This window comes from Butyrivibrio sp. YAB3001 (genome assembly GCF_900112195.1).
Classification (GTDB): domain Bacteria; phylum Bacillota; class Clostridia; order Lachnospirales; family Lachnospiraceae; genus Butyrivibrio.
The window spans coordinates 1-56,161 of sequence record NZ_FOKR01000025.1; the positions used below are offsets into that span (position 1 = coordinate 1).

At 37.9% G+C, this 56,161-nt stretch carries 47 protein-coding genes and 2 pseudogenes; 40 read left to right on the forward strand and 9 right to left on the reverse strand.

Features of this window, described 5'->3' with window-relative positions; genetic code table 11:
• Positions 1 to 770: 770 nt before the first annotated feature.
• The gene (locus BM086_RS18250) at positions 771 to 1,019 is read right to left on the reverse strand and encodes a hypothetical protein (RefSeq protein WP_175560365.1); all 249 of its coding nucleotides are present in this window, start codon (positions 1,017 to 1,019) and stop codon (positions 771 to 773) included.
• Between the two features lie 51 nt (positions 1,020 to 1,070).
• Between BM086_RS18250 and BM086_RS18255 the strand changes: the two genes are divergently transcribed.
• From BM086_RS18255 to BM086_RS18325, 15 genes and pseudogenes are all read left to right on the forward strand, one after another.
• Positions 1,071 to 1,571, forward strand: a complete 501-nt coding sequence (locus BM086_RS18255) for a C39 family peptidase (RefSeq protein WP_255367878.1) — start codon at positions 1,071 to 1,073, stop codon at positions 1,569 to 1,571.
• A gap of 264 nt (positions 1,572 to 1,835) precedes the next feature.
• Positions 1,836 to 3,101 (forward strand): alpha/beta hydrolase-fold protein, encoded by a 1,266-nt coding sequence (locus tag BM086_RS18260; protein ID WP_092330829.1) that lies wholly within the window; start codon positions 1,836 to 1,838, stop codon positions 3,099 to 3,101.
• 412 nt (positions 3,102 to 3,513) lie between these two features.
• The gene (locus BM086_RS18265; RefSeq protein WP_092330833.1) at positions 3,514 to 4,092 is read left to right on the forward strand and encodes a TetR/AcrR family transcriptional regulator; all 579 of its coding nucleotides are present in this window, start codon (positions 3,514 to 3,516) and stop codon (positions 4,090 to 4,092) included.
• A 183-nt stretch (positions 4,093 to 4,275) separates the two neighbouring features.
• On the forward strand, positions 4,276 to 4,614 hold the full coding sequence (locus tag BM086_RS18270; protein ID WP_330391645.1) for a hypothetical protein: 339 nt from the start codon (positions 4,276 to 4,278) through the stop codon (positions 4,612 to 4,614).
• A 32-nt stretch (positions 4,615 to 4,646) separates the two neighbouring features.
• Complete coding sequence (locus BM086_RS18275) at positions 4,647 to 5,006, forward strand: AtpZ/AtpI family protein (RefSeq protein WP_092330837.1); 360 nt, start codon at positions 4,647 to 4,649, stop codon at positions 5,004 to 5,006.
• Entirely contained in the window at positions 5,003 to 5,509 is a 507-nt protein-coding gene (locus tag BM086_RS18280; protein WP_330391646.1) for an SDR family oxidoreductase, read from the forward strand. The genes BM086_RS18275 and BM086_RS18280 overlap by 4 nt, the downstream gene beginning before the upstream one ends.
• 108 nt (positions 5,510 to 5,617) lie before the next feature.
• Positions 5,618 to 6,451, forward strand: a pseudogene (locus tag BM086_RS18285) (S66 family peptidase).
• A 199-nt stretch (positions 6,452 to 6,650) separates the two neighbouring features.
• On the forward strand, positions 6,651 to 7,694 hold the full coding sequence (locus BM086_RS18290) for a lysylphosphatidylglycerol synthase transmembrane domain-containing protein (protein WP_092330841.1): 1,044 nt from the start codon (positions 6,651 to 6,653) through the stop codon (positions 7,692 to 7,694).
• The gene (locus BM086_RS18295; protein WP_092330846.1) at positions 7,691 to 8,386 is read left to right on the forward strand and encodes a CDP-alcohol phosphatidyltransferase family protein; all 696 of its coding nucleotides are present in this window, start codon (positions 7,691 to 7,693) and stop codon (positions 8,384 to 8,386) included. Before BM086_RS18290 ends, BM086_RS18295 begins: the two co-directional genes overlap by 4 nt.
• 16 nt (positions 8,387 to 8,402) lie before the next feature.
• Entirely contained in the window at positions 8,403 to 9,218 is an 816-nt protein-coding gene (locus BM086_RS18300; protein ID WP_092330850.1) for a phosphatidylserine decarboxylase, read from the forward strand.
• A 196-nt stretch (positions 9,219 to 9,414) separates the two neighbouring features.
• The gene (locus BM086_RS18305; RefSeq protein WP_092330854.1) at positions 9,415 to 11,616 is read left to right on the forward strand and encodes an alpha-galactosidase; all 2,202 of its coding nucleotides are present in this window, start codon (positions 9,415 to 9,417) and stop codon (positions 11,614 to 11,616) included.
• A gap of 22 nt (positions 11,617 to 11,638) precedes the next feature.
• Positions 11,639 to 12,655, forward strand: coding sequence for a LacI family DNA-binding transcriptional regulator (locus BM086_RS18310; RefSeq protein ID WP_092330858.1), 1,017 nt, complete (start codon positions 11,639 to 11,641; stop codon positions 12,653 to 12,655).
• A 312-nt stretch (positions 12,656 to 12,967) separates the two neighbouring features.
• Complete coding sequence (locus tag BM086_RS18315; RefSeq protein WP_092330862.1) at positions 12,968 to 13,990, forward strand: glycoside hydrolase family 130 protein; 1,023 nt, start codon at positions 12,968 to 12,970, stop codon at positions 13,988 to 13,990.
• A gap of 9 nt (positions 13,991 to 13,999) precedes the next feature.
• On the forward strand, positions 14,000 to 15,145 hold the full coding sequence (locus BM086_RS18320) for an SGNH/GDSL hydrolase family protein (protein WP_092330867.1): 1,146 nt from the start codon (positions 14,000 to 14,002) through the stop codon (positions 15,143 to 15,145).
• A 195-nt stretch (positions 15,146 to 15,340) separates the two neighbouring features.
• Positions 15,341 to 16,279 (forward strand): phosphatase PAP2 family protein, encoded by a 939-nt coding sequence (locus BM086_RS18325; RefSeq protein WP_242952264.1) that lies wholly within the window; start codon positions 15,341 to 15,343, stop codon positions 16,277 to 16,279.
• A gap of 122 nt (positions 16,280 to 16,401) precedes the next feature.
• Here BM086_RS18325 and fucO read toward each other — a convergent pair whose 3' ends face one another.
• On the reverse strand, positions 16,402 to 17,550 hold the full coding sequence (gene fucO / locus BM086_RS18330) for a lactaldehyde reductase (protein ID WP_092330871.1): 1,149 nt from the start codon (positions 17,548 to 17,550) through the stop codon (positions 16,402 to 16,404).
• Positions 17,551 to 18,169: 619 nt separating this feature from the next.
• On the opposite strand from fucO, the gene BM086_RS18335 reads away from it, so the two are divergent.
• The 3 genes from BM086_RS18335 (at position 18,170) to BM086_RS18345 (ending at position 21,216) form a co-directional block, all read left to right on the forward strand.
• Entirely contained in the window at positions 18,170 to 18,901 is a 732-nt protein-coding gene (locus tag BM086_RS18335; protein ID WP_092330875.1) for a hypothetical protein, read from the forward strand.
• Positions 18,902 to 19,043: 142 nt separating this feature from the next.
• Positions 19,044 to 20,168: a DUF362 domain-containing protein gene (locus tag BM086_RS18340; RefSeq protein WP_092330879.1), complete on the forward strand. Its 1,125-nt coding sequence runs from the start codon at positions 19,044 to 19,046 to the stop codon at positions 20,166 to 20,168.
• A 403-nt stretch (positions 20,169 to 20,571) separates the two neighbouring features.
• Positions 20,572 to 21,216: a DUF4867 family protein gene (locus BM086_RS18345; RefSeq protein ID WP_092330883.1), complete on the forward strand. Its 645-nt coding sequence runs from the start codon at positions 20,572 to 20,574 to the stop codon at positions 21,214 to 21,216.
• A 107-nt stretch (positions 21,217 to 21,323) separates the two neighbouring features.
• On the opposite strand, the gene BM086_RS18350 is transcribed toward BM086_RS18345, so the two are convergent.
• Entirely contained in the window at positions 21,324 to 22,445 is a 1,122-nt protein-coding gene (locus tag BM086_RS18350; RefSeq protein ID WP_092330888.1) for a glycosyltransferase family 2 protein, read from the reverse strand.
• A gap of 650 nt (positions 22,446 to 23,095) precedes the next feature.
• On the opposite strand from BM086_RS18350, the gene BM086_RS18355 reads away from it, so the two are divergent.
• From BM086_RS18355 to buk, 4 genes are all read left to right on the forward strand, one after another.
• Positions 23,096 to 23,602 (forward strand): acyl-CoA thioesterase, encoded by a 507-nt coding sequence (locus tag BM086_RS18355; protein ID WP_092330893.1) that lies wholly within the window; start codon positions 23,096 to 23,098, stop codon positions 23,600 to 23,602.
• Between the two features lie 160 nt (positions 23,603 to 23,762).
• Positions 23,763 to 26,717: an EAL domain-containing protein gene (locus BM086_RS18360; protein WP_175560366.1), complete on the forward strand. Its 2,955-nt coding sequence runs from the start codon at positions 23,763 to 23,765 to the stop codon at positions 26,715 to 26,717.
• 205 nt (positions 26,718 to 26,922) lie between these two features.
• The gene (ptb, locus tag BM086_RS18365) at positions 26,923 to 27,849 is read left to right on the forward strand and encodes a phosphate butyryltransferase (RefSeq protein ID WP_092330903.1); all 927 of its coding nucleotides are present in this window, start codon (positions 26,923 to 26,925) and stop codon (positions 27,847 to 27,849) included.
• A 39-nt stretch (positions 27,850 to 27,888) separates the two neighbouring features.
• A complete protein-coding gene (gene buk / locus BM086_RS18370; protein ID WP_092330908.1) occupies positions 27,889 to 28,953 on the forward strand; it encodes a butyrate kinase in 1,065 nt (354 codons plus the stop codon).
• Between the two features lie 199 nt (positions 28,954 to 29,152).
• On the opposite strand, the gene BM086_RS18375 is transcribed toward buk, so the two are convergent.
• A complete protein-coding gene (locus tag BM086_RS18375) occupies positions 29,153 to 29,629 on the reverse strand; it encodes a Crp/Fnr family transcriptional regulator (RefSeq protein WP_175560367.1) in 477 nt (158 codons plus the stop codon).
• A gap of 389 nt (positions 29,630 to 30,018) precedes the next feature.
• Here BM086_RS18375 and BM086_RS18380 point away from each other — a divergent pair, with 389 nt between their 5' ends.
• The 7 genes from BM086_RS18380 (at position 30,019) to mmsB (ending at position 39,709) form a co-directional block, all read left to right on the forward strand.
• Complete coding sequence (locus BM086_RS18380; RefSeq protein WP_092330917.1) at positions 30,019 to 31,107, forward strand: sugar ABC transporter substrate-binding protein; 1,089 nt, start codon at positions 30,019 to 30,021, stop codon at positions 31,105 to 31,107.
• Entirely contained in the window at positions 31,100 to 32,590 is a 1,491-nt protein-coding gene (locus tag BM086_RS18385; protein ID WP_092330921.1) for a sensor histidine kinase, read from the forward strand. The genes BM086_RS18380 and BM086_RS18385 overlap by 8 nt, the downstream gene beginning before the upstream one ends.
• Positions 32,578 to 34,188 (forward strand): helix-turn-helix domain-containing protein, encoded by a 1,611-nt coding sequence (locus BM086_RS18390; RefSeq protein ID WP_092330924.1) that lies wholly within the window; start codon positions 32,578 to 32,580, stop codon positions 34,186 to 34,188. The genes BM086_RS18385 and BM086_RS18390 overlap by 13 nt, the downstream gene beginning before the upstream one ends.
• A gap of 13 nt (positions 34,189 to 34,201) precedes the next feature.
• On the forward strand, positions 34,202 to 35,254 hold the full coding sequence (locus BM086_RS18395) for a sugar ABC transporter substrate-binding protein (RefSeq protein ID WP_092330927.1): 1,053 nt from the start codon (positions 34,202 to 34,204) through the stop codon (positions 35,252 to 35,254).
• 368 nt (positions 35,255 to 35,622) lie between these two features.
• Complete coding sequence (gene chvE / locus BM086_RS18400; protein WP_092330931.1) at positions 35,623 to 36,735, forward strand: multiple monosaccharide ABC transporter substrate-binding protein; 1,113 nt, start codon at positions 35,623 to 35,625, stop codon at positions 36,733 to 36,735.
• A gap of 237 nt (positions 36,736 to 36,972) precedes the next feature.
• Complete coding sequence (gene mmsA / locus BM086_RS18405; RefSeq protein ID WP_092330936.1) at positions 36,973 to 38,505, forward strand: multiple monosaccharide ABC transporter ATP-binding protein; 1,533 nt, start codon at positions 36,973 to 36,975, stop codon at positions 38,503 to 38,505.
• Positions 38,506 to 38,518: 13 nt separating this feature from the next.
• Positions 38,519 to 39,709, forward strand: coding sequence for a multiple monosaccharide ABC transporter permease (gene mmsB / locus BM086_RS18410; protein WP_092330941.1), 1,191 nt, complete (start codon positions 38,519 to 38,521; stop codon positions 39,707 to 39,709).
• A 248-nt stretch (positions 39,710 to 39,957) separates the two neighbouring features.
• Here mmsB and BM086_RS18415 read toward each other — a convergent pair whose 3' ends face one another.
• Positions 39,958 to 41,307, reverse strand: coding sequence for a helix-turn-helix domain-containing protein (locus BM086_RS18415; protein WP_092330946.1), 1,350 nt, complete (start codon positions 41,305 to 41,307; stop codon positions 39,958 to 39,960).
• Between the two features lie 262 nt (positions 41,308 to 41,569).
• On the reverse strand, positions 41,570 to 42,526 hold the full coding sequence (locus BM086_RS18420) for a hypothetical protein (RefSeq protein WP_092330950.1): 957 nt from the start codon (positions 42,524 to 42,526) through the stop codon (positions 41,570 to 41,572).
• 784 nt (positions 42,527 to 43,310) lie between these two features.
• Here BM086_RS18420 and BM086_RS18430 point away from each other — a divergent pair.
• From BM086_RS18430 to BM086_RS18465, 8 genes are all read left to right on the forward strand, one after another.
• A complete protein-coding gene (locus BM086_RS18430) occupies positions 43,311 to 44,588 on the forward strand; it encodes a glycosyltransferase family 4 protein (protein ID WP_175560368.1) in 1,278 nt (425 codons plus the stop codon).
• Positions 44,566 to 45,777: a CDP-glycerol glycerophosphotransferase family protein gene (locus BM086_RS18435; protein WP_092330962.1), complete on the forward strand. Its 1,212-nt coding sequence runs from the start codon at positions 44,566 to 44,568 to the stop codon at positions 45,775 to 45,777. The genes BM086_RS18430 and BM086_RS18435 overlap by 23 nt, the downstream gene beginning before the upstream one ends.
• A 45-nt stretch (positions 45,778 to 45,822) precedes the next feature.
• Positions 45,823 to 46,563 (forward strand): IspD/TarI family cytidylyltransferase, encoded by a 741-nt coding sequence (locus BM086_RS18440; protein ID WP_092330966.1) that lies wholly within the window; start codon positions 45,823 to 45,825, stop codon positions 46,561 to 46,563.
• A complete protein-coding gene (locus BM086_RS18445; RefSeq protein WP_092330970.1) occupies positions 46,560 to 47,513 on the forward strand; it encodes a glycosyltransferase family 2 protein in 954 nt (317 codons plus the stop codon). The genes BM086_RS18440 and BM086_RS18445 overlap by 4 nt, the downstream gene beginning before the upstream one ends.
• On the forward strand, positions 47,514 to 49,310 hold the full coding sequence (locus BM086_RS18450; protein ID WP_092330974.1) for a hypothetical protein: 1,797 nt from the start codon (positions 47,514 to 47,516) through the stop codon (positions 49,308 to 49,310).
• Between the two features lie 169 nt (positions 49,311 to 49,479).
• On the forward strand, positions 49,480 to 50,997 hold the full coding sequence (locus BM086_RS18455; RefSeq protein ID WP_141107790.1) for a lipopolysaccharide biosynthesis protein: 1,518 nt from the start codon (positions 49,480 to 49,482) through the stop codon (positions 50,995 to 50,997).
• Positions 50,998 to 51,179: 182 nt separating this feature from the next.
• On the forward strand, positions 51,180 to 52,256 hold the full coding sequence (locus BM086_RS18460; protein WP_092330984.1) for an acyltransferase family protein: 1,077 nt from the start codon (positions 51,180 to 51,182) through the stop codon (positions 52,254 to 52,256).
• A gap of 241 nt (positions 52,257 to 52,497) precedes the next feature.
• The gene (locus BM086_RS18465; RefSeq protein WP_092330989.1) at positions 52,498 to 52,686 is read left to right on the forward strand and encodes a hypothetical protein; all 189 of its coding nucleotides are present in this window, start codon (positions 52,498 to 52,500) and stop codon (positions 52,684 to 52,686) included.
• Positions 52,687 to 52,792: 106 nt separating this feature from the next.
• Here BM086_RS18465 and BM086_RS21110 read toward each other — a convergent pair whose 3' ends face one another.
• Positions 52,793 to 52,957 carry a hypothetical protein gene (locus BM086_RS21110; protein WP_175560370.1) on the reverse strand — a complete coding sequence of 55 codons (165 nt, stop codon included), beginning with the start codon at positions 52,955 to 52,957 and terminating at the stop codon, positions 52,793 to 52,795.
• Positions 52,958 to 53,342: 385 nt separating this feature from the next.
• Between BM086_RS21110 and BM086_RS18470 the strand changes: the two genes are divergently transcribed.
• Together BM086_RS18470 and BM086_RS18475 are read left to right on the forward strand one after the other, a co-directional pair.
• The gene (locus BM086_RS18470; RefSeq protein ID WP_092330993.1) at positions 53,343 to 53,852 is read left to right on the forward strand and encodes a hypothetical protein; all 510 of its coding nucleotides are present in this window, start codon (positions 53,343 to 53,345) and stop codon (positions 53,850 to 53,852) included.
• Positions 53,853 to 53,856: 4 nt separating this feature from the next.
• Positions 53,857 to 54,675: a hypothetical protein gene (locus tag BM086_RS18475; protein ID WP_092330997.1), complete on the forward strand. Its 819-nt coding sequence runs from the start codon at positions 53,857 to 53,859 to the stop codon at positions 54,673 to 54,675.
• Between the two features lie 177 nt (positions 54,676 to 54,852).
• Here BM086_RS18475 and BM086_RS18480 read toward each other — a convergent pair whose 3' ends face one another.
• The gene (locus BM086_RS18480; protein ID WP_092331002.1) at positions 54,853 to 55,122 is read right to left on the reverse strand and encodes a hypothetical protein; all 270 of its coding nucleotides are present in this window, start codon (positions 55,120 to 55,122) and stop codon (positions 54,853 to 54,855) included.
• Positions 55,123 to 55,373: 251 nt separating this feature from the next.
• Between BM086_RS18480 and BM086_RS18485 the strand changes: the two genes are divergently transcribed.
• A complete protein-coding gene (locus tag BM086_RS18485) occupies positions 55,374 to 55,829 on the forward strand; it encodes a helix-turn-helix domain-containing protein (RefSeq protein ID WP_092331006.1) in 456 nt (151 codons plus the stop codon).
• Positions 55,830 to 55,972: 143 nt separating this feature from the next.
• On the opposite strand, the pseudogene BM086_RS18490 reads toward BM086_RS18485, so the two are convergent.
• Positions 55,973 to 56,161: pseudogene (locus BM086_RS18490) on the reverse strand (PD-(D/E)XK nuclease family transposase); the annotation flags it as partial.

Sequence of the window (56,161 nt, forward strand, 5' to 3'; positions counted from 1 at the left end):
TACCTCTCCGGATTTTTTTATTACAATGAGGTTGCTATTTATCAGGTTCTTCCGTATCATAGCATTGTGTGATGTATATCAGTATTGATTACATGCATAGGAGGAAGAGCGTGTCTTGCAGGATGTGGCTCTTCCTCTTTGTTTTATAGGAAACTACTATCTTAAGTATACGAAAAAAGAGTGCTGTAATACACAGCACTTTGATATAGATAAAAAACAGATATTCAGAAATTAATTCACCGCTTATTTGCGGTCGGATAGAATGCTAAAATGCGGGACTACAATACAGTAAGCCGGTAGTAATTAACGGCAACAGTTATATTGACGAAGAATTTGCTCATCATTATGCTTTGAAAAAGTCCAGTCAGATTACTGATGAGGATAGGCAAAACATATATCGCAAGATGAGAGAATTCCTATCTTCAAATTGATAGTATTACCGGTGCCAAAACGGTGCCATGCGGTGCCGCAAATAAAAATACAGAATAGAAAACCGCGTATTTAAGCCATTTCAAAAATGGCATAACATGAGAAAAACGCATAAAAACGTTATCGTAGCAACGTGAAGGTGGACGTACAGTTGGATCAGGTAAGGTTGCTACAATCGTAGAGTAATCGTTACTGAAGTGGTTCAAACACAGTAAATATAAGGCTTCCGAGATTTTTCTCGGAAGCCTTTTTACATGCAATATTCGGAAACAAAATATAGATAATAAGTTTCTGGTACCTTTTTTATGACTCCGGTACCAGTGACATAAATAGTGATGTCTTTACCAGCCTTTTATATTTCTTACATCTTCAGCTCTTTTAGGATCTTTATGAATCTTTAGCATAGTTTCAATTATATCAACAACGGCTTTTCGCCCTTCATCATCCAGCTGATAAAAAGAAGTGCAAATATGATCCAGATCAGGCATTGCATTTTTGCCATACAGTTTCATAAGAGGATACATTGAGTATAGCAAATATGTTTTAACACGAGATGCATCAAGGATACCGGTAGGATCCTTAACTGTCATGTATATTTCATCTTCTGTAAGTTCACCTGAAAAAGGGCTGTATTAGAGGTAATAACCCAGGATGTTTCCTGTGGTTATGCTTGTATTGAGATGTTTTCTGCATGGAATGGGAGACATCTGACAGAAGAGGATCTGTACAATGAATATGGCAAGGGCATAACCTCAACAGGAGATAAGTTCTGCGAAGAAATGAACATGCGCTTTCCGGAGTACACTACGTCCATCCATAAATACATGTCAAACACGGAACTGATAGATGCAGCTTATGAAAATCTGGCAAGAGGAGTACCTGTGCCATTTGAGTGGGCAGCTAAGTATGGTGATGTGTGGACTCTTCATTATTCCCTGCTTGTTGGGATGGATATTCCTAATGACAAGATAACTGTAGCAAATCCTTATGGTTATGTTGAAGAGTTATCTGTAGATGAATTTTTACAGCGCACAAGTTTTGAAGCCTATGAGAATATGCCTTTTTATTTCAAATTGGCATTTGCTATAGGGATGTTTGAGAAGAATACAATCTTTACTGTTCACGGATTGAACGAGAACTAAATAACTTCCAGTAGTCGGGAATACAATGTATGAAAAAAGACAGCGCAAGAAGCTGGAAGAGAAAATAAGTAACTAATGATTTTAGAATATATTTATTGGCTCTTTAGGTTGGATTTAGTTAACGGATATATCATGAGAATGTAAACTGAAGAACAGAACTCTTAGAAATTCTGGAAACAGGCTTACTGCGAATGGTAGCTCGCAATATAAAATACTCCAAAACTTTTATGATAAACAGGAACAGATATATGGAGGAATTTTATAATGTTCAAGAGATTAGCAACTATTTTGACAACATGTGCGATAACCGTATCTGCAGTTGCTTGTGGAAGCCAGGCACAGCAAGCAGATAGTACCCAGACCGTATCATCGGAAAGCACCCAGGAAGCAAGTGATTCATCTGAAGAGGTAAAAGAAGAAGCTTCAGATTCTGCTGCAGAAACTGAAACAACTACAGATACCGGTTCTACGCTAGAGCTGGGACTTGTCAGTAACACGCTTGCGGAAGATGAAGAGGGTCTTGTGGAGACATATACAGATCTTTTTGACCAGCTCACTTATACTGATGAGGAGACAGGTCTTTCTATAACTTATAATCTGTATCTTCCTGAAGGATATGATGAAAATGCAGAATATCCAATGGTTGTGTTTATAGGTGATTCAACAACTGCAGGAACTGATGCGGAGTATTCACTTACACAGGGGCTTGGTGGTCTTGTATGGGCAACATCAGAATGGCAGTCAGTATATCCGACCATAGTAGCTGTACCAACATATCCTGAAACAATTCTTGATGACCATGATGGATATAGTACAACAGAATATGTTGAACTCACCAAGAGATTTATTGATTACATGTCAGATGAGTACGCAGTAGATACTGATAGAATCTATGGAACAGGTCAGTCCATGGGATGCATGACGACACTCATACTTGCATCGGAATACCCGGATTTATATGCTGCGTGTATGTTTGTTGATGGTCAGTGGGATACGGAACTTCTTTCAAATCTGGAGGGGCAGACCTTTGTTTATTTTGCAGCTGAAGATGATACGAGTGCATGGACCGGAGCACAGGACCTTATGGGCAGATATGATGCAGATGGTGTCACTTACACATATGCACAATGGGACGGAACATGGTCGGCAGATGAGCTTTCATCAGCTGCATCAGAATCATTCAGTGGAGAAGCTACAGGAGCATACTTCATATCCTGGAAAACAGGAACGATTGATGCAGGAACAGGCAATTCACCTATGGGCGGTGGAAATGGCAGCTTGGGCGAAAGAGGAAACGGCGGGCAGATGAGTCATTCTGAAGAAGGAGGCCTTTCAAATCCCGAGGCTGCTACAGACGCTTCTTCAGATGTAAGTGAAGATAAGCCGGCAATGGAAATGACCGGCGAGAAGCCTCAAGGAATGATGGGCGGAAATGGTGGAGGCGCCGGAGGCGGAGCTACATACCATATGGCTTCATTTGATTACGCCTATAACTGTATAGCAGTTATGGAATGGTTGTTCCAGCAGTAAGAAAGCATGACTTCTTAGATGAAATTACAGAAATCCGCACTAGCTGCGGATTTCGTGAGAACATGATACGAGAGGCAAATAGGCCCTTCGACGAAGTCGACTTTTAATGGCCTATTTGCGGCATTCTTGAATCTCTGATTCAAGAATGTATGATATCTTAAACTAAATTACAGAAATCCGCATTTACTGCGGATTTCGTGAGAATATGATTCAAGAGGCAAACAAGCCCTCGACGATAGTCGACTTAAAATGGCTTGTTTGCTGACATTTTGGAATCTTTATCCAAAATGTCATAAGAATTTAATACGGCACATTACAGCAGCTATGGAGAAATCTGTAGCTGCTTTTATTAAGTAAGGTAAATTGTGATATCATTTTAGTATGAGTCTACAGGTGTTAGGAGTGCTTTGCTATGAACAAGAATGAGAGCAAGTATTTTAAGTCAGCGGAAAAAATGCATACAGCGTTACTGACACTTCTTGACAGTAAAGATTTTGAACTTATTTCTGTTAAGGAGATATGTGAAACCGCTGGCGTTAACAGATCCACCTTTTATCTTCATTATGATAATGTAAATGATCTTCTGCATGAAACGGTGGAAGCTGTATATAAAGATTTCTTTGGGCGCTTTGGTGCTGAGGGGCCTGGAGCACTTGATATTGATGAAAAAAATGAGGATGAGTTGTTCCTTGTAACACCCAAGTATCTGATGCCATATCTGGATTTTGTGGAAGAGAACCGCAAGCTCTTTTATCTGATGTATGAAAAGAACGAGATGATGGGCGCAGAAAAGACCTATGAAACCTGGTTTAAAACAGTATTCGGCCCCATTCTTACAAGGTTTGGAGTTCCCCAAAAAGAACAGCCACTTATCATGGTCTTTTATCTTAAGGGCATTATCGGAGTTGTCACTGAGTGGGTACGAGGTGGATGCACCGAGTCAAAAGATGAGATCATAAGCGTCATACAGAAGTGTATCATCAAGCCATAACGCAGTAAAAACACTATATCGAATTTACAAATCAACACTTTTTACAAAACGTGTCGGGACCTGTACTCCAGAAATCAACACATTTTGCAAAACGTGTTGTTCTTTTTGTGTGCTCATTTTCCTATAATGACTTCAAGCTCAAAGCAAAGAGCAAAAAATTGAGAATAAGAAAGGAAAAGATAAATGAGCAAAACAAATAAGATGTATCTGGTAACAGGAGCAGCAGGATTTCTTGGAAGCACAGTCTGCAGAAAGCTTGTTTCAGAGGAGAGCGGTTGCAAGCAGATGAAGTTCTTTTTACCAATATCAGTAGCAAACCTGATTGCCGGGGTACTTGAGAAAAAGGCTAAGAAGACTGGAGAAAAGCCTCTTATGACAACATTTTCCGTTTACAACCTTGCAAGAAACAACCGATTTGATTCAAGTAAAGCAAGTAAGGATCTGGGTTATACCACAAGGCCATATAGAGAGACCATACGTGACGAGATCAGATGGCTAAAAGAAACAGGAAAGATCGCATAAAAAGACATTGAAGAAAAGGAGAAAAATAAACGATGAACGATTTAGATAAGGTTTATGCAGAAAGTGTTGCAAAGGATTACATGCCAAAGGAAACAAATAAGGTAAGGCAGCTTAAAAAGCTTGATGAAAGAGCAAAGCTTCCGGCATTTATAACAGCCATGGCGCTTGGAATTATTGGGACTTTGATCTTTGGAACAGGGATGTGCTTTGGACTTAGCGTCTTTGGAACAGGAGCAATTTTCATGGTCATTGGGGTGCTTCTTGGAATAGGAGGTGCTTCTGTCTGTATCATCAACTATCCTTTATACAAGAAGCTCCTTAAAAAGGGTAAGGAAAAATATGCCTTTGAAATTCTGGAACTTGCCAAAGAGATAACAGGAGAAGCACAATGAAGCATACCAGTGCTACTTTCGGATTTGCCAAAAGTGTTATTGAAAAATCCGGGCATGTGGACTTCCTGATAAATAATGCACTTGCTGTAATGAAGGGGATTGATGAGTGTAGTTATGAGGAATTTCAGTACGCGTTGTCTGTTGGAGTTACAACCCCATTTTATCTGACCAAGCTTTTTATGCCGTATTTTGCACAAGGAGCCTATGTAATAAACATTGCATCTTCAAGAGACTGGATGAGCCAGCCTCAGACAGAGAGCTATTCAGCCGCGAAAGGAGGTATGGCGGCTCTTACTCACTCGATGGCAATAAGCCTTGCGGGTAAAGCAAGAGTTAACAGTATATCTCCGGGATGGATAAATGCTACGGATGATGAGATCGGTGGAGCAGATGCAGCTCAGCAGCCTGTGGGAAGAGTTGGAAAGCCTGAGGATATCGCAGAGATGGTGATGTTCCTGTGTTCCGATAAGGCAGGCTTTATTACTGGCGAGAAATCTGCATAGACGGTGGAATGACAAAGCTAATGATATATCATGGCGAACATGGATGTACATATGGAAGTAAGGCGTGATAATGAATTTATAGGAAAATAAGAGTTGGGGGAATGTACTATGAAGGTTGGATTGTCAGCTTGTTCGGATGGACATATAAAAGAATGGCAATATCAGATAGAGGAACTTGTTCAGGTTCTGGATGGTTTTGGAATAGATGCGGTTCTTGCGCCTCATATTAAGGCTAAAGTGGATGCTTTTAGTGGTACAGATGAGGAAAGAGCTGCTGATCTCATGAACCTTTACGCGGATGAATCCATTGATGCAATATATGATATTTCCGGTGGAGATTTGGCAAATGGAGTTTTGAAGTATCTTGATTTTGATTTAATAGCTGGTTCAAATAAAGTGTTTTGGGGCTATAGTGACCTGACCACAGTAATAAATGCAATTTATGCCATCACAGGCAAATCTTCAGTTTTATATCAGGTAAAGAACATGGTGTATTCGAAGGCAGAACTGCAGAGAAAAAGATTTGCCGATTATTTGAAAGGAAATACCTCATCATTATTTGACTTGAATTATGATTTTCTTCAGGGAGAACATATGGAGGGAGTAGTGGTTGGAGGCAATATCCGTTGCTTTACCAAACTTGCCGGAACTAAGTATTGGCCTGATTTGAACGGAAAGATACTTCTTCTGGAAGCTCTGGGTGGAGGTTCAGGATAGATAGCAACACTTTTTACACAACTTGATCAGATGGGAGTTTTTGATAAGGTAACGGGAGTACTGCTTGGAACGTTTACCAATTATGAAAAAGAGGATTATAAACTGACTGTATATGATCTGCTTAAAATACATATTTCAGATACATTACCGGTTGCATGTACAAAAGAAATCGGACATGGTCATGAGTCAAAGGCTATAGTGATTGGGGAAAAATTAACGCTGTGAAAGAATGTTAGGTAAAGTATAAGGGGATATTTGTTGAGTAATCTTAACAAAACTAGATTTTATGCGGCTTTCAGTATTTTTCTGGAAGCTCTTTTTATTATATACAATCTTGCAAAAAATGGTCATTGTCCCTAATTTATGTTAAAATAGTTCGTCGCAACAATGAGGACAAAATCGGAGTAGAAATTAAAAATTTAAAATGCAGTACAAAAGGAAAATACATAAAAATATTATATGGACAATTGTTTCTTTGATTCTTGCGGTATCAACTATTCGCTTGGTGCTTAAGGAAGGAAATAATATATCTCTTAGAGAACTAACTACAGTTATCAGTTCTTCAAATAAAATATTTCTTATACTTGGTGCTATATCATCATTAATGTATGTGTGGTTTGAGGGAGTTGCTATTTGCTCTATCCTTAAATCTACAGAATATCGTCAAAGTAAAGTAAAGGGGTTATTGTATAGTACATCAGACATTTATTTTTCAGCGATTACACCGTCGGCTTCTGGTGGTCAGCCAGCTAGTGCTTATTTTATGATAAAAGATGGTATTCCTGCGGGGATTGCAACAGCGACGCTTATTCTAAATATTATGATGTATACAATATCGATATTGGTTTTAGGTATTGTTTCTGTAATCATTAGTCCAAATGCTTTTTGGGGGTTTAGTGGATTTGCCAGATTTCTTATTTATCTTGGCTTTACTATACTTTCAGTTCTTGCTTTCTTTTTCTATGCATTATTAAAGAAGGAAAAACTGATTTTTAATCCTCTAAAAAAGATGATATTCTTTCTATACAATAAAAAAATAATTAATGAGAAGGACAAAAAGCTTTCGAAACTTGAAAAAATAAGAAATGACTATACAGTCTGTTCATCTCTTATTTCTGGAAAGAAACGTGTACTGGTTAGTTCTTTTATCTGGAATTTTATTCAAAGAACATCACAAATGATAGTGCCTATGTTGATATATGCATCTCTTGGCGGCAATAAAGTGGCGATGGCCACGGTTTTTTCAAAACAATGTCTTACAACTATAGGCTATAATTTTATTCCGATTCCGGGTGGTATGGGAATAGCAGATTATCTTATGATAGACAGTTTTATTGAAGTGATGGGGGAACAGATGGCATATAATGTTGAACTTATAAGTAGAGGGATGACCTTTTACATATGTGTATTTATTAGTGGTATAACTATTTTAGTAGGATATATGGTTAGGAGGAATAGAAAAAAATGATAGGAGTATATGACTATACTGTTATTTTAACGTATTTATCTCTTGTATCGGGAACTTTAGGTATTATTGTAACTGTGACTGGTGTGGGACATCCGGAACTTGGTGTGTTCTTTTTGATGGTATCGGGGCTTCTTGATGCATTTGATGGGAGAGTTGCAAGAACAAAGAAAAATCGTTCACAGATAGAGAAAGATTTCGGCATCCAGATAGATTCCCTTACGGATCTTATATGTTTTGGTGTGCTGCCTGTAACAATAGGTCTGGCACAGCTGAGAATTAGTGGTGTTTATACGGAGGTCGTACGGAGAAAAGATTATGATGGCTCATATCCTATTTTGATCATTCTTCTTACTATAGCAATATTTTATGTTTTGGCTGCGCTTATAAGGTTGGCGTATTTCAATGCCACAAGTGAGATTCGTTGTGAAGAGTCAAAGAAAACCGGAGTTACATATTATATGGGATTGCCTGTGACAGCTGCTGCACTGGTTTTTCCTTTAGTGATGAACATTCATTTTTTTAGTAATTGGGATATTACATATTTCTATTTTTTGACAATGCTAATTGTTGCAATCGCATTTGTTATTAATATCAAGGTCAGGAAACCCGGGAAGATTGGCCTGACAATTATTATAGTAATTGGATTGGCAGAGTTTATTGCAAGTATAATAGCTTTCAATATGTACACATAATTGTTTGAGGTTATATATGACTGTTTTGAGCTTTTTGTACAATAATAGAATTGGAAGAATATTACTTCGACCGCTTATAAGCAGATCAGTTTCAGAATTGTCAGGGAAGTTTCTTGATTGTCGGGCATCGAAGATTCTGATCGGACCATTTATAAAGAAAAATGATATCAATGTGGATGATTATCAGCTTGAAAATATTAACTGCTTCAATGATTTCTTTTGCAGAAGAATAAAAAATGGACGTAGACCTATAGATGGAGAAAAAGGCAATCTGATAGCTCCATGTGATGGATTACTAAGTATATATAAAATAACAGACGACCTGGTTCTGAGTGTAAAACAGAGTAAATATACTATCAGTAGATTACTTAAGGACAAAAAGCTGGCTTCATTCTTTGATGGAGGGTATGTTTTTGTTTTCAGATTATGCGTAAATCATTATCATAGATATGTATACTTTGATTCAGGGAAAAAATATAACGATAGAAGTATAAAAGGGATATATCATACGGTAAGGCCCATTGCGCTTGAAAAATATCCGGTATTCATAGAAAATGAGAGAAAATATTCAGTGATTGATAGTGATGGCTTTGGACGTGCAGTACAGATGGAAGTTGGCGCTATGCTTGTTGGCAGGATTGTAAATGACAACCCTTTTGAGTGTAGAGTTGTAAGAGGCTTGGAAAAAGGGCATTTTGAATATGGAGGTTCGACAATAATCCTTCTTCTCTCAAAGGATAGAGTGGAGATTAGAAAAGACTTTCAGGATATATTAAACAAAAATATTGAGATCCCTGTTGTTATGGGTGAAGTGATTGGAAAATCATGTTAAGATTAAAGCATGTGTTCTTGGGAAGGACACATGTTTTTCTTTTTATTAAAAGTGTTTGGGAATGAGAAGATGGCTGAATGGGGGATTATCATGAACAATGTAATATTCATTTAATATTAAAAAATGTCGTATTGATTTTTAACAAAATTTAGGTAAAATCAAGTTAAAGAATTTAGCTAAAAAGGAAAAAATCATTATGGACATCAGATATATTGAAAAAGACAGAATATTTGTAATTGAAACAGATAATACCAGCTACGTAATGGGTATTGTAGATGAAGAAGGATTTTTGGGGCATTTTTATTATGGAGATAAAATTGGCTCTGAAGATTCTTCTTATCTTTTGTCAATTATTGATCCGCAATATACGCCTTCTTCCAATAATCGTGACAGAAGTTCCTTCCTGGATCGTTTTCCTTTTGAATATCCGGGAAGCAATGTTGGTGACTATAGGAATACAGGAGTTGAAATCACAGACGCTAATGGGAATGGAAGTATTTCTCTTTGTTACGAATCTCACAATATCTATAAAGGGAAAAAAGAATTGGAAGGACTTCCGGCAACTTTTGGAAATGAGAACGACAGTATGACGCTGGAAATATCTCTGGTTGATAAGGTTGTTGGGCTTAGAGCAGTTCTTTCATATAGCGTATTTGAAGGAATTGATGCCATAGCCCGCTCGGTGAGATTTGAGAATATTTCCTCTGAGGCGTTATTCCTTAACAAAGCTATGTCCATGATGCTTGATATGGAGGATGAGGCATACCAGCTCTTAACTCTTCATGGTTCCTGGGCAAGAGAAAGAATGATGGAGATAAGAAATATCGGGTATGGAGATACTTTTGTCGAATCGTTCAGAGGTGAATCATCTCATCAGTTCCACCCATTTATGGCATTGGTTCAGGACGGAGATTCCCAGGATAATGGCAAAGTATATGGTTTTTCTTTTGTATATTCCGGGAATTTCCAGGCAGGTGTCTGCAAGAGTCAGTTTGACAGTCTTAGATTATATATGGGTATATGTGAAAAGAACTTTTGCTGGAAGCTTGATTCCGGGGATGTATTTACTGCTCCCGAAGTAATAATGAATTATTCATCCGCCGGACTTGGAAAGATGACGCATACCTTCCATGATCTGTTTAGAAACCATCTGATAAGAAGTCCGTACAAAGATAAGGAAAGACCGGTTCTTATCAACAACTGGGAGGCAACCTATTTTGATTTTGATAGTGAAAAGCTGATTGCTATAGCCAGACAGGCTCAAAAAAGCGGGATTGAAATGCTTGTTATGGATGATGGGTGGTTTGGCGAAAGAAATGATGATAATACCAGCCTTGGAGACTGGTATGTCAATGAAAACAAGATAAAGGGTGGTCTGAAAAAACTCGTAGATGAAGTTAATGCTATAGGGCTGAAGTTTGGAATCTGGATGGAACCTGAGATGATATCACCTGCTTCTAAGCTTTATAAAGCTCATCCTGATTGGGCAATAAGTGTTCCGGGGCGGGAGGCCTGCAGGAGCAGAAATCAGTTTGTTCTTGATATTACCAGAGAAGAAGTCTTTGAGTATGTTTATGGTAGAATAAAAGATATTCTCAGTTCTGCAAATATTGAATATTTGAAATGGGATATGAACAGGCAGCTTTCTGATCTTGGTTCAGCGGCTCTTGGAAAGGACAGACAAGGGGAGCTGAGCCACAGATATATGCTTGCTGTCTATGCACTTCAGGATAGACTTATTAAGGATTTTCCGAATCTTCTTTTGGAGAACTGTTCAGGAGGCGGAGCGAGGTACGATGCAGGAATGTTGTACTATAGTCCGCAGATATGGTGCTCTGATGATACAGATGCCATAGAAAGGCTTAAGATTCAGGAAGGCACAAGCCTTGTGTTTCCGCTATCCACCATGGGAGCACATGTATCGGATTGTCCAAATCATACGGTCGGAAGAATTACTCCTTTTAAGACACGGGGAGATGTTGCACTTTCAGGAACTTTTGGATATGAGCTTGATATAACTAAAATACCTGCTGAAGATAGAGCGGCCATCCCGGGGCAGATCGCAAATTATCACAAATATAATGAACTTGTGAGAAAAGGAGATTATTACAGGCTGGCTTCCTACAGACAAAATCACGAATATGACGCCTGGATGATAACCCAAAAGGACGGAAGAAAAGCTCTTATTACATATGTTCAGGTAGTTGCATTTCCGAATGGAAAAAGGAGAATAATTAAACCTAAAGCATTAGACGATAGCCGGATATACGAAATATGGCAGGATGACAACTATGCAGGAGCTGCAAAGGGCACAACCCTTAAAAATGCAGGAATTGCAGTTCCGATACTTAATGGTGATTATCGGTCAATGCTTATATATTTGGTTGCGAAAGAATAATGAAGAGTCAGAGGTGACATATATGCCAAAGAAAATAACGATGGCAGATATTGCGGCAGAACTTGGAATCAGTACAGTTACTGTTTCAAAGGCCATGGCCGGACAAAAGGGCGTAAGCGAAGAAATGCGTAAGCGCATCATGGAGATTGCGCAGGAGAGAGGATATCAAAAGACTTCTCAATCCAAAGAAAACGGTGATTATAAGATAGGAGTGCTGATAGCTGCAAAATATATTGGTAATATAGATTCATTTTATGGTCATATGTATCAGATCTTTTCAGCCAGAGCTGCAAAAATGGGATGCTTTACAATGCTTGAAGTGCTAAGCGATGATGACGAGAAAAAAATAGTGTATCCTAAGCTGATAGGTGATGGGAATGTGGATGCAGTAGTTATCATGGGGGCACTGAATGAGGACTATCTGGCTATGCTGGATGAGAAACTTTCTTCTCCGACCTTCTACATGGATTTTACAGACAGAAAGCATCAGAAGGATTCTGTTATCTCCGGAAGCTATTACGGCGCTTATATTCTTACCAACTATCTTTTTGACAGAGGCCATCGGAATATAGGGTATGTGGGAACAGTGCTTGCAACGCCTTCTATCACAGACAGATATTTGGGGTATACCAGAGCTCTTATGGAACATGGTGTCTCTGTAAATGATGATTGGATACTGAATGACAGAGATCCAGGCAATCAGGGTATTGATCTGGATAAGAATCTAAAGCTTCCAAAGAAAATGCCGACGGCTTTTGTGTGTAATTGCGATCTTGCAGCTATAAGATTTATAAATTACCTAAAAGAAAAAGGTTATAAGGTTCCTCAGGATATCTCGGTAGTCGGATATGATGATTTTATTTACTCAAATAGCAGCGATGATATAGGAATCACAACCTATAAGGTTGATATGGATGAGATGGTTCGCAGAACTTTGAAGAGAATCATTCATGTTTTAAGAGGTGAAAAGTACAGAGGTGGTTTGAGTATTGTAGAAGGTTGCCTTGTAGAGAGAGACAGTGTGAAGAGATTATCTTAATGATAATAATTGTATGACGAATTATTGAGCATTTTGCTATAGGTAAAATAACCAAAAGCAAAATGCTCTTTTTGTAGCACAAGACCGGCAAGCGAATGGATGCTTGCATACAAATTCATTTGCCGGTCGTAAGAACATGGAGCATGAAATGCGGAATGTTCGTGTGCGAAATCGAGTAGAAGTCAGCCTACTCGATTTTATTAGGTAAAAGCTAGGTAAATAATAGGTAAAAGAAGAAGTAAAATATTGACTATTTAAATAATGATGATAGAATTAAAAAAGCTAAAATATTTGATTTGATGAGGTAATAAAATGGCAAAGTACAAAATGATAAGTGAACCACTTGCAAATATTCCATGGCAGGAAGGACCTGAAAAGTTTGATGGGGCGCCGGTCTGGAGATATACAGAAAACCCTATTATTGACAGAAATCCGGTTCCGGGAGTGGCAAGGATTTTTAACAGCGCAGTAATGCCCTATGAAGGAGAGTTCATAGGAGTTTTCAGAGGAGAGCAGACTAACGGAATTCCATACATCTACATGGGTAGAAGTAAGGATGCAATCCACTGGGAGTTTGATAGCAACAAGATTCCATTTGTGGATAAAGAGGGAAAACCATTTATGCCACGATATGCCTATGATCCACGACTTGTAAAAGTTGAAGATACTTATTACATAATCTGGTGTCAGGATTTTTACGGAGCATCCATAGGAATGGCAAAGACTAAGGATTTCAAGACTTTTGAAAGGCTTGAAAATCCATTTATACCCTACAACAGAAATGCAGTTCTTTTCCCAAGAAAAATACATGACAGTTTTATGCTCCTTTCAAGGCCATCAGATTCAGGACATACACCATTTGGAGATATCTTCCTTTCAGAAAGCCCTGATATGGAGTACTGGGGACATCACAGGCATGTTATGGAACGTTCACCTGAGTGGTGGGAGTCGGTTAAGATAGGTGGTGGTGCAGCACCTATAGAAACAAGCGAAGGTTGGCTTCTTTTTTATCATGGTGTGAGCGGTACCTGCAATGGATTTGTTTATTCAATCGGCGCAGCAATTCTCGATATTGATGAGCCTTCAAGGGTTAAGTATCGATGTGAAAACTTTATCCTTACACCTGAACAGTGGTATGAGGAAAGAGGTTTTGTGCCAAATGTATGCTTCCCTTGCGCTACTCTTCATGACAGTGAGACAGGAAGAATTGCAATTTATTACGGAGCAGCTGACAGCTATGTTGCCCTTGCTTTTACAAGGCTTGATGACATAATTGATTATGTAAAAGAACATTCTGTTGTTCGTGAAAGTGATACAGAACTTGGTATCAGATAAGGAAAAAACATGATTTCGTTTGATAGGGAAAAGGCAGTAGCAGGCCTTGGCGATAGTACAAGATTTTCTAAAGCTTTTACAAAATTGGAAAATGGAGAAGATGTGACAATATGCTTCCTTGGGGGATCGATTACCCAGGGAAGCCTTTCTTCTACGCCCCAGACTTGTTATGCTTACAGAGTTTATGAGTGGTTAAAAGAAAAATTTCAGAGCGCTAATATATCATATGTAAATGCAGGGGTGGGTGGTACTACATCTGTATTTGGAGCTGCCAGAGCGGATAGGGATGTTCTTTCATATGCTCCCGATATTGTCCTTGTGGAGTTTTCTGTTAATGATGAGTGCAATGAGTATTTTTTTGAAAGTTACGAAGGTCTTGTGAGAAAACTTTTGTACAGTGATTGCGAACCTGCAGTGGCTGCACTTTTTAACTTTTATTATCAGGATGGAAAATCAGCGGAGAGGATTCATTCCAAAGTTACAAGGCACTATGGGATTCCTGCGGCATCAATGCATGGAGCAATTTATGAGGATATTTTATCCGGAAAGATTGAGAATACAGAGCTTTTGTCGCCGGATGGCCTTCATCCAAATGATCTTGGGCATGAGCTGCTTGCAGGTGTGGTGACTAATCTTTTTGAAAGATTATATGAGAAAGGTAATGATGATTTCCTGGAAAAGAAAGATGATGGTACAGAAAAGAAAATGCCGCTTACCACTAATTCCTTTGAATTCGCAAAAAGACTTGATAACAGGAACTTTGAGGCTCTCCTTTCCGGGTTCGTTGTTGATGCTTCAGTTCAAAATGGTGTAAGTGACTGTTTTAAAAACGGATGGCTTGGAAAAAAGCTTCATGATAAGATCGTTTTTGAACTTAAAGATGAATATGAGTGCAGCGGAATTGCTGTTCAGTTTGACAGGACAATAAAACGCCCTGCGCCTGTGGTGTCAATTTGTCTGGATGGTAATGAAGATGAGAAGATCATAATTGATACCGCTTTTGATCAGACCTGGGGAGATCTTCTGGACCTTAAACAGTTGATTTTTCACCAGACAAAAGGTTCTCACAGACTTGAAATAGAGGTTATAGATGACAAGAATGGCATGGCTGTGCCCTTTAATCTGGTTTCAGTTATAATAAATGGTACAAAATAAGCGAATAACTGAATATTAATTAATATTTTTTTAATGAATCTCATTCCTTTATGTGAAGTATAATTAATGCGTTGTACAAAATACGATGTTAGAGTCAGAAGTCTTCACCTATGACAAACTTGCTTGAGAGTGGAAACAGACTTTATGGTTTGCTGTAACATCATTTGAATCTTATACAATTAAAGGGGGAGAATTATGATTGATATTCAGTATTTGTTGTGGTTGCAGGAAATCAGAAATGCAACAGGTGGGATTTTTGATGAGGTATTTAACGGACTTTCTAAATTTGCAGTAGATGTTATGCCGTTTTTGCCATTCATTATTTTCTGGTGCGTGGATAAGAAGTGGGGCTACCGCTTCCTGATGACTTTAGGAATTGGAGAGGTAGTAAACGGAATAATCAAGCTGACGGTTTGTGCATATCGCCCATGGATAAGGTCGGACCTTATAGAACCCGCAGGTGATTCCAAGACAGCTGCTACAGGTTATTCCTTTCCAAGTGGACATACCATGAGTGCGACATGTACATATGGTACAACATTTGCCTGGCAGAGGAAAAAACGAACATGGCTGGCTGTTGTATGTGCCGTTTTGATTGCGTTGACCGGCTTTTCAAGAAATTTTCTTGGAGTACATACTCCTCAGGATGTGGCTGTAGGTCTTATAGAAGCTTTGATTGTGATCTATATCGTAGGAGTGGTTCAGGAAAAGATAAATGGTGATGATAAAAAACTTGATATACTGTCGATAGTTGGAGTTATAGCAGTTATAGGGACACTTATTTATATAACTCAGAAATCATATCCTATGGACTATGTGGACGGTGTGCTTTTGGTAAATCCCGACAAGATGATGAATGATACTTTTAAGGCATGTGGCGCATTTATAGGTCTTTTGGTGGGGAGCTATCTTGAGAGGCATTATATTAAGTACGAGATACCGTTTGGATCCAAAAATCTTCCTGTTTTGGCGTTTGTTGGATTTATGATTTCATTTGGCTGGAAAGAATTCTTTGCGCCGGCGACTCTTGTTGCAGCTTTCGGCGGACACTGGGGGAATTTTGTGGCACGCTGCATTATGTGGTTCTTTGCAGTGGCTATCTGGCCTTTGGTTATTAGAAAAGAGTGTAATTGATTATTGATAAAAATATACTGCAAGCAAGTTAAAAGTAATAAAGAAAGGCATGAAGCGAAGTAAGCTCCATGCCTTTGATGTTTTAATGAGTTACGATTGCGATATCCTCGCGTTGGGAAATCTTATGCCATAAGCATTCTGAACATTTCAATTACCTGCTCTTTAGTTGCTTCTCTAGGGTTTCCAGGATAGCATGCATCGTTAAGAGCATCTGTAGCAAGCTGGTCAAGGTCTTCTTCCTTGATCTTATCAAGAGTTTTTGGTATTCCAACATCTTCAGATAACTTCTTAACTGCGGCAATTGCTGCGTCGCGGTATTCTTCCTGTGACATGCTGTCAACACCTTCAACACCCATTGCTCTTGCTACTTCACGAAGTCTTTCACCTGTATATTCGCGGTTGAATTCCATTGAGATTGGAAGGAACATAGCGCAGGCAACACCATGAGGTGTGTCATAATGAGCAGAAAGAGTGTGAGCCATAGCGTGGTCAATTCCAAGACCAACGTTAGAGAAGCCCATTCCTGCTATGTACTGGCCAAGAGCCATTCCTTCGCGCCCTTCCTTCTTGTTATCAACAGCATCTCTGAGGTTCTTGGAGATAAGGCGGATTGCTTCAAGATGGAACATATCTGTCATCTCCCAGGCTGCTCTTGTTGTATAACCTTCGATTGCGTGAGTAAGGGCATCCATACCTGTTGCTGCTGTAAGGCCTTTTGGCATGGAAGACATCATTTCAGGGTCAACTACTGCAACGATTGGCATATCATGAGTATCTACGCAAACAAACTTTCTTTCTTTTTCTACATCTGTGATAACGTAGTTGATAGTAACTTCGGCTGCTGTTCCGGCAGTTGTAGGAACTGCGATGATAGGAACGCAAGGATTCTTGGTAGGTGCAACGCCTTCAAGTGAGCGAACATCAGCAAATTCGGGATTTGTGATGATGATGCCGATGGCCTTGGAAGTATCCATAGAAGAACCGCCACCTACAGCAACGATGCAGTCTGCGCCTGATTTTTTGAATGCTTCAACACCGTTTTTAACATTTTCGATTGTTGGATTTGGTTTGATATCTGAATAAATTTCGTAAGGAATGCTTGCCTTGTCTAAAAGTTCTGTGACTTTTCCGGTTACCCCAAACTTAATAAGGTCAGGATCAGAAGCAACAAATGCTTTTTTAAAGCCTCTTGAAGTAATCTCATTTACGATTTCATTGATCGCTCCAGCCCCATGGTACGATGTTCCGTTAAGTGAAATTCTGTTTGCCATTATATAGTTCTCCTCCATTTTGATTTTTGCTCTGATAGAATCAGTAGCGTTTTACCTTCTGTTTATAATTATATCATTCAAGTGTGCCATTTTTATACGATTTTTGGAAGAAAAACATGCAAAATCGACCATGTAGGAGCGCGTTATCATTCATGGTTTAATGGAGCAATTCTCCATCACCGACCGCGCTCTCTGGAGCTCCTTGTGCAGTATAAAAACATAACTGCTCGTCGTTTCGTTCGCTGAAATTCATGGCATCCGGCTTGCATCACCTTAACTTCTACTTCGCTACAACTCGCACGGACCCCATGGGCCGTGCTCAGACAACGCTCCGTAAGAAGAAGCTAAGGGGCGAATCCGGATGCTCATGAATTTGGCAGCTCTCTCGAAGAGCTCGCATTTATGTTTTTATTACTGCTCACGTAGCACCAGAGAGCGCGGCCGGAGAATGAGATGGCTTACCTAAACTGTGAATGGAAATGGGTGTTATAATTCATTCGCATTTGAATGGCGGGCTATGGTATTATGAATGTGATGAAAGGGGCAAATAGTTATATTACTTTTGAAATTGCAAAGTGTTGCAAGACAGCTCCTTGTTTTGGAAAAGGATTGAAATGTTATGAGAAATGAATCGCTAGATTTTTTAAATATGATAAAGAATCAGAAAAGCAATGCGCGTAGTAAGACTGAAGATAGGAGCAAAGTGAAGACTACGGTGCAGGAGGAAGTTAAGGAGGTATCAAAGCCTCTTCCCAAGAAAGAATTACGTCCACTCACGAAGAGAGAAGAAAAGGAACTTCTCATTGCAGTAATAGATACAGAGACCAATTGGGATGATGTGGTCATGTCTATAGGAGTGGCAATCGGCAGGGCGTCTGATTTTAAGTGTCTTGAAAAGAAATATTATGTTTTTGACAGGGAATCCAGAAAAGGCGGAATGTACAGTTATGTGCTGCATATGCGGGATGTTCCTGAGGTTGTGTGCAGCAGGGAAAGAGCTATGGATGAGATAAAAGAGTATTTTGCTCAAAACCATATAGATATGCTCTTTGCCTATAATGCCAAGTTTGACTACAATCATCTTCCGGAATTAAAAGAGTACAACTGGTACGATATCATGCGTATTGCTGCTTATAAACAATATAATCATTCGATACCTGAGACACTGCAATTTTGTAAGACCGGAAGACTTAAAAGCGATTATGGTGTTGAGCCTATCATGAAAATGCTATCCGGGAACAGGAGATATTCTGAAGTTCATAACGCTGTGCTTGATGCAGAGGATGAGCTTAAGATTGTTGAACTGCTCAAGCAAAAGATTGATGTCTATGAATGTGCGCGGATAAACTGATGTGTTCGTAAACGTAGGGGCAGAAACAATCATTTATTGCGGGGATAGTGAGAATACGATTAAATTGCAGATTGGCAACTGTAATTCTTTATATAGTTGGATAGTTATAACATAAGTTGTTTGGCAAGCGAAAGGAGATTTTATGGCAAAATCAAAAGTTTATTTTACAGATTTCAGGACGGTTCTGGGAGTAAGTCTTACGGCAAAGCTTCAGAAACTTATCAAAATGGCCGGTATTGAATCAATCGACATGAATGGCAAGTTTGTGGCAATTAAGATGCATTTTGGTGAACTGGGAAACCTGGCTTATCTTAGACCTAATTATGCGAAGGCAGTTGCAGATGTGGTAAAAGAACTTGGCGGACTTCCTTTTTTAACTGATTGTAATACACTTTATCCCGGCAGCAGGAAACATGCCCTTGAGCATATGGACTGCGCCAATCTCAATGGTTTCAATACTGTGACTACGGGGTGCCAGATCATCATAGCTGACGGCCTTCGCGGAACTGACGATATCGCAGTGCCTGTACCCAACGGAGAATATTGTAAGGAAGCATATATCGGACGAGCTGTAATGGATGCTGATATCGTTATTTCTTTAAATCATTTTAAAGGGCACGAACAGGCAGGTTTTGGCGGAGCAATAAAGAATCTTGGAATGGGCTGCGGAAGCCGCGCGGGAAAGATGCAGCAGCATAACAGTGGACAGCCACATGTTATTACAGACATGTGCAGAGGATGTCGCAGATGTGCCAGGGAGTGCGGCTCAGAGGCTATCAGCTATCAGGACAATAAGGCATGGATTGATCCTGAGAAGTGTAAGGGCTGTGGCAGATGTATAGGAGCCTGCGCTTTTGATGCAATAGAAAATAATAACTGGGATGCGCCTCAGATGCTTGGAAGGAAAATGGCAGAGTATACTGCGGCAGTTGTGAGCGGGCGCCCGAACTTCCATATAAGTCTTATTACCGATGTTTCTCCAAACTGTGACTGCCACGGAGAAAATGACGCGCCTATCCTTCCTGATATCGGAATGCTTGCTTCTTTTGACCCGGTTGCTTTGGATCAGGCATGCGTGGATCTTTGTCAGAAGGCAGAACCAATCAGAAACAGTCAGCTCGGCGACAACATGGCTAGCGAGCACTTCCACGACCACGGCGATGTGTGGCACAACAGTAATCCTAATGTCTCTTGGGCTGAGACCCTTGAACATGCCCAGAAGATTGGAGTCGGAAGCCGTGAGTATGAGCTGGTCGTGATGAAATGATTTATAGTAAACGTTAGCAAAACAGCCGTTTACTAAAGATACTTTAATAAATCATATTGTAAAAAGGTCGTAATGTGTTCATGATTACATGATATACATTATGGCCTTTTTGTATTTAACATCAGTTATTTGTAATTGGAGAGTTTTATGTTTGGGGCTAATAACTGAACATGTTTATTATTAGCATTTTTTGCACAAAAAATGAAAAGTTTTCGCAATCATTTGATAAGAAAACGTGGGAGAGTATTGATATAATAAATAATGCTTTGGTTATAAGATACACAAGCGATTACTAATTAAAGGACATTTCAGTGCATACGTGATTTCAGTATTTGATAAAAGATGTCTTTGCTTTTGGGGAATGAATACATTAGCCGCATAAGCGGCTTGGAAGGAGAGAAATATGAAAATATATAATGTTACAGATCCTGAGTTTACAAACTACGGAAGAATCATTGAGGGATATGAGGAAGAGAAGAAGCAGATCGTTGAAGCATTAAGAGACAAGACTCCTATTCCGGAGGAAACAGATTATGTTGCTGAGGAAAAAGAGCTCCAGAGCCTTGCAGCAGCTGACTCTATTACAAACAGCCTTTTTGGCGGATCACCAATGCAGTTTGGATGGTGCAACGGTCACAACACAAAGCTCAACTGCCTTGAGTATCACCGCTCAAGCGAGATCAACTTAGGAGCAACAGACTTCATTCTTTTACTTGCAAAGAGAGAAGAAATCGTAGATTACAAGCTTGATTCCAGCAAGGTTAAGGCTTTCCTTTGCCCTGCAGGAACAATGATCGAAGTATATGCAACAGCTCTTCACTATGCTCCATGTCAGGCTCATAAGGATTCAGGATTCCAGGTTCTTGTAGGTCTTCCAAAGGGCACAAACGTTGGCAAGCCTGAGTTTGAAGCTCGCAATCAGGAAGACAGAATGCTTACAGCTACTAACAAATGGCTCCTTGCTCATGCAGATGCTTCTGAAGCAAAAGATGGCGCATGGGTTGGAATTACAGGCGAGAACATTGATATCGCTGCAGAATTAAACTAATTGCGACGATTGACGAAGCATATATTCAAAATTGAAATGCTTCAGTTTATTTCGAGATGTTGTTAACTAAGAAGGGGAAACGCATTTTACGCGCTTCCCTTTTTCGATTAATTTGTCTTTTTATCATATGTCAGAAGAATCTTTTTTGTAACGCTTATAGTAACGGCGTTTGGATGTCTCATGCAAAAATATAACAATTGGTTAGATTTCGATGAGATGGAAACGGCAGTATTTAAGATTTTACTTTTGATATCTGATCTAAGGAAAATAGCCTTTACTCTTTTAATAGTGTCATTATCCTGGCAGCGAAGCTCATTTTTTAGGACAAGAAGGAGTATCATGATATATTCCTTGTCCATTTGAATGTTTCCATTTTCAATTCTCTTATCTTCCAAAATATGTCTGTAGGTCTTGTCGGTAAGCTCAAGATTATCCATAAGATGTGGATCGTAGCCATGAATCATGGAATCCCCTACAAGCCTGTAATGGTAAAAATATCCGTCTTTTACAATAACAAGTCGCTGGCAGTCACATAAACAGGGAAGAGTGATATTGACATCTTCGCTCATCTTAATTTTGGTGTTGCAATATTTGATATTATTAAGCACCAGCTTCCTGGAAATCAGCTTCATACAGCGGGACATGGTAACAGGCCTTGATTCTTCACCAAGAAGACGGCTTCGGACATTATCGAGCGCAGAACCTGTATATTCCCCAGGCAAAAGAGCCTGCGTCTCCTTGCGGCGTTCACCGGCTTTTTCCACGATATAATTACTGGAAATAATCTCGCTGTCATTTATATTTAAAAGGGAAGAATTATTACAGTTTTTGTTGATAGCACTCTTTGAAATATCAGAATCTGAGTTTAAAGAATAATCTTTTGAAGATGCCTTATATTCACTGGTATATTTGTAGAGCTCCTCCATCATATTTGTGTCGATCCAGTCGTCACTGTCAAGGTAATTGACATAGGCAGCAGATGCCTTTTTGGTCCCTTCTATCCAAGCGGACATGAGGCCTCCGTTTTCCTTATGTATAACAACTACGCGGGAATCTTTTTGAGCATAGTCGTCGCACATTTTAGGACTGATGCCATCTGTTGAGCCGTCATCAATCAAGATTATCTCAATATCCTGCATGGTCTGTCCAAGGACAGAAGCCATGCATTCATCTAGATATTTGGCTGTATTATAAACCGGAATGATAACTGAAATCTTGGGTGTACTCATGATAATAATCTCCTAAATGGTTATATGGAATCAAAAATAAATCTTGTTCTTTACTTATGACACGACTTGATCTGTTATAAGTAACTTCTGTAAGTCTTAAACATTCGGAATTCGCACAAATGCAACTTCCTAATGTTTATCATGAAAGAATGAAGAGTTTTTGTCCCTGACATCATCATATTATAAGTCATAAAGGTGATATTTCAAAATAAAACCTTATTTATTCTTCTGCGCGGTGATTTTCTAAAACTCCTGCTTGAAGATAGGCCTCATCTCAGCGCTGTTCGAAACACTCGGCCTATCTTCAATCCGTCGTTTTGAAAATCATCCTGCTCGTCCGAGAACTGCTCATTTTCGGACTGACACCGCACCAGGTACACTGTACATCCATCTGTGCTATTACTCTGGGGAGTAAATGATATGTTATCTATGGCGATTGAAGCATAAAAATAGTTGCATTTATTGACCAGAGTAACAGCTTACGTAAGAGATAAGTTACGCGCTTAAACTTAAAATTAGCCTAAAAGATGTATGTACAATTTATGGAATTGTTAATGAATTGGAACTAAAGTGCAGAGATATTTTTGTGTGGAAGGTAAGGGGGATTTAAGGTAAAATAGACATATGAAAACTCTTTTGGAGGTGAAGGTATGGGTAAGGTTTTTCATGTGGATAAGCAGATTGCTAATAAGAATGTAGAGGATTCAGTTACTGAATGGACTAAGGTAGTTAAATATGATGATATTAACGCTGAGAACAGACTTTTTGGCGGAAGATTGATGGAATGGATAGATGAGGTTGCAGGAACTGTTGCAATCAGACATTCAGGAAATCCGATAGCAACAGCAGCTATCGACAATATGCAGTTTAAACAGGGCGCAGTTTTAGGGGATGTGCTTGTTATGATCGGTAAGATTACATACGTTGGCAAAACTTCCATGGAAGTAAGAGTTGACACATACGTTGAAGATGTCAGGACAGGTATGAGACATGTCCTTAACAGAGCATATCTTACAGAGGTTTGTATAGACCATGACGGAACACCTGCTATTGTCCCTTATGGATTGAACATCCGCACTGAGAATGAAAAGGCTGAGTGGGAGGGCGCTATTAAACGCCGCGAACTCCGCAAACAGCGCAGGATGGAAGGATTCTGATAAACTAAATAGAATAATTGCTTATAACCACTTTTGGCATGTGATGCCAGAGGTGGTTATTTTATTTACCATTATTTTAAAATTGTTTAATAATATTCTAAATGTTGTCATGTTATAATTTAGACGTAATATTGTGCACTGGGTAATGGTGGTATCTGTTATGTTTGCAAAGAAAAAGACGGCTAACAGAATAGTGCTTAAATTATTCAAAGGATTCAGTCTATGCGCGCTGATGGTCTGTGTTTTTTGCGCGGTATATTATATCCATAATATCAAGGCAGAAGGAAGCAGCGGCAATGGTAAGATTGTTCGCGTGGGGTGGTATGAGTCTTCCTACTGCTATACAGATCGATTCGGCCGAAGAACTGGTATGGCATACGAGTATCAGCAAAGGATTGCGGCTTATACAGGTTGGACATATGAGTATGTTAACGGAACATGGCCACAACTTTTGCAGATGCTTTCTGAAGGAACAATTGACCTTTTAAGTGATGTATCATACAGAGCAGACAGGGCACAGGTCATTTTATATCCTTCGCTTCCTATGGGAACTGAGGCTTACTATATTTATATTAAGGCAGGAAATTCAGAAATCACGCTTGATGATATTAGTTCCTTTGAAGGCAAATTGTTTGCGGTCAATAAAGGAAGTGCTCAGGAAAATCTTCTTAAGACTTGGGCTGAGAAAAATGGAATCAGCATAAATATTCTTGAGATAACTGATGTAACACCTTTCGAATGCATCAATATGCTTCAAAGAGAGGAAATTGATGTCTTTGTTTCAATGGATACTTATGGAAATAAGGATAATTGTGTCCCTATATGCAAGATTGGCTCATCGGATTATTACTTAGCGGTTAATATGGATCGCCCTGATCTTTTACGTGAATTGAACTATGCGATGACGACAATCCAGAACGAGGATCCTTACTATAATCAGAAGCTTTATCAGAAATACATATGGTCGATTAACGTAAGTAGTTTTCTTACTGATAAAGAGCTTGAATGGATTGATAAACATGGAACAATCCGAGTAGGGTATAGAGATAACTATCTTCCGTTCTGTACAAATACAGAGAATGGAACCAGTGGCGCACTCAAGGATTATCTTGCTTATGCGGCAGCAAGCTTGAGAAATGCAGATATTAAATTTGAGGCAATACCATATAAAACTACAGATGATTCTTTAAAAGCGTTGGAGGCTGGGGAAGTTGATGCTGTTTTTCCTGTTAGTCTTAATCCATATGACAGTGAGGAATTGGGGCTATTTGCGACTGAAGCAGCAATGACTTCTGAAATCTATGCAGTTATTAATTCTAAGAATAATAAGGATCTTTTTGCTTCTGAGGATATTACGGTTGCATTGCTTGAAGGAAATGTGAATTTTGATAATTTTGTAAAAGACTATTTTCCTGAATGGAAAATAACCTGGTATCCTACGCTTGAGGAAGTGTACAAATCAGTAGCTGTGGGAAAAGCAGACTGTGCCATGGTCAATGGATACAGAATAAATACAAACGACAGGCTCAGGAGAAAAAATAATCTCTCGCTCCTTGCAACAGGTGAGGCTATTGGATTTTCACTGGCCGTAAAAAGAGAGAATGGAACACTCTTTTCAATCCTTAACAAGGCAGTGACTCTTATAGATGAGCCAACTGTGGATACAATTTTGTCAAAATATGCAAATGCCAACGATAAGGTTTCATTTGGGGATTTTGTGAGGGACAATCTGGCAGCTGCTGTAGCATCTCTTGCAGTCATTGTATCTATTATTCTCTTATTGCTATTGCAAAAAATGAAGGCTGATAAGAGGGCAAGTGACAGACAAAAACTTATTTCAGCAACTGAGCTTGATCCTCTGACTAAGCTTTATACCAGAAACTTCTTCTTTGAATATGCTAATAGAATGTACAATGAAAACCCGGATTATAGGCTTGATGCCATAGTTATTAACATTGAACAGTTCCATATTGTAAATGCACTTTACGGATGGAGTTTTGGAGATACTGTTCTTAAGGCATTAGGTGATGAGATTGGCAGATTCATCGGTGAAAATGATGGAATAGCGTGTCGCTCACAGGCTGATCGATTTGATATTTATTGTAAGTCTGGTGTGAAATATCAGGAATTGTTTGATCGTTTCCAGAACAGGATAAATGATTGTTCACAGAATATAAATATTCGTCTCCGCATGGGAGTAATGCCATGGCAGGAAGGTATAGAGCCGGTACAGCTCTTTGATCGTGCAAGAACTGCCTGCGGTATGATACGTGGTGGGCTTCATTCAAGGATCATGGTGTTTAATGAGGAGATGAGAGAGCGGGAAATCCTTGACCAGAGGCTTCTAAATGACCTTCGCCGTGCGGTTGATAATAGGGAGTTTCTTGTATATTATCAGCCAAAGTATGATGTTCAGGTTGAACCTCCAACTCTTAAAAGTGCAGAGGCACTGGTTCGATGGAAACATCATGAGCTGGGAATGATACCACCCGGAGAGTTTATTTCTTTATTTGAAAAAAATGGTCAGATAGGAATGGTAGATAAATATGTCTGGGCGGAAGTTGCCAGGCAGATAGCTGAATGGAGGGATAAGTACGGCAAAGTCATTCCTGTGTCAGTGAATCTTTCGAGAGTGGATATTTTTGATCCGGATCTGGAGAATACGATAGACGGGTTCGTTGAAAAGAATGGTCTAAAAAGAGAAGATTTGCATCTGGAAGTAACAGAATCTTCTTACACAGACAATGCAGATCAGGTGGTTCATGTGGTGGACAGATTGAGAAATAAGGGCTATCACATCGAAATGGATGACTTTGGTACCGGCTACTCATCACTTAATATGCTTTCACAGATGCCTATTGATGTTCTAAAACTTGATAGAAGCTTTATCAAGAATATTGGAAATACAGGCAAAGACGAAAAAGATATCCGAATGGTAGAACTGATACTTGATATTGCGCAAAGCCTTAAACTGGCAGTGGTTGCTGAGGGAGTTGAAGATGAGAAACAGCTTCAGTTCCTAAAGTCCCGCGGCTGCGAATATATACAGGGATATTATTTTTCACCTCCACTACCTGTTGAGGAGTTTGAGAAAAAAGCATTTAAGAGCAATTAAAGTATAAAAAAAGCGTAAAGACATTGAAAATGCCTAAACGGAGTGTTAAAATTTTGTCATATGGCGAGTACATTTGAATATACTGCAAAATCCGTTGATTCGTATTCAAAGGCAGACATATATATGTATATGATGACACTTTGGAGCAGAAACAGGAAATTGCAGATATTCTTGCGCACAATAATACAAACGCGGAGGTTTTAAAATGAGTAAGAACTTTGATGATATTCTGGCAAAGCTTAAGACAGCTGAAAAGAAGAAGATGTCTGTTGCTGTAGCTCAGGACACACACGTACTTGAGGCTGTTAAGGTTGCCAAGGAGAGAGGAATCGTTGATGCAATCCTTGTTGGCGATAAGGAGCAGATCGAAGAAAAGGCCAAAGAAGTAAACATGGACCTTTCAGATTATGAGATCATTGATGTAAAGGATACTATCGAAGCTGCACGCACAGCTGTATCTCTTGTTCATGATGGCAAGGCTGATATTTATATGAAGGGTGCTCTTGAATCCAAAGATTTCCTTAAGAGCGTTCTTGATAAGGAAGTTGGACTTCGCACAGGTCGTCCTCTTTCACACGTCTGCGTTTTTGAAATTCCAGGCATTGATCGTCTTTTATTCCTTACAGACGTTGCTTTCATGCCATATCCAACACTTGAAGATAAGAAAGTTATTATTGAATATACAGTTGAAGTTGCAAGAGCTTGCGGCGTTGAATGCCCTAAGGTAGCTCCACTTGCAGCTGTTGAAGTTGTTAATCCTAAGATGCCTGTTACAGTAGAGGCAGCAGAACTTACAAAGATGAATGAGGCAGGCGAGATCAAGAACTGTATCGTTGACGGACCTCTTTCAATGGATCTTGCTATTGATCCTGAAGCTGCTAAGCATAAGGCTGGTGCTTTGGACAGAAAGATTGTCGGCGATGCTGATATTCTTCTTTTCCCTGATATTCACGCAGGAAACCTTACATACAAGACAATTGTAAGACTTGCAACAGTTAAGAACGGAAACATCCTTACAGGAACACAGGCACCTGTTATCCTTACATCAAGATCTGATTCAGTCGAGGTTAAGGTTAACTCAATCGCGCTTGCAGCTGTTGTTGCTGAAGATAAGAAAAAAGGAATACTGTAATCAAGATTTAAAATCAATTATACAGAGGAGATAGGAATCATGATCAAAAGTTTGATTATTAATCCAGGTTCAACATCTACAAAGGTTGGTATTTTTGAGGATGAGACTCTTGTAAAAGAGGAAACATTAAGACATAGTACAGAAGAAATCAATCAGTACGCAACAATCATTGATCAGAAGGATTTCCGTAAGAATATCATTCTTGATTTCCTGAAGAAAGAGAGCATTGATATCAAATCATTTAATGTAATCGTTGGAAGAGGCGGGCTTCTTCGTCCTATCCCGGGTGGCACTTACGAGTGTACAGACGCTCTTTTGGAAGACCTTAAAAAGGGTGTTCAGGGACAGCATGCATCTAACCTTGGTGGAATCCTTGCAAGAGAGATCGGTGATGAAATCGGCGTTCCTTCTTACATTGTTGACCCTGTTGTTGTAGATGAGATGGAGCCTGTAGCTCGTATTTCCGGTGTACCTGAAATTGAGCGTGTTTCAATCGACCATCCTCTTAATCAGAAGGCTGTTGCAAGAAGATATGCTAAAGAAATCGGCAAAAAATACGATGAGATCAGCGTAATTGTTGTACATATGGGTGGTGGTACTTCAACAGGCGTTCACAAGAACGGCAAGATGGTTGATGTATTTGCAGCACTTAATGGCGATGGAGCTTTCTCACCAGAGAGAGCAAACGGCATCCCTGCAAAGGCTCTTGTAGATATGTGCTTCTCAGGAAAGTATACATATGATGAGATGAAGAAGAAAATCGTTGGTGGTGGCGGACTTAACGCTTACCTTGGGACTAACGATATGAGAGAAGTTAACAAGATGTGCGAAGAAGGCAATGAAAAGGCAATTCTTGTTCGTGATGCTTTCATCTATCAGATTTGCAAGAATATCGGAGCTTGCGCTACAGTCCTTAAGGGCAAAGTTGACCAGATCATTCTTACAGGCGGTATCGCATACGGCCAGGTTATTACAGACGCTATCAAAGAGCGTGTTGACTGGATCTGCCCGGTTACTGTTTATCCTGGAGAAGATGAGCTTCTTGCACTTGCTCAGGGCGCTATCCGTGTAATGAACGGTGAAGAACAGGCTCAGAAATATTAATTGCCTTTCTGAACAATTTGATTTAGAAAAGCGTAGTTATTGCGTATCTTTGATTCAAAATTCAAGAATTTGACATAACAAAAGATGCAGTACACCGAAAATGTACTGCATCTTTTTTGCTTTCTGATTAATGAAAAAAGCTCTGTAAAGGATGTGCACTAGCGCCAAAGGAATATGTCGCAAGTAAGATTCTATCTTATCATTTTAGCTTGATATCATATTTAGTTCCAGCGGGTTCGCCCCTGACATTATATTTAGCGAACTGATTGGAAAAGTATCCCTGATAATTTTTCTTCGTCACCTCAGCCTTTCCGGTGACTACATCATCTACAAACATATCCATGCTATACTTTAAACTATACATAGAAGAGGCCATCTTCTTCATGATATTAATGGCATCTCGAGGATTATTTTTCATATAGTTTTCTATGTCATCTTCCCTGATACGAAGAAGAACAATATCATTATAAGCAATTACAGTATAAATTGCCGGCTTCTGAGCCAAAAGACCAAGCTCACCAAAAAAATCTCCGGTGGAAAGAATACCCAGAATCGCTTCTTTATCAGTGCCATAACCTGTATACAATTCAACACTTCCACGTACAATCTTGTACATGTCCATGTTTACTTCACCCTCATTCAGTATCACCGAACCAGCCTTTACTTCCATAATCATAGGCATAACCCTCCTTGTATATCAATGATAAACGATAAAACGACAATATTCAACATGATAAACGGATGTGAGTGTCACTAACAGTTCAGCGGGCAGCAGGATTTCTATGAACAGCCAGAAATACGCAGTTCTCGGACGAGCAGGATGATTTTCAAAATGAAGAATACAAGGGAGTCCGAATGTTTCGAACAGCGCTGAGATGAGGACTCCCTTGTATTATGAATTTATGAAAATCACCGCACAGACGAACACAAGTATTTCTGACTGTTCATGAAAGACAGCTGATAGATGGACTGTTACGAAATCCACATGGACTTTTTTGTCATTGTCGCGCCTTTGACAAGAAAATCCACTTTTTCTTAGTTCTTTATTCTGCTAAAATCAACCTTATGAGTAAACTAAGTGAAGACCTATATAAGAAAAGAATAAGCAGACAGTACCTGATTCTGGTCATAACACTAATATTCGTCCTGGCAACACTTGTGACCGGTTCACTCTATTTCAGGTTCTATAAAAACGACATAGTAAAGCAATCCGAGGCTAAAGCATACGACAAATACTTTGTCATGATAACAGGAAACTACAAATCCGATTTTTGGCAGTCAATATATAAGGGCGCTCTGGAAGTGGCAAAGGAGGCAAATATCTACGTCGATCTTCTTGGCGCAAACCTTTCCGGAGATTATTCCTGTGAGGACTTAATGAAAATAGCGATTGCATCCAAAGTTGACGGAATAATTGTCTATGCCAATGAGTCTGATACCATGACAGAACTGATAAATGAGGCTGTGGATAGCGGAATCCCTGTGGTGACGCTTTACGGCGACAGCACCCATTCAGAGAGACTGAGCTTTGTTGGTATTGGCGGATATAGTGTCGGCAAGATGTATGGCAAGCAGATCATTGATATTATCAAGGAAAAGAGAAGAGAAGATTTCATAGAATCTGATAATATCGATAACCGCACCAGCATAAAGGTGGCAGTACTTGCAAACGCTGATTCCCAGGACGCGGGACAGAATATCATCATATCTACCATGCAGGATACAATAAAGGATGAAAACGTCACGGACTCAGAGTTCGAAGTATCAATAGTAGCTGTGGACAATACTAATACTTTTTCTATAGAGGAATCAATCAGGGATATCTTTTTAAAAGAAGAGGTTCCTGATGTAATCGTATGCCTGAATGAGCTTAATACTGTTTGTACATATCAGGCAGTTGTTGATTTTAATATGGTTGGAGAGGTTAATATCCTTGGATACTATGATTCAGTGGATATAGTAAATGCAATTGACAGGGGAGGTGTTTACGCTACCATCTCAATTGATACCAAGCAGCTTGGAGAGTACAGCATTTCCGCACTTTTGGATTATTATGAGACAGGGAACACAAGTGAATACTATCTGGCAGACGTTACTCTGATCGACAGGGATAACGTGGCAGAGTTTATTCAGGGGGAGGACATTGATGGATAAATTTTTAAATCGTCCTCTTCAGACCAAGATCATCAGCGTCTGCGTGTTTGCCAACGTAATCATTTTCATAGTAAATATCTTTTTGATGCTCGGAATTAATAGCCTTTCCAACGACATGGAAATGGTTTATCAGGACAACCGTGCCTTGAATCAGCTCTCTGAGGCTCTCGACAATGTGCAGGATTCAATGACTGTCTATTTGAGCGCCAAGACCAGTGATTCTTTGGAAAACTACTATATAAGCGCTCAGAGATTTTCAGACCTTAGCAGTGAACTAGATGATAAGGTAACAGATTATTCTTTTAACAGAATTGAGCGAAATATCAAATATATGTCTCAGAGCTACTTAGAAAAAGTTGGGCAGACAATTGAGGCAAAGCGCGGGCGAAATGTGGAAAAATACCGCAATTACTATGAAACATCCACTGAATTATATAAAGATATTTCTCTTTATATTACAAACTTAAACCTTGAACTCTTTGCTATAAATTCAGAGAGTTTCATTGCTTTATTAAAAGCCTTCAGAGCATTTGAACTTGTGGGAGTGGCTGTGATGACTTTTGTTATGATAGGAAACGTAATAATCGTAACAAGCTTTGTCAAAGCAATGATAATGCCTCTAAGAAGGCTTTCGGATTCTGCAGATGAGGTGGCAGATGGAAACTTTGACGTTACACTTCCCGTTGTTACCTATAACGATGAAGTCGGGATTGTTATCGGCGCCTTCAATAAGATGGTCATCAGTATCAAGGAGTATATTGAGAAGCTCAAAGAGAGTATGGAAAAAGAAAGATATATGCAGGAAAAAGAGCTGATGATGGAAACTCATCTTAAGGATGCCCAGCTAAAATACCTTCAGGCACAGATAAATCCGCATTTTCTTTTTAATACCTTAAATGCCGGGGCGCAGCTTGCAATGATGGAAGGCGCAGATAAGACGTACGAGTATGTACAGACTGTCGCTGATTTTTTCAGATACAATGTAAAGAGCACAAACCATACCGGAAATCTGAGGGAAGAGGTTACTCTCGTTGATAATTATATACAGATTTTAAATGTTCGTTTTTCCGGGGATATTGGCTACGACAAACAGGTGGATGAAAGACTTCTCGACTACAAAATGCCCAGCATGATCCTGCAGCCAATAGTTGAAAATGCAGTAAATCACGGCATAAGAGAGATGATGGGAGAAGGCAAGATTCTTCTTAAAGTTTACAGAGAAGATGATGATGTCTGCATAAGCGTCATAGACAACGGTAAAGGCATAAGCGACGAGATAAAGGAAAAGATTCTTACCGGAAGTCTGATTCATGATGAGAACAGCTATGACAACAATGGAATAGCGATGGACAATGTCATTTCAAGACTCAGGCTTTTTGCAGGCAGAGAAGATGTTATAGAAATTATTTCAGAGGGAGAAAATAAGGGGTGCGAGATCAAGATACGTCTGCCCCTGGAGGGAAACACAGAATGTACAGAGTAATGCTTGCCGACGATGAAGGAATCGTAATAGATTCCATGAAATTTATTATAGAAAAAGAATTTGGAGGCGCCTGTCAGGTCGAATTTGCCAAGACAGGCCGAAAGGTCATCGAACTTGCTGAGAGCTTTAGGCCCGATATTGCGGTTATAGATATTCATATGCCCGGAATAAACGGCATTGATGCGATTAAAGAAATGAAGAATTTCTGCACCAATACTGTTTTTATCGTAATGTCAGCGTATGATAAATTCGATTATGCCAAAGAAGCCATTAAACTTGGGGTTCTTGAGTATATAACAAAGCCAATGGAAAAAATGAAGGTCATAAACGTTTTGAAAAAAGCCATGGCTCAGATTGACAGTGAGCGCGAAAAACGAAGTAACGAGCTTATGATAAAAGAAAAGCTTGAAACTGTTGAGCCTATCATCGAAAATGGTCTTATTTATGACATTCTTTTGCAGGAACACTTTGAAGAAGATATCGAGAGTTACAGGTCAATACTGGGGATAGAGGAAAACTACGGATATATGATGGCCATTGTCTGTGGCGATTCCCAGGAAGGCAACCACATGACCAATGCTATTGGAAGCTCTGTGAAAATTTCCGGAAAATATCAGGAAATCAGAGAAGGTGTAAAATCATTTTTTAACTGCAAGATAGGGAACGTAATGGCGAATAAGATTGCAGTGCTTATTCCATTGGAAAATGACAGCCTGGAATATAATGACAGAACAGAGCTGATTTACAGGGCAAGAGAAATGGCTAAGTATCTCCGTAAAAAGACTGACATTAGTTTCAGAGTGGGAATAGGAGGAGTCAAGCCCCTTCGCCAGCTCTCGGATTCTTATAAGGAAGCTCTTAATGCTCTTATAGATACTACCGGTTCAGTTGCCCATGCTGATGACCTTACCATAAGCTGTAATTATGAAGAGGACTACCCAAAGGCACTGGAAAAACCGCTGTTTGAAGCTGTCACAAAGGGCGATCTTAATGGCACCAGGGCAATCGCGGATAAATATTCTGACTGGATGTGCCAGAGAGCTAATGACGGCGATCTTATGTCCATGAGGCTTAAGGTTCTTGAATTTGCTCTTTACGCGGAGCACCTTGCCTATCAGAATGGCGGAATGACCTATCATTATTCCAGCAGGAACAACTATCTTCCGGAAATCATGGGGCTTAATACAACCGATGAATTAAAAAAATGGTTTATCGATAAGATAGAAAATGCCTGCAGGGACATTATCAGCAAGAAAGAAGAGCACTCCAACGACATAATGAAAACTGCCAAGGATTACATAGACAATAATTTTGAGAAGGATATCTCACTTGATAATGTCTCAAGAGTGGTAAACGTGTCGCCTTATTATTTCAGCAAGATCTTTAAGGAAGAAAATGGACTTAACTTTATCGAATATCTTACCAATGTAAGAATAGAGAAAGCAAAGAAACTTTTAGAGAATCCAAATCTTTCTATTAAAGAGATCTGCGCTTCCTGCGGCTATACCGATCCGAATTACTTCAGCAGGAGCTTTAAGAAAAATGTGGGGGTTACGCCGACAGAGTATAAGGAAGCGTTTACTGTAAGTGGGAGATGAGAGGTCTTAAGGTATGAAAAGAAGAACATCGTTTGCCGGGATGATTGCTACAATTGCAGCATTCTTCCTGCTTGTGGGCTGCGGGGCACAGCCGGTGGATACAGGGGCAAAGGAAAAACTTGATGATAAAAAAATACAGATTGGTATGTGCTTTGATTCTTTTGTTATAGAGAGATGGCAGCGTGACAGGGATGTTTTCGTATCTACGGCAAAAGAACTTGGGGCTGAGGTAAATGTACAGAATGCCAATGGCGATGAAATGCAGCAGAAAAAGCAGATAGAGTATTTCATCAAAAAAGGGATGGATGTTATCGTTATTATAAGCATAGACCCTGAGGCCATTGCAGATACAGTAAAAAAGGCGCAGGATGCAGGAATTAAAGTCATTGCCTACGACAGACCGATTGAAGGGGCTGGGACTGACCTGTATATTTCTTTTGACAATGAAAAGGTCGGTGAAATGATGGGGGAAGCATTCGTGCAGAACGGACTTACTGATGGAAAAGTAATCATGCTATGCGGCTCTCTTACTGATAAAAATGTTCCAATGGTTGAAGAAGGCTTTAAGAAAGTAATGGATGATAATGGAAATCAGGTTCTTGATGTTTATTATGCTGATGGATGGAGGGCAGAACTTGCAGGGAATTACATCTATGAGCACATGAAGCTTGTGGAGCAGGCTGATGCTATCATGTGCGGAAACGATGATCTTGCCAGCAAGGTTGTGTTTGCTCTTTCTGAAAAGAGACTTGCAGGAAAGAAGATGGTTGCAGGTCAGGACGCAGATCTTGAAGCGTGCCAGAGAATTGTTGAAGGAACGCAGCTAATGACAGTATACAAGCCAATTGAGAAGCTTGCGCAAAAGGCAGCAGAATCCGCTGTAAAGCTTGCAATGAATGAGGAGATAGAATCTGATAATCTTGATGTTTACGATGATGGAAAAAAAGAAGTGCCATATCTTAAGATTGATCCTATAAGCGTTACTGCGAAGAATATCGATGATGTGATAATTAAGAGCGGTTTCCACCTTAAAGAAGATGTGTACCTTAATGTTCCGGGGAAGTGATTATGAATTAACTGCATGATAATGGATTATTAAGCAGATAGTTCTTTAACAATGTCAACTTTAAAATTGGCAATTTGCAAACACTCTGGAATTAAAATCCAATAATGTGTAGTTCGATATAACGAAGATATATAGACGATGAGTAGCATTATATTAATATAATCCACCGTGCTGGCAAAAAAATGCTAGCACGGTATTTTTTTTATCTAAAATGTAATAAAAAATTGCTAAACATCGTAAATAATTGCTGATGTTTTTATGATAAATTGTTAAATGTAAAGAGCAGATGTTATTGCGGACCTGATAAAAGAACGCGATAACAACACATCTGACAATACCAAACAACTATATAGGGAGGATTTTTAGAAATGAAGAAAAAACTTTTAAGCGCATTCCTTTCAGTAGCTATGGCAGCATCATTACTTGTAGGCTGCGGAAGCGCAGGATCCGGAACAGAGACAACATCTACTTCAACTACATCTACTAAGACAGAAAGTTCTGGCGGCGGTAAAGTTGGTGTTGCAATGCCTACAAAGGATCTTCAGAGATGGAACCAGGACGGCGCAAACATGGAAGCTCAGCTCAAGGCAGCAGGCTATGATGTAGACCTTCAGTATGCTTCTAACGATATCGCTACTCAGGTTTCACAGATTGAAAATATGATCAGTTCAGGAGCTCAGGTTCTTGTAATCGCATCTATCGATGGTGATTCACTTGGAACAGTTCTTGCACAGGCTAAAGAAGCAGGCATCAAGGTTATCGCTTATGACCGTCTTATCATGAATTCAGACGCTGTTTCATATTATGCAACATTCGATAACTACATGGTTGGAACAAAGCAGGGCGAATACATCAAGGAAAAACTTGATCTTGATAACGCAGCTGGCCCATTCAACCTTGAGATCTTCACAGGTGACCCTGGTGATAACAATGCAAGATTCTTCTACGGCGGCGCTTATGACGTTCTTAAGCAGTACATCGACAGTGGCAAGCTTGTTGTTAAGTCAGGTCAGGTAGAATTTGACAACGTTGCTACAGCTAACTGGTCAACAGAGAATGCTCAGTCAAGAATGGATGCAATCATCTCAGCTAACTATGCTGATGGAACAAAGATCGATGCAGTTCTTTGCTCAAACGACTCAACAGCACTCGGTGTTACAAACTCTCTTGAAGCTAACTACACAGGTGAGTGGCCAATCATCACAGGTCAGGACTGTGACGTTGCAAACGTTAAGAACATGATCGCTGGCAAGCAGTCAATGTCAATTTTCAAGGATACACGTACACTTGCAGCTAAGACTGTAGAGATGGTTGACGCTATCATGAAGGGGACAGAAGCTCCTGTAAACGATACAAAGACATATGACAACGGAACAGGCGTAATTCCTTCATACCTTTGCGAACCTGTATTTGCAGATGCAAGCAACTACAAAGAGCTTCTTATCGATTCCGGATATTACACAGAAGATCAACTTAAGTGATAAAGGAATTCAAAGTCAAAAGATGCAGTGCTTGCACTGTGCAGCTTTTGACCTTGAAGACCGAACATACATGAGCAAGTAGAGCGGTAGCTCGGATTGTGAATGTATGTAGCATGACGAGAGCAAAGCGAAGTTATGCGATATCACGGAGAATATATAAATTGTGACGAGGCGGGGCGGATTCCGACCCGCCTCTTATAAGGAGAAAATTCTAAAGACAAAAAGGAGGAGGGCAAAGTGGAGCAGATAATCTTGGAAATGAAAAATATCACTAAAACCTTTCCCGGCGTAAAGGCGCTTGATAACGTTAATCTCAAGGTAGAAAAAGGTGAGATTCATGCGCTGGTTGGAGAAAATGGTGCAGGTAAATCCACACTTATGAATGTTCTTAGTGGTGTTTATCCATATGGCTCTTATACGGGCGATATCGTATACGATTCGCAGGTCTGTCAGTTCAATGCCATCAAGGATAGCGAAGCGAAAGGTATCGTTATTATTCATCAGGAACTTGCGCTTATTCCTTACATGACTATTGCTGAAAATATGTTCCTTGGAAATGAGAGAGGAACAAAGCTAAAAATAAATTGGGACGAGACCAATAAACTTGCAAGAAAATATCTTGATATAGTAGGACTTAAGGAAAGTACCCAGACATTGATTAAGGACATTGGTGTTGGTAAACAGCAGCTTGTTGAGATTGCAAAGGCTCTTTCAAAGGATGCAAAACTCCTTATTCTGGATGAGCCTACATCATCACTAAACGAAACTGATTCCAAGGCACTTCTTGATCTTATGCTTAAGCTAAAGAAAGAAAGAGGCCTTACATCAATCATTATTTCACACAAGCTCAACGAGGTTTCTTATGTTGCTGACAAGATCACAGTCATAAGAGACGGTTCAACTATCGAAACTCTTACAAAGGGAGTTGATGATTTCTCAGAGAGCAGAATCATCAAGGGAATGGTTGGACGAGAACTATCTGACAGATTCCCGAAGAGAGAGCCACATATCGGCGAGATAATGATGGAAGTAAAGAACTGGAATGTTTACCATCCTTTACATAAAGACAGAAAAGTTGTAGATGACGTAAATATCTATGTAAGAAAAGGCGAAGTTCTTGGTATTTCAGGACTTATGGGCGCGGGCAGAACAGAGCTTGCCATGAGTATTTTTGGAAAGAGCTATGGCGAAAACATATCCGGCGAGATTCGCATAAATGGAGAGTCTGTTCAGCTTAATACTGTAAGCAGCGCGATCAAGCACGGACTTGCCTATGTAACAGAGGATAGAAAAGGTAACGGCCTTATTTTATCAAACCCTATAAAAATCAATACAACATTGGCTAACCTTGATGATGTAAGCCATAACACAGTAATTGATAAGCATAAAGAATTTGCTGTTGCAGTTGATTATAAGGAAAAGCTAAAGACAAAATGTCCGTCAGTTGAACAAAATGTCGGTAACTTAAGTGGTGGTAATCAGCAGAAAGTTCTTTTGGCGAAATGGATGTTTGCAAATCCGGATATTCTTATCCTGGATGAACCTACAAGAGGTATCGATGTAGGCGCGAAGTATGAAATTTATTGCATTATCAACCAACTGGTAGCTGAGGGCAAATCAGTTATCATGATTTCTTCCGAACTTCCTGAGATTCTTGGTATGTGCGACAGAATATACGTAATGAATGAAGGTAAGATGGTCGGAGAACTTGATGGTAAGGATGCAACACAGGAAAAAATAATGACTTATATTTTACAGTCAGCTGGCTGATAAGGAGGAGAAGATGAATAAGGAGCAGATATTTGGTTTTTTGAAAAAAAATACCATGATCATAGTTCTGGTAATAGTTTTAGCATTTTTTGCATGGCAGACAGGGGGAGCAATCCTTCTTCCCATGAACGTAAGTAACCTGATCTCACAGAATGCATATGTGTTCATTCTTGCAACAGGTATGCTGCTTTGTATTTTGACAGGTGGTAACATCGACCTTTCAGTAGGTTCAGTAGTATGTTTCGTTGGAGCGATTGGCGCTATCCTAATGGTGAACTTGAATGTTCCTGTATGGCTCACAATTCTTACAATGATTCTCATTGGTACAGCAATCGGCGCATTCCAGGGCTTCTGGATCGCTTTTGTAAGAATTCCTCCTTTCATCGTAACACTTGCAGGAATGCTTGCATTCAGAGGACTTTCAAACGTTGTACTTAACGGACTTACAGTTTCAATCAAAGATAAGACAACATTCGTAAACCTCTTTGGTGGTGGCGCAGACTGCTATATCCCGGATTTCTTTGGCGGCGCAGATCTTAACCTCACATGTCTTTTCGGCGGAATTGTTGCAGCTATAGTACTTGTAGCTCTTCAGCTTATTAGCAGAAAGAAAAAACTTGAGAGCAACTACGACCTTGAGCCATTCTGGGCTTTCTGTCTTAAGATGATCGTTCTTGCAGGAGTTCTTGTTGTTTTTGCTTACAAGCTTTCACAGCACAAAGGTATTCCTACAGTTCTTATCTGGGTTCTTGTTGTAGTTCTGATCTATGGCTACATCACAAGCAATACAACAGTAGGACGTTACTTTTACGCAGTTGGTGGTAACGAAAAGGCAACAAAGCTTTCCGGTATCGATACTAACAAGGTTTACTTCCTTGCATACACAAACATGGGATTTCTTGCAGCTCTTGCAGGAATGGTAACAATTGCCCGTCTTACATCAGCTCAGCCTACATACGGCCAGAACTATGAGATGGATGCCATCGGTTCCTGCTTCATCGGTGGAGCATCAGCTTACGGCGGAATCGGAACAGTTCCCGGAGTTATCGTTGGTGCCGTTCTCATGGGCGTTATCAACCTTGGTATGTCACTTATGGGCGTTGATGCCAACATGCAGAAGGTTGTAAAAGGTGTAGTTCTTCTTGCAGCAGTTATCTTCGACGTAGTTTCAAAACGTGGCGGAAAGATGATCGTGAAGAACTGATGAATGTGATGGTCTGAAAGAAAAAGAGCGCAATTATTGAGAAATATTCAAGAATGCAAGATTCTGATTGTGAATAAAAAGATATAACATAAGCAACACTCCTATGGTTCAATCTGAGCATAGGAGTGTTTTACTATTTTGTGATAATTACTTTGATACTAATATGAAACAAAACTGTTCTTCTAAGAATGTAACTTATCTCTGATTGAAGACTATATAGTAGATTTTAAGTATGTTATAAGATTTTTTCATTCTATTGTGTTTAGATTTATGTCAATCCGAGTTAATATTTCAGGAAGGATTTTGACGGAATTGACCTTGTATCTCTCTCGAAGTGTTTCAAGGAGTTCTTTTTTGCCTGTGTTAGTCATCTCAATTGTGCTGCAGAAGATACATAAAGCTGAATCTGCAACCTGCCTACTAAACGGGTTCATTTGAATCAGAAGACTATCAATCAGTAGAGATATGCTTGAGAAAGCATCAGTTCCATATGAGGTAAAAGATATCTGTTGCAGAGAATAAAACTCCTCTATCTGTGAATAGTCTAAATCAGCAGTGTATAAATCCTGAAGATAACTGTTTGCTGTTTCTGTCAATGCTCTTTCAATGTCTTTTAGGTTTACAAGAAATCCTTCATCATCATATTTGTGCGCAGCTATACTGATTGGAAGGTTAGTAACTCCTCGCGTTATAAAAAGACTGATAGTATATAGATCACTGTCTGCAATATGAGACGTGATCGTTTCAGGGAAAACATATACTTTCGAATTCTTGGTATTAATTGGATTACGCCTGGCAATGCCATTTTTATTGTTCTCATGGGAAGAAACGATTATTTCTTCACCTTTCGTTGCATTCACTCTAATGTATACGGAAATTCTGTAATATTCATCAAGCATACAGATGGCATTTTCAAATTTTTCCTGTGAAATAATTTCTGAAATCATGAACGGTTGAATATGTTCAATATATTTCTTGATATATTCAAGCTTGTCTATTCCCACGTAGTCAAGATATTTGAAAAGATGCGTGTTTAGTCCTGATGCGTGCTCGGATTCATCAAGCCTTATTCTTTCAAGTTTGGCCAGACGTCGCAGACGCTTGCATAAATTCTTCTTTTTAGTCAGGTCATTTTCTGATTTCAGATTATTACCTTTAGTTTCGGGTATAATGCCAATCTTGTTGGTAATAATTTCATTGTTATCAGAGGGAAGATTAACATTAGAAGACAGATCGACATCGGAAAATAGATTAACAATGTAAGATAGGATTCTTTTTTGAAATGAAGAATCTCCTTTTCTAAAGAGTTCTATAAGCTGTTTCTCATCTCCGCTTAGATAATAGCAAGGATCAATATTTGCAGTGGTACTAAATTTATCATCTGCAGAATCAGTGCCAGTCTCATTGTTATCAAATAAGTCTACGGGTGAAAGATTAAGTGTCTTGCATATAATATTTATTTTCCCGGCAGAAGGATTAAACCCCTTCCTTTTCCAATCGCATATTGTGCTTTCGGCAATGCCCGTCATCTTTGAAAACTCTTTTTGACTTATTCCGCGTTCCTTAAGTATGGAAATAATCTTTTCACCAATCTGCATAGACCCACCTCGACAAATATAAAACTAAAATTCGGTTAATCGAATTATAAAGTCAAAGTGGTGTTTTGTCAAATTGTTAGTACTAGAAAAAGAGCATGCGTGTGTGCATACTCTTTTTAGTATTTAACTATGACTATATTAATGGGTACTGCTTTTAATGGTATCAAGTAATACTTAAATCCTCATCCAAATTAGATAAATCAATTTCATACATCTTATTGTCTTGCATTATCCGTTAACTCCTTTTCGAGTGAAGAAAAGTTTATGTTGAAGGTGAATTTTTGTGTGCATCCTCGTATTCAGCCAGGAGTTTTTCTTGATATCCAAAGTCATTAATGGCCTTTCGTATATCATCTTCACGTCCATTATCCTGCAACCAACGATAGAGATTGTTTACATATTTGGCTCCCTGACGTTGACCAATCACAATGCCTTGACTTTGTCCAATTTCAATCCCCTTCTCCAAATTTTCATCCGCAACAACATGGTAATAATCTTCAGCGGTGCATTCTAGAGTGCTCATATCAATAGCCTCCTGTTTGTTGGCGGTAAAGAACTCTTTCAGGACATTCTCAGAAATGCACTCATCAATTGCCTTTGTTACAGCTTTCTCGATGAGAGCTTTCTTATGCTTCTGATACTCATCCTTACCGTGAATTATAATCTGTTCGTGAGTATATTTTCTCACTTTTGATACAAAAATGGAATAGCCTCGAAGTGTTTCGCAAGACTCCATAAGCTGTTTGTTGCGTCCTTCATTGACGTTGAGTACAGTTACTACAAGCTCCATGCTTGGCGGAGTGACAGGTTTAATGAACATATCTGATAGACGATACTCAAATGAATCCGGAAGAGGAGTAGTTCCGTTATAGAACACAAAAAAACGCGGTGTTTGGATTTTTAATTGCGTGGTTTTATAGGTATCACTGATCTTAAAAAGCTTTTTGTAAGAGCTTGCAATATAGAACAGATCTCTAAGCGGGATGTTTGGACACGGAGTAGAGTTGTGCTCATACAGATTAATTTCATAATCCAGGATAAAAGATACATCGTTCTTCATTCCAAGAAATGTATTGCCGTTCAATGTACGAATGGTCAAATCATCCAGGTTTGTGTAATTGGTTTTGTTGATTGCATTGTATAGTTCAAGCAATCGTCTTTTGTCAGAATATAGCATCCTGAACACAGTATCCTTGTGATTCTTGTTGTTTAGTTTCATGCAAAATGAATCTCCTTATTATGTTATTTATTTCTGCTTTCTGTGAAAAGTGGCTGAAATGCCTGTGGTACAGAATGGAACAGATACCGCAAACGCGGACAAAGACTAGGTTAGCACAAAATTATTAAGATTTAGGTGTGAAAATTATTAATCTTTCTACAGAATTTGGAATTTTTAGGAATTAGAACAGATTACAGTGTTGAATAGGATGGAACTATATTGGTAATTATCATTGAAAAACTATTAATAGTATATTTAGATGCATTGAAAAATAAAGGATTTCAAATAAGAAATAGATTTTATAGGATAAAACGATGTGAGACATATTTTTGTTTCATATCGTTTTCTTTATTTCTGATTATAGAAAAACGCCTTGTTGAGCCGCTTGCTGACTATTTGAGCGTTCCGAAAAGTGTACTTTTTGGAACAGGAAAGTGGGTATGTGGTGAATATACTGATAATAGAGTGAGAGTACATTGTTTTAAGCCAGATTCACAAATATGCGAAATAAAGCTCAGCAATAATCAGTGTTTACAAAAAGTAATTGACATTATTAACGATAATGTAGATAATACATAAGGATATTAATAATAGAGTTAAATAGATATAGAGATATTATAAATATATCCGTTTGGCTGTTCCCAAAAGTACACTTTTTGGAACAACGAATATTATGAGATATTTGCCGGCTATCAGTTTAGTATTTTTTCTCATTCACATTTTAATTAACACTGAATGAGAAAACACATTAGTCTGACTGATCATGGCATGGGTGGAGATTATTGTGGAAAAGAAAAAGCTATTAGTGACAGCGTCTACATTCCCTCGTTGGGATAAAGATACTGAACCAAGGTTTGTGTTGGATTTGTGCAAAGCAATGTCTGAATACTTTGATATTACCGTGATGGTTCCGGCATGTCCCGGTTCCAAGGATAAAGAAATCCTCGAAGGCATCAAAGTAATCCGTTATCACTATTTTCCTATTCACAAGTTTGAAACCTTATGTTATCCGGGAGCAATTGTTCCAAGAATAAAGGAAAAGAAAATTCGCGCCTTATTGGTTCCATTCCTTTTCTTAGGGCTGTGGAACGCTCTTAGGAAAAACATAAATAACTACGATTTCGTTCATGCCCACTGGTTAATTCCGCAGGGCATTGTTCAGAGCTTTTTCAAAAAGCCATATATCGTTACGGGCCATGGCGGCGATGTCTGCTCACTCAATAAAGGCATTGTGCGTAAGCTTAAAATCCGCTGCATCAAAAATGCGCAGCACGTGACAGTAGTTTCCGAGCACCTCAAAGATAGAGTTCACGAACTTGTTCCAAATGTTCCGATTGATGTCATCCCCATGGGAGTAGACACCAGTGCCTTTGGACCACAGTACAGAGTAGAGAACTACTTTGGACAGGGTGATAAAAAAGTTGTCCTGTTTGTCGGAAGATTAGCTGAGATAAAAGGCGTTACCTATTTAATAGAAGCAATGAGAAATATAGATGCTCTATTAGTTATCGTCGGTGATGGACCGTTAAGAGCTGAATTAGAGCAGCAAGCATATACACAGGCGCTACAAAAAGATGAAAATGCCAAATTCCCTGATGAAATAATTAAGTTAGGTGGCAAGCGATTTGGAAATGTCGTGTTCCTCGGTGGAAAATCCCACGAACAATTGTCAACTATTTATGCATCAGCAGATATCTTTTGCATGCCTTCTATTACGACATCAAAAGGTGAATCAGAAGGTTTTGGATTGGTAATGCTTGAGGCTATGGCATCAGGCCTTCCTGTTGTAGCAAGCAATTCGGGAGGAATACCACAGTTGGTAAAAGATGGCGAAAACGGCCTTCTTTGTGAAGAGAAAAATGTGTGGCAGATTGCGGATAATATAGAGACTCTACTTGCTGACGCAGAACAATATCAAAAAATTCAGAAGAATGGTTTTGAGGCGTCAAAAGCTGGATCGTATGCAGCTAAAGCAAGACTATTTAAAAAGTGTTTAGATACAGAAAAAGAAATGGAAGGAATCAATTTAGTACTAGGCCATGACATTGATTCAGGGACTTAAGAAATTATCACAAAACAGCATATTGTTTGAGAAACTAGTTTACTGTGGCTTTTTGGTTTCTGGATTTATAAATAGATTTCTTTTCTTGATACTCCATTTATTGCCTATAAACAGGAAAAAAATTGTCTTTTGTAATATGAAGGGAATTCGTTATGGTGATAATCCAATGTATATATCAGAGCGTCTTCATGAAAAGAAAAGGGATTATGAAATAGTTTGGCTTTTAAATAAAAATGTTGAAATGGACATTCCTGATTATGTAAAGCGTGTTGATTATGGTTATTGGAATAATATGTATCAGCTATCAACATCCGCAGTATGGGTTGATTCTAATTTAAAAGATTTTGGTACATATAAGTCTCGAAAGCAATTATACGTACAAACATGGCATGGAAGCTATGGAATAAAGAAAATAGCACTTGATCTGGGAAAGAACTTACCAAAGTTTGACAAGGTTCTATATCCATTCAATTCCAAAATAGCTGATGTAATTGTTTCAAATAGTAAGAAAACATCTCAAATCTATAAAAGAGCGTTTGGTTATAACAAAAAGCTTCTAGAAGTAGGAAGTCCAAGAAATGACATATTTTTCAATGATCCAAATGAGATAAAAAATAAAGTTTTCAAATTTTTTGGCATAAGAGAAGCACATATTTTGTTGTATGCTCCAACTTTTCGAAGTGATTACAATATGGATTTCTTCAATATCGATATGGAGAGATTACATGAGGAATTAGTAAAGAAGTATGGCGGTGATTGGTATATCTTGGTGCGTTTGCATCCAAATAATCTTAAAGAAGCAAAACATATAAAATATAACGATTATGTCCTTAATGCTTCTGATTATAGCGTAATGCAAGAACTGTTGGTTGCTGCGGATGTATTATTAACGGATTATTCAAGCTGCATGTTTGATTATATTACCAAACCAAAAACATGTTTTATTTATGCTCCGGACTTGGATAAATACGAAAATGATAGAGGAAACTATTGGAGAATGAGCGAGTTGCCATTTCCGCTTGCTACAACTAATGACGAGTTATTTGATAATATTCGCAGTTTTGATAATGAAGAATATGTTCAAAGCGTAAAGAAATTACATGAGCTAGTGGGATCGTGTGAAACGGGTAGTGCAGCAGACAAAGTTGCGGATTACATAATTGATTTTGTTGAAAAAGGCAGAAAATAGCGGAGGAACAAAGCACAACATATCAGTTGAGCTTGGGAGAAAGATATGAATATTGCAGTGATTTTTGCTGGTGGAGTCGGAAGACGAATGCACACCAAAGATCTTCCAAAGCAGTTTTTGGAAGTATATGGAAAGCCGGTAATAATACATACTCTTGAAAAATTTGAGCATCACAAAGAAATCGATGCCATAGTCATAGCTTGTGTAAATGACTGGATTCCATATATGAATGAGCTGATAGGAAATTATCATCTCACTAAAGTAAAGAGCGTTGTAAAAGGTGGAGAAACAGGACAGGAATCAATATATAACGGTCTTGTGGCTGCCAAGGCAATTGCCTATGAAAAAGCAATAGTTCTTATACACGATGGAGTACGTCCGTTTATTACTGAAGAGTTAATATCAGATAATATTGCTTCGGTAAAAAAATACAACTCAGCTATAACCACAACTAAAGTTACAGAAACAATTCTTGTAGTAAATAGTGATTCATTGATTGAAGAAGTTCCAGAACGTGGTAATTCCAGACTTGCAAAAGCACCGCAGAGTTTCTACTTGGATGATATTTTAGCAGCACACGAAAAAGCAATTGCTGAGCAACGAAATGACTTTATAGATAGCTGTACTTTAATGCAGCATTACGGATACAAACTTCACCTGGTCGACGGCCCGATTGAGAACATCAAGGTTACGACACCGCAGGACATTTTTACAATGAGGTCGGTATTTGAGGCTAGGGAAATCTTATGCATGCAAGAAAAAACAGAATTTGAGGGTTCAAAATGATAGATTTAACAATAATAATTCCTCATTACAATACTCCTCTTCAATTGGAAAAATTGATTCAATCTATAAATGTTCATAACAATGTTCAGATAATAGTTGTCGATGATAATAGTACTGACAATTTGGGAAAACTGGAAAGTGTTAGACAAAAATATAGTTCATATGTTGAGTTTTATTGTAATAAAACAGGAATACAAAGTGCTGGGGCATGTAGAAATACTGGTTTAAAGCATGCAAAAGGCAAATGGCTAATGTTTGCGGATGCAGATGATTTTTTTATTGATTCATATTACGATACGATATCTAAATATTTTAATTCAGAATTTGATCAGATTATTTTTAATGTGACGAGTCAGTATTCCGATACAGGGGAAATTGCCACTAGGCATCTTGTGCATGCTAGAAAGATAAATGACTATTTAGGTAATCCAAGTGAAAAAAACTATTATCGCGTTATTAAGCGTTTTGCACCTTGGGGAAAGATGATAAGAAGGGCTGTTGTAGAAGAAAACAATATTATATTTAGTGAAACTTTACATAGTAATGATCAGTTTTTTTCAACGCAGGTTAGTTATTATTGCAAGCAGACTGTCATTGATGGAGCCATTATTTATTGCATAACTAGAGGGAAGAATTCATTGACAACTGTAGTATCGAAAACTGCATATATGTGTCATGTAAATGAAACGATAAAATGTTATTGTTTTTCCAAAAACAAATATTCGAAGAAAGTATTAGGCTATTTTAATTATAATGCGTTATTGATATTGTACGATGGGTTAAAAAGAGGGATAGATATTAAAACGTTGCTGTGGGCATTTATTAAATTGGTTAAAGGTGGAATCCCACTTATTACTTGTAATTATTTTAATCCAATATTCGTTTATACCGAGTTAACCAGTAATAAAAAACGATATGGTAAGGATAGAAAGTTTTTTGTAGAAAAATAGATGAATAAAAGAATAGATAGTTTACTAAAGAATAAAAAAGCATATATGTATATTATCGCGGTGATAATAATTCTTTTTTATTTGCCATGCTTTATGTATTCAAATATTCAAGACGGTGATGAATGGCCTTCGATAGCAGCTGTTATGAAGTTGGCTGGAATTGATTGGTCAGGCTCGATGGCTGCATATGGAATATGGCATGGATATGGGCATATTTTTTTTCTTGCTCCAATTATTGCATTGTGCAAAACATGGGTGCAAATGTATGCTCTGATTAGAGTTTACTCTTTAATAATATGGATTATTATTGGAGAGCTAGTTTTTATTTTACTTGATGAATTGGGGATGGACTTAAATAGTTCATTTGTTATATCGATAATTAGTGCTTTGGGAATATTGAAACCTGATTATGGATTGGGCTTAAGTGCTATGACAGAAGAATACTTAGGCTTAATACAAGTGATTGTGGCATTTTTATTCGTTAAACAGGCAAAGATCTCAAATGTAATAAGAAAATCGATAATGATAGGAGTCATATGGTTTTTGTTGGCATATACATTAACAATTCATAGTAGGGCGATTATTCTTATTGTTGGATTCGGGTGTGTATATTTTATATACCTCATTATGAATTTTGGGAAATGGGTATATAGTTCGCTGATTGCATCTTCATGTGGATTAGCGTTAGGAATGACAGTGTATAAATTATTCAACTCATGGTATAAACAAGCTGTAATGACCAATGCATCAGGTGGAACTGGGAGAATGCAAAACAATGCAAGCAACGTGTTAGCATACTCTACAAAGAATTTGTATTTAACGTTTCAAGGCAGGGGGGAAGTAAGCAGAATTGGAGAGCTGTTTTTATCGCTATTGAGTGGATATTCGTTGGTGACATTTGGCTTATTTACGGTATGTGTAGTTAGTGTATTTACATGTTTTTATGATGCTATAAAGAAAAAAATGAAGTTAAGCCCATTGATGGTTGCTTCTGCATGGGGCCTGCTTTGCTTTTTTGGAATGAATTTTGCTTATTCTCTAAAAAATTATATTGATATTCCTGGAAAAGGTAGGCTGTATTTATACTTACGATATGCAATACCATTTTGCATTTTACCGATAGTATTTGGATGTATGTGCTTTTTGCAATTAAAGAATTATAGGAAATATATTATATGTATATCAATAGGAATAAATTTGTTTTTAATGAAATCATTTTTTTTAGATGTGATTCCAGTACTTAAATCTTCAAATATGACTGCCTTGGCTAGCATATACAGATTATATTTGTATAATGGAGAAACACCAAGAGTATATTTTGGTCGCTTATTGGCATTGCTGCTAGTGGTATGCATGGGCATAATAGTGTTAAGAAAAAAGTATCAAATTATATTTATGGTTTTGGTATATTTAGTTTCTTCAGCAATATTTTGGGGAAGTGCAATATCAAAGCATGTAGAGAAAACAAGTATCGTTGCGAATGCAATAAATATGTCTAATATCGTTGTGAGTTGGGCGCATAACAAAAACATAAATGTTTATTGTTATACAGAACAATCATCTGCACCAAGTTATCCAAGGTTCTTGGTTACGATGAATCCAAGAGAAAATATTAATCCAATATCAGAAATTGAAAATATTGATGCAATAAATGGAATTTTATTATCTGATTATGATGGCTTGGAGTTAGATAATGGCAGTTTTTTTAAAATTGTGTTAGATGACAATGAGTTTTTGTATGCAACAAGTATAGACCTTTTAGACGAATGGTTAAAATATTATCAAATTATAGGATGAGAATACTATTGTAAATCTTGCTGTGTATGGAGGAAAACTATAGTAGCTATCTAAAACGAAGTAGGTATAGGGATAATCATTCTGTACAAATTATAATATGAAACAATAATCTGGAAAGGAATGTCAGTAACTATAAGAATGCTGACAAGTGAATTAGTTAGGTCTAATTATGAGTAGAATAATAAATGCAAGACGAAACATTATTTGGGGGGTTTTAAATAAGTTAATAAATATTTTAATTCCATTTGCTTTAAGAACGGCTATCATATATTTTTTGGGGCATAACTATCTCGGGCTAGACACACTGTTTAATTCAATATTGCAAATGCTTAATATAGCTGAATTAGGATTTAGCTCAGCTATTACTTTTAGTATGTATAAGCCTCTTTCAGAAAATGATACAGTTGAAGTATGTTCAATACTTTCTTTGTATAGAATAGTTTACAAGATCATAGGATTGAGCGTTTTGGTTATTGGACTAATAATGATGCCATTTTTGCCCAAATTAATAAAAAGTGGCTTGCCTGACGATGTTAATCTGTACTTATTATATTTGGTTTTTTTGATCAACACTGTTTTAGGCTATTTATTGTTTGCTTATAAAAAATCATTACTTTCTGCATGTCAGAGAGAAGATGTAGTAAGTAAAATAACAACGGTTGTTGGTATAATAAAGATTTTCTTTCAGGTATTGATTCTGCTGATTACTAGGAGATACTACGCATTTATTATCGCAATGCCAGTTTCAACGGTTATAGAGAACTTGATAACACAGTATATAGCCATGAAGATATATCCAATGTATACTCCTAGAGGAAGTATATCAAAGGAAAGTGCGGATGTAATAAAAACAAGAATCAAAGGATTAGTTATTAGTCGCTTATGCACTACAAGCCGTAATTCCATGGATAGTATAATAATTTCAGCTTATTTAGGGCTTGCTCAAGCCGCAATATACGGCAATTATTATTATATTGTAGCAGCGGCTCATGGAATGTTAACCACTATTACAAAGTCTATAGCAGCAATAGTGGGCAATACTATAGTTAAAAATACTCCTGAATCTAATTACAATGATATGTTATCTTTCGATTTTTTGTATATGTGGTTAGCTTCATTTTGTACTACGTGCCTAGTTTGTATATATCAACCATTTATGACAATTTGGATGGGAAATGAACTATTGCTTCCTGATGGAATAATGATAATGCTTAGTATATATTTTTATTCTTTATGCATGGGGGATGTAAGAACTACATACTACACAGCATGTGGGCTATGGTGGGAAGGAAGATATAGAAGTATGATTGAGGCAGCTTCTAATATTGTTTTAAATATTTTATTGGGTAAATTGTTTGGAATAGCAGGAGTTGTTTTGGCTACACTTTTCTCAATTATTGTGATTAATTTTGGATATGGAAGTACCATTATTCATAGGTATTATTTTAAAGGCATATCAAGCAAGACTTATTTTAAGAAACAGTTTTATTATGCTTTTGTTACCATAATTTCAGCATTTTTGTGTTTTAAAATTTGCTCTTTACATAGCGTGGTTGGTTTTCCAGCAATTATGCTGGATTTAGCGTTATGCTTCATGGTTTCAAATGCACTTATGATATTGTTTTATTTTAGATTAAGTGAATTTAAAAAGGGAATTGAATTAATTAGTAAGGTCGTAAGATTATAAAAAATATGCCGCGTAAATAATTATTGTGATGGTATATATGGAAATGTATTTTAACACTGGTAATGGAGATATATTAAAAAATGGAATTGTTTTATATAATTATGATTTTAATAGGCAGAGTATTATTACGAAGTTGCTAGTTATCTATTAATTATATCTTTGAAAGCATGGGGTGAGAATGAGTGAGGGATATTTCGATAGACAATAATATTGGTACATATTCTATAGCTAATATTAAGGAAAGCAATCAAGTAAAAGGTAGACTTTATTATATTGATTTTCTGAAATGTATTGGTTTGACATGTATTATCATCGCTCATGTTGAATCTCCAAGCTGGCTTATGATGTTAAGGAACTTTGACGTTCCTCTTATGGTGATATTGTCAGCTATACTTGCACACAAATCATATTTGAAGAATTCTAAATCTAAGACATGTGTTATTGATTATTTTAAATCTCGGATTAAAAGATTAGTTATTCCAACATGGTCATTTTTGGTATTTTACTTTGCATTTAAACTAATTGTTATAGGAAATATTGAGAGTGGAAAAAAAATCCTTGCATCATTTCTCTTGACAAGATATGGGATAAGATATGTATGGATTATTCTTATATATATATATAGTGCGATGTTGATTCCTGTGATAGATAAATATAAATTATCGATCAAAGGCATTGTTGTTGCAATTACATCATATATTATTTATGAAATATCGTACCATTACGGATTTGGTCTTAATGGAGGAGTACTCGAATATTTTTTGAATACAACTTTTTATTATATTGTTCCATACGGTCTAATTACATATCTTGGCTATAATTACAGTAATATGAATAATATAGCAAAAAAGGGCATTTTGGTCACGGCGTTTATAGCATTTATTATTTTTGCTACTTATTATCGAGTTTCAACTGGTTCGTTTCAGTTGGTACAAATTGCAAAGTACCCTCCCAGATTGTACTATCTGAGTTATGGGATTGCTTGTTCATTTGCATTATTATTGATTTGTGAACGGAAGAGCAGAAAAGTATACGAGAACAGGATGGTCACGTTTATATCTAAAAATTCAATGGGAATCTATTTATGGCATATACTTGTTTTGACTATACTTGAAAAAAGCAAATTGTCTATAGCTTGGTTTATTAAGTTGATTGTTGTTTATAGTGGGTCAATTTTTATTGTTGTGATAGTAAACCATTTAGGGGACTTTTTGGAGAGCAGGTATCACATTTCATATATTAAGTATTTACGCGGATAACTGATGGTTTTACAATTTATAAAATTGTGCCTTTTAGGATGTTAAAAAGTCAATCTAAAAGATAATAATGAATTTGAACAGAAAGAATTTGATGAAGTTGCTATAGGAATATTGGATGAGATTGTCTAGACTTGCAAAGATAATAATATAGAAATTCTTTTTTTACACTGCACCTTACCAGGGAGAGTTTCATTATTCAAATGCTACAAGAGAGTATGCAGAACAGAATGGTTGTGCATATTTGGATTTATTTGACTATGTCGATGAGATGGGAATAGATACTAAGACAGATTTTGCTGATAAAGGGCATTTGAATAATGATGGAGCTAAGAAAGTATCAGATTTCCTTGGCGAGTATTTGGTTAATCATTACGAACTAACAGACTTTAGGAATGTGCCGGATAATATATGGGCTAAGAAGAGTGAGTGAAATAGGTGAGGAGTACTTGAGACGGCTTTTGGAAATGACAATATGGAATTAGTATTGGTTTCGGTTGTAAAGAAAAAGACCGCTAATTAGCGGTCTTAAAGAAGAATTATTGATTTTGCTTTTTGTACTTTTCGAGTTCAGCTTTCAGTTGGGCGATGGTTTTTTCATTGTCAGCTATGGTTGAGTGCGCTGCATCAAGTTCTTCCTGAAGTTCATCAATCATGTATTTTACAGTGTTTTGGTCAAGGATTTGAAGCTCTTTTGAAAACATTTCTATCCCCCTTTCTACGTTGAGACATGTTTCATAAAGATCATCGTAAATGGCTTTGAAACGAGGATATTTCTCGATGAGCTGGACGATATATTCAGGTTCATCACATCAAAGGAATGTAAGCCATGCGTCAAGCTTATTCTTTATACCATTATTATGAAGATTGCTAAGGAAAATATCAACCGGAACTAAGATGAAATTTTCCAGAATGTTGACATTTATCCCAGTATCAGAAGTAGTCCTGAAGTTATGAATGTAACAGTCGGGGTGGTTATTAAAAATGCTTGGGCTACTTTCCATGAATACGATTGTATAGACTGGATGAACATCTTTTTTCTTAATGTTGAAATTTTAATAGTGGCTTTATAAATGGTGAGAAAAAGTAGTGAGATTAGTATTTAGAATAATATTGTCAGTAAATTCCATAATGCTTTTAGGTTTCTTCTATAGTCTTACAAATGTAAATGAGGTTAGAGATCTTGTGGCTCCTATGCTATGGTTGGGATTTTCTGTATTTATTTCTTTTTTGTGTGTTATATTAAGCAAACTACTTTCACATGACATGATTGAAGGTGGAATACAATCAGTGGAATTAGCAAATGAAGCATACTTGCCAGTATATTTGGGATATTTTTTCATCGGGTTTTCTATCACGAATATAATACAATTATGGATTGCAGTAATTGTATTATTTATTCTCTTGGTTGCGGCTCAGACAGTTTATTATAATCCATTTTTTCATCTTTTTGGTTTTCGCTTTTATTATATAACTAGGTGTGGTGAAAAGATTTTAGTGATAAGCAGGAGAAAAATACATGGTATAGAAGGGCTGTCTTTTTACGAGCTGAGAAGGATTAATGACTATACATTTATGGATATAGAAAAGAGTGACTAGTAAGATGGGAGTAATTTTCGCAAAGGTTAAGGATAAAGATGAACCGATAAGAAGACTTTTATATTGTGATGATTTATATAATATTGGAATGGTGATGTCATCTATAGATTATTCTACAGATGTTTTACTTGAAGATAATCAATGGTTTAAAATCGGTGATTTTTCAAATAAAGGTTATACCAATCATTTTATTGGGATTCCTGTTGATACTACGTATCCTGTTGGGAAAATTGATATAAATAAGGTGCAGTATATTTGTACATATCAGGAAACAGGATGCTATTTTTATCAACGAGTTATTAAGAGTCGAATTTTAACGAATACCAAACTATTATCATTAAAAGATGATGCTACGCTTATTGAAAAGCAGGATTACATTGTTTTGACAGATGAGCCAGATGCTATTTATTGCCAAAGTAAAGATACATTGTATTTTAAAGATATTGCTAGAATTACACCGATTTTTGGTGGGCTTGAAAAGCTTTTTAAAGAGGCAACAAGAGAAGAAGTTACAACTTTTGTTGATTCAGTACCTGTGGAACTAAATGGAAAATATGATATTGAACATATTGGAAAGCTAAATCGTCAACGTATCACTAAGGCAATGACTATTCTGGAAAAGCTGAATCAAGATGATAGGGAGAAAATTTTTACTTATACCAATGATTATTCAGGTTTATCTCAGAACTGTGGGAAGTTTGTAATATCAAATGAAGAGGAAATGAAAGCATTTTTATTCGGAATTGATCAGAGATATTATACTACTCCAATAGGAAATGAGCGTAGAGTGGCAAACTCTATAATAGCATTACCGGAAAAATGAAAGTAATGAACAAACTTTGGGATAAAAACATGAGTATTCGGCGTTGAAAAATGTTATGTTTACACTTTTTATGAGTGATATGGCGGCATAGGATATATGACACAATAGTGAAAATATTGATAGTTGTAGTGTACATGGCAAAGAAAAAGACCGCTAATTAGCGGTCTAAAAGAAGTATTATTGTTTTTGATTTTTGTATACTTCAAGTTCGGATTGAAGTTGGGCGATGATTTTTTTCTTCTCAGCGATGGCTTTATCTTGGTTAGCGAGGATTTGTTCCTTGTCAGCGAGGGCTTTTTCCTGGTTGACGAGGATTGTGTTTAAAGTATCAAGTTCAAGTTGTGCAGATTTAAGTTCATTCTTAGTTGCATCAAGCTGTTCCCGAAGTTCATCAATCATGTATTTGGCAGTGTTTTGGTCAAGGATTTGAAGTTCTTTTGAAAACATTTCCATACCCCTTTCTATGTTGAGACATGTTTCATAAAGATCATCGTAAATGGCTTTGAAACGAGGATATTTCTGGATGAGCTTGACGATATATTCAGGCTCATCACACCCAAGGAAAGTGAGCCAAGCTTATTATTTATAACATTATTATGAAGATTGTTAAGGAAAATATCAACCGGAACAGAAATTTGGAAGCATATTTGTTTTTATTCCGGTATTAGAAGTGGAGTGCAGTGAGAGGTATTTATCATATGCAAAGAAAAACTATTGAACAAGGAAATATGACGCTTCAGGAAATGCTGAGGCAGCTTCGGAAGGATGCTGGTAAGTATCAGGAAGATATAGCCAAGCTGATCGGAGTTAAGAGCGGCACGTATTCTGCATATGAGACTGGAAGGATAGTGCCTTCTGCGGATAAGCTCTATGCGCTTGCCAAGTATTATGATATTAGTGCGGATATGTTGCTGTCCAAGCTGATAAATGAAGAGAATCTTCCTTATAACTATAAGTCTAGTATTGGTGATAATAGTGGGAATAGCAATGATGGTGGTATTGCATATGGTGCTCCAAATGAAAAAGCGTCGGAACTTCAGAAGGTAAGAGATGATAACAAGCAGCTTGATGAGCTTGTTTACTATTACAAGAACCTCACGCTGAGCCAGAAGAAAGTGGTTTATGATTTGGCTAAAACATTGTATTCTGGCTGAGGTGAGGGAAAATTAGTGTTGTAACAAGCCAACGCTTTTATAAAAGTTGACCGGTGGGAATCTTTTTCGGTGACGTATACAACCAAGAGCATGCTCTAGAGAAATTGTATCTAGGGCATGCTCTTTTGGTTTATATGTAATTGTTAGTGTTTCTGTTTTTTGTATTTTTCAAGTTCAGCTGTAAGCTGGGCAATGGTATTGTCTTTATCAGCAATTGTTGTGTGCGCAGTGTTAAGTTCTTCTTTAGTAGTATCAAGCTCTTCCTGAAGTTCATCAATCATGTATTTTACGGTATTACGATCAAGGATTTGAAGTTCTTTTGAAAACATTTC

What these genes read in the sequence shown, in the direction of transcription:
- BM086_RS18250 (WP_175560365.1), bottom strand. Translation starts at nt 1,019, where the DNA reads ATGACAGTTAAGGATCCTACCGGTATCCTTGATGCATCTCGTGTTAAA.
- BM086_RS18260 (WP_092330829.1), top strand. Translation starts at nt 1,836, where the DNA reads ATGTTCAAGAGATTAGCAACTATTTTGACAACATGTGCGATAACCGTA.
- BM086_RS18265 (WP_092330833.1), top strand. Translation starts at nt 3,514, where the DNA reads ATGAACAAGAATGAGAGCAAGTATTTTAAGTCAGCGGAAAAAATGCAT.
- BM086_RS18270 (WP_330391645.1), top strand. Translation starts at nt 4,276, where the DNA reads ATGAGCAAAACAAATAAGATGTATCTGGTAACAGGAGCAGCAGGATTT.
- BM086_RS18275 (WP_092330837.1), top strand. Translation starts at nt 4,647, where the DNA reads ATGAACGATTTAGATAAGGTTTATGCAGAAAGTGTTGCAAAGGATTAC.
- BM086_RS18280 (WP_330391646.1), top strand. Translation starts at nt 5,003, where the DNA reads ATGAAGCATACCAGTGCTACTTTCGGATTTGCCAAAAGTGTTATTGAA.
- BM086_RS18290 (WP_092330841.1), top strand. Translation starts at nt 6,651, where the DNA reads ATGCAGTACAAAAGGAAAATACATAAAAATATTATATGGACAATTGTT.
- BM086_RS18295 (WP_092330846.1), top strand. Translation starts at nt 7,691, where the DNA reads ATGATAGGAGTATATGACTATACTGTTATTTTAACGTATTTATCTCTT.
- BM086_RS18300 (WP_092330850.1), top strand. Translation starts at nt 8,403, where the DNA reads ATGACTGTTTTGAGCTTTTTGTACAATAATAGAATTGGAAGAATATTA.
- BM086_RS18305 (WP_092330854.1), top strand. Translation starts at nt 9,415, where the DNA reads ATGGACATCAGATATATTGAAAAAGACAGAATATTTGTAATTGAAACA.
- BM086_RS18310 (WP_092330858.1), top strand. Translation starts at nt 11,639, where the DNA reads ATGCCAAAGAAAATAACGATGGCAGATATTGCGGCAGAACTTGGAATC.
- BM086_RS18315 (WP_092330862.1), top strand. Translation starts at nt 12,968, where the DNA reads ATGGCAAAGTACAAAATGATAAGTGAACCACTTGCAAATATTCCATGG.
- BM086_RS18320 (WP_092330867.1), top strand. Translation starts at nt 14,000, where the DNA reads ATGATTTCGTTTGATAGGGAAAAGGCAGTAGCAGGCCTTGGCGATAGT.
- BM086_RS18325 (WP_242952264.1), top strand. Translation starts at nt 15,341, where the DNA reads ATGATTGATATTCAGTATTTGTTGTGGTTGCAGGAAATCAGAAATGCA.
- fucO (WP_092330871.1), bottom strand. Translation starts at nt 17,550, where the DNA reads ATGGCAAACAGAATTTCACTTAACGGAACATCGTACCATGGGGCTGGA.
- BM086_RS18335 (WP_092330875.1), top strand. Translation starts at nt 18,170, where the DNA reads ATGAGAAATGAATCGCTAGATTTTTTAAATATGATAAAGAATCAGAAA.
- BM086_RS18340 (WP_092330879.1), top strand. Translation starts at nt 19,044, where the DNA reads ATGGCAAAATCAAAAGTTTATTTTACAGATTTCAGGACGGTTCTGGGA.
- BM086_RS18345 (WP_092330883.1), top strand. Translation starts at nt 20,572, where the DNA reads ATGAAAATATATAATGTTACAGATCCTGAGTTTACAAACTACGGAAGA.
- BM086_RS18350 (WP_092330888.1), bottom strand. Translation starts at nt 22,445, where the DNA reads ATGAGTACACCCAAGATTTCAGTTATCATTCCGGTTTATAATACAGCC.
- BM086_RS18355 (WP_092330893.1), top strand. Translation starts at nt 23,096, where the DNA reads ATGGGTAAGGTTTTTCATGTGGATAAGCAGATTGCTAATAAGAATGTA.
- BM086_RS18360 (WP_175560366.1), top strand. Translation starts at nt 23,763, where the DNA reads ATGTTTGCAAAGAAAAAGACGGCTAACAGAATAGTGCTTAAATTATTC.
- ptb (WP_092330903.1), top strand. Translation starts at nt 26,923, where the DNA reads ATGAGTAAGAACTTTGATGATATTCTGGCAAAGCTTAAGACAGCTGAA.
- buk (WP_092330908.1), top strand. Translation starts at nt 27,889, where the DNA reads ATGATCAAAAGTTTGATTATTAATCCAGGTTCAACATCTACAAAGGTT.
- BM086_RS18375 (WP_175560367.1), bottom strand. Translation starts at nt 29,629, where the DNA reads ATGATTATGGAAGTAAAGGCTGGTTCGGTGATACTGAATGAGGGTGAA.
- BM086_RS18380 (WP_092330917.1), top strand. Translation starts at nt 30,019, where the DNA reads ATGAGTAAACTAAGTGAAGACCTATATAAGAAAAGAATAAGCAGACAG.
- BM086_RS18385 (WP_092330921.1), top strand. Translation starts at nt 31,100, where the DNA reads ATGGATAAATTTTTAAATCGTCCTCTTCAGACCAAGATCATCAGCGTC.
- BM086_RS18390 (WP_092330924.1), top strand. Translation starts at nt 32,578, where the DNA reads ATGTACAGAGTAATGCTTGCCGACGATGAAGGAATCGTAATAGATTCC.
- BM086_RS18395 (WP_092330927.1), top strand. Translation starts at nt 34,202, where the DNA reads ATGAAAAGAAGAACATCGTTTGCCGGGATGATTGCTACAATTGCAGCA.
- chvE (WP_092330931.1), top strand. Translation starts at nt 35,623, where the DNA reads ATGAAGAAAAAACTTTTAAGCGCATTCCTTTCAGTAGCTATGGCAGCA.
- mmsB (WP_092330941.1), top strand. Translation starts at nt 38,519, where the DNA reads ATGAATAAGGAGCAGATATTTGGTTTTTTGAAAAAAAATACCATGATC.
- BM086_RS18415 (WP_092330946.1), bottom strand. Translation starts at nt 41,307, where the DNA reads ATGCAGATTGGTGAAAAGATTATTTCCATACTTAAGGAACGCGGAATA.
- BM086_RS18420 (WP_092330950.1), bottom strand. Translation starts at nt 42,526, where the DNA reads ATGAAACTAAACAACAAGAATCACAAGGATACTGTGTTCAGGATGCTA.
- BM086_RS18435 (WP_092330962.1), top strand. Translation starts at nt 44,566, where the DNA reads ATGACATTGATTCAGGGACTTAAGAAATTATCACAAAACAGCATATTG.
- BM086_RS18440 (WP_092330966.1), top strand. Translation starts at nt 45,823, where the DNA reads ATGAATATTGCAGTGATTTTTGCTGGTGGAGTCGGAAGACGAATGCAC.
- BM086_RS18445 (WP_092330970.1), top strand. Translation starts at nt 46,560, where the DNA reads ATGATAGATTTAACAATAATAATTCCTCATTACAATACTCCTCTTCAA.
- BM086_RS18450 (WP_092330974.1), top strand. Translation starts at nt 47,514, where the DNA reads ATGAATAAAAGAATAGATAGTTTACTAAAGAATAAAAAAGCATATATG.
- BM086_RS18455 (WP_141107790.1), top strand. Translation starts at nt 49,480, where the DNA reads ATGAGTAGAATAATAAATGCAAGACGAAACATTATTTGGGGGGTTTTA.
- BM086_RS21110 (WP_175560370.1), bottom strand. Translation starts at nt 52,957, where the DNA reads ATGTTTTCAAAAGAGCTTCAAATCCTTGACCAAAACACTGTAAAATAC.
- BM086_RS18475 (WP_092330997.1), top strand. Translation starts at nt 53,857, where the DNA reads ATGGGAGTAATTTTCGCAAAGGTTAAGGATAAAGATGAACCGATAAGA.
- BM086_RS18480 (WP_092331002.1), bottom strand. Translation starts at nt 55,122, where the DNA reads ATGTTTTCAAAAGAACTTCAAATCCTTGACCAAAACACTGCCAAATAC.
- BM086_RS18485 (WP_092331006.1), top strand. Translation starts at nt 55,374, where the DNA reads ATGCAAAGAAAAACTATTGAACAAGGAAATATGACGCTTCAGGAAATG.